The organism is Amycolatopsis sp. DSM 110486 (genome assembly GCF_019468465.1).
Taxonomy (GTDB): domain Bacteria; phylum Actinomycetota; class Actinomycetes; order Mycobacteriales; family Pseudonocardiaceae; genus Amycolatopsis.
Map to the genome: position 1 here is coordinate 5,097,505 of NZ_CP080519.1, position 56,976 is coordinate 5,154,480.

Consider the following 56,976-nt stretch of genomic DNA (forward strand, 5'->3'; position numbering starts at 1 on the left):
GGGTGTCGGCAGCGACAGCAACGCGGTGGTCGACGCGTTCGAGGAGACCCGCGCGCTGGAGCTGGACGACCGCCTGGCCAGCGAGGAACGCGGCCGGTTCACCGCCGACGAGCTGCTGGCGGCGGGCACCGACCACGCGTCCGTCGGGTGGCCTGAGGTGGGCCGGCTGACCGTCGGTGCCGGAGCGGACTTGGTCACGGTCGCGTTGGACTCCGTGCGGACGGCGGGGATCGAGCCGTCCGGGGTGGTGTTCGCGGCGGGGGCCGCGGACGTGCGGCACGTCGTGGTGGCGGGTCGTGAGGTGGTGCGCGAGGGTGCGCACGTGCTGATGGAGCGACCGGAAACCGTACTGGCCGAGGAGATCGAGGCGCTGTGGCAATTCTGATCACGGGAATCGGCGAGCTCACCACCAACGACCCGGAGCTGGGCCGGCTGCACGACGCGGCGCTGGTGCTCGACGGCGGTGCCGTCGCGTGGGCCGGACCGGCCGCGCAGGCGCCGGCGGCCGACGAGCGCGTGGACGTCGAGGGGCGCGCGGTGCTGCCTGGCTGGGTCGACAGCCACACGCACCTCGTGTTCGCGGGTGATCGCACGGCCGAGTTCGAGGCGCGGATGGCCGGAAAGCCTTACACCGCTGGCGGAATCGCCGTCACGGTCGGGGCGACGCGGGAGGCTTCGGACGAGCAGCTGGCGGCGAACCTGCGCCGGCACGTCGAGGAAGCGGCCGGCCAGGGCACCACCTGTCTGGAGACGAAAACCGGGTACGGGCTGACCGTGGCCGACGAGGCCCGCTCGGCGCGGATCGCGGCGACGGTAGCCGACGAGGTCACCTACCTGGGCGCGCACCTCGTGCCGCCGGGCGCCGACGCGGAGTCCTATGTAGACCTCGTGTGCGGCGAGATGCTCGACGCGGTGGCGCCGCACGTGCGGTGGGCCGACGTGTTCTGCGAGACGGGGGCGTTCGACGAGGCCCAGTCAGCGCGGGTGCTCAAGGCAGCGGCCGAACGTGGGCTGGGGTTACGGGTGCACGGCAACCAGCTCGGCGAAGGCCCCGGGGCGCGGCTCGCGGTGGAGCTGGGCGCGGCGAGCGTGGACCACTGCACGTACCTGAGTGACGAGGACGTCGAGGCGCTGGCGGCGTCGGACACGGTGGCGACGCTGCTGCCGGCGTGTGATTTGTCGACAAGGCAATCGCTGGCACCGGCGCGGCGGCTGCTCGACGCGGGCGCGACGGTCGCCCTGGCCAGCAACGCGAACCCGGGCAGCTCGTACACCACGTCGATGGCGTTCTGCGTGACCACGGCCGTGCTGCAGATGCGGATGACGGTGTCGGAAGCCGTGTGGTCGGCGACAGCCGGGGGCGCGCGGGCGCTGCGGCGCGACGACGTCGGCTACCTGCGCCCGGGTGCGCGGGCCGACGTGCACGTGCTCGACGCGCCTTCGGTGACGCACCTGGCCTACCGGCCGGGCGTGCCGCTCACGCACGCGGTGTGGCGGCGGGGTGAGCGGATGAGCTGAAGGTCTCAGCTGTGCGCTGACAGGTGCGCGAGCAGGAGCGGGTTGACGCGGTCGGCCGCTTCCTCCGGCAGCCAGTGGCCGGCGTCGTCGAAGACCTCGAAGCGGTAGGCGGCGTCCACGAACTCCGCGGTGTTCGTGGCGGCCGTGCGGCCGAGCTTGGTGTCCTGGGCGCCCCACACGTAGAGCGTCGGCACCGTGATGCGGCCGGCGGGGACGGTGAACTCGTCGTCGGTGGCGCCGCGGTACCAGTTGAGCGTCGCGGTGAGGGCGCCCGGCTCGGTGAGGCGCGCGACGTTGCGCTCGACCTGGTCCTCTGCGATGCGGCCCGCGTAGGCCGCCCGCAGGCGGGCGGCGCCGTCCGCCAGCATCGACGCCTCGGCGACACCGCCGGGCGCGCGGAAGAAGCGGACGTAGTCGAGGTCGTGGTTCTGCTGCTCCTCGTCCTTCGCCGCCTGCTTCAGCGCGACGGGGTGCGGCGTGGACAGCACGGTGAGCGACTTGAGCCGCTCGGGGTACCGCGTGGCCAACACCCAGGCGACCATGCCACCCCAGTCGTGGGCCACGAGGTGGAAGCGCCTCGGGGCCGCGGTGCCGGTGGTGAGCGTGTCCGCAAAGGACAGTGCGTCGGCGACGAGGGCGTCGATGGAGTAGTGCTCGACGCCGTTCGGGCGGGCCTCACGGGCGTAGCCGCGTTGGTCGACCGCCACGGCGTGGTAGCCGGCGTCGCCGAGGGTGTGGAGTTCGGCGGTCCACGAGTCGGCGAACTCGGGCCAGCCGTGGAGCAGCAGGACGGGTTCGCCGTCCTCCGGTCCCGCGGCGAGTGCCGTGTGCTGATGGTCGCCGGCCCGCAGGGTCACCTCGCGCAGTTGGCTCACCGGTGCGCTCGCACGGTCGCGGAGCGGGGGTGGGTGCTGCGGGTGACGCGGGTGCCCTGGTAGTTCACTCTCCCACCGTAGGCCGTGATGATCATGGAACGCCAGTGCGAGCCGGGGCACGGTCGCTGCCCTCGAAGGCGAGCGGCGCTCTCAAGGGCGAGCGGCGCGGCCGCGGGTGAAGACGAGTCCGGCCACGGCGGCGAGGCAGCAGAGCCAGGCGAACCAGTCGCCGAAGCGGCTGTAGAGCGTGTCGCCCGTGCCGAGAGGGACGTCGGCGACGGCGACGGCCATCGGGGTCGGACCGGTGCGCGTCTGGGCGAGGACGTGGCCGCGGGGGTCGCTCAGGATCGAGTTGCCTCGGGCGGCGCTCCAGGCCACGGACACGCCGTGCTCGACGCCGCGGAGCAGGGCGGTGCGGCTGTGCTGCCAGCCGTCGACGTCCTCGTCGGACGCGGGGATCAGCACCAATCCGGTGCCGGTGCGGGCGTAGTCGCGGGTGGGGGACGGGCCGTTGACGTCCATGCAGACCTCGAGGCCGATGGCCTGCCCGGCGAGGCGGGCGAGGTCGTGGCCGGACGTGACGGGCGAGAAACCGTTGCGCCACTTGCGGTATTCGACGGTCGCGCCGGCCGGGGGCACGTCGAGAGCGGTGTTGTAGGCCTCGTGACCCGGGTCCTTCACGATCGCGCCGGTCACGACGTGGAGGTTCTTGGCCCGGGCGACGTCGGCCAACGGCCCGGTGAGGCCGGCCAGCCGGGCGCGGTCGGTGCCGAACGCGGCTTCCGGGAGCACGGCGATGCGGACGTCGGCCGGCAACGCGGTGAGGGCGTCTACATAGGACCGAAGAACGCGCTGACCGGCAGGAGAATCCGGATCCGCTGCCCACGCCGGCTCACTGCGCGCCACCACGGCGACGCGCACCTGACCCACGGAAGCCGCAGCGGGCGTCGCACCGAAAGCCAACGCGCCGCCGACCGCCGCGACCGTTACCACGGTGATGCCGACCCGCGCCGAAGCCCGGACGCCGGGCGCGAGCACCGCGGCGAGTGCTGCCGGCGCGAGCAGTACGAGGTACTCCACACCCCACCCGCCGAGCACCGACGCGAGGCGCAGCACGTCGGGCTGGTCGCCCTGGCTGGTCATGAACGTGCCCATCACGCCGAACGGGTTGGCCACCGAGACGCCGTACAGCACCGCGGTCCAGACCGCGGGCGCCGCGACGGTCGCGAGCACCGGCCGGCCCACTCGCACGAGTCGCCGGAAGAGCGCCACCGTCGCCGCGAACAGCACCGGCGACCCCAGCAGGATCGCGAGCGCGCCCGGCACCGGCACCGACTGCGAGTTCAGGAAGTAGTGCCAGCTGCCGGCGCTCCCGCCCAGGTAGGCGAGGAACGCCGCCGCGCTCGCCACCCACGCGCCCGTGCGCGGTGCCAGCAGAAGCACGGGCAGCGGCGCCAGCCACGCCAGCACGGCGACTGGTTCGAACCCCAGCCCGAAGTGGATCAGCACGCCGGACGCGACGGTGGCGGCGAGCGCCCAGCCGAGGTGGCGGTGCACGGCAGTGGCAGTGGACGTGGAAACGCTTGCTGTGGCGGTCATCCGGGCGGCCCCTCTCGCCGTGGAACCACCACCGTCGCAGCCCGCCGCGGCCGAAGCACTGGGCTGCACCGGAGTATTCGTGGTAGGGCTGACACCACCCCAAAGCGCATGATTCCGACATAACGAATTAACAGTGCAAACACGGATTCACCCAACCTGGCTAGTCGATCCGTTGATCACCAGGTGAATGCGGGAAATGGACCTGCCCGCGCGCGCCCTCGTTTACACAGAGTTCAACCAGAGGCCACTCGTACGAGATTAGGCGTCGCTCGGTTGATGGGTAACTTCTAAACAGCACGACCACCGAGCTGGAGAAACGCCCATGGACTTTTCCCTCATTGTCCTGGTGGTGATCGTCGCGGCACTCGCCTTCGACTTCACCAACGGGTTCCACGACACGGCCAACGCCATGGCCACTTCCATTGCCACGGGAGCCCTCAAGCCCAGAATCGCCGTCGCCATTTCGGCCGTGCTGAACCTGGTCGGGGCGTTCCTGTCGATCGAGGTCGCGAAAACGATTTCCGGCGGCATCGTCGATGACACGAAGGTCACCCCGGTGGTGATTTTCGCGGGGCTCGTCGGCGCCATCATCTGGAATCTCATCACGTGGCTCGTCGGCCTGCCCTCGAGCTCCTCGCACGCGTTGTTCGGCGGTCTGATCGGCGCGACGTGGATCGCGTCGGGCGCGGACGCCGTGCACTTCGGCAAGGTCGTCGAGAAGGTGCTGATCCCCGCGGTCGCGTCGCCGATCGTGGCCGGGGTCGTGGCGCTCATCGGCACGTTCCTGACCTACCGCATCACCGAGAAGGCCAAGGAACGCGTGGTGGGCAAGGGTTTCAAGACCGGCCAGGTCCTCTCGGCCAGCCTCGTCTCGCTCGCGCACGGCACCAACGACGCGCAGAAGACCATGGGTGTCATCACGCTGGCGCTCATCGCCGGCGGCACGCTCGCGCCGGGTTCGAACCCACCGCTGTGGGTCATCGGGGCGTGCGGCCTCGCGATCGCGGCCGGTACGTACCTCGGCGGCTGGCGCATCATCCAGACCATGGGCAAGAAGCTCACCGAGATCCAGACGCCGCAGGGCTTCGCCGCGGAGACCAGCTCCGCTGCCGTGATCCTGGCGTCGTCGCACCTCGGCTTCGCGCTGTCGACGACCCACGTCACCTCGGGCGGCATCATCGGCTCGGGCCTCGGCCGCAAGCTCGCGGAGGTCCGCTGGGGAGTCGCGGGCAAGATGGTCATCGCCTGGGTGCTCACGCTGCCGGCGGCCGCCATCGTCGGCGCCGTCGCGGCGGCGGTCTCGACCCGCGGCAGCTGGGGCACGATCCTCATCGGCGCTCTCGGGGTGCTCGTGGCGCTGGGCATCTGGCTCGCGTCACGCCGCAACCCGGTGAGCGCCAACACTGTCAACGACGAGCCGGAAGCCGCCAAGGCCGCTCCGGTCGCGGCCTGAGGGAGCGGACATGAACATCGACTGGGGTGCCCTCGGCACCGTCTTCATCGTCGCGCTGGCCGCGGCGGTGGTGCTCACGGTGCTGTTCGCCTACGGCATCCGCGGGCTTTCGGCGCGCGAAACCGCGCGGGAACAAGGCGGCTCCGGCGTCGCGCAGTTCACCGGCTCCATCGTGTGCTTCGTGGTCTGCGCCGCGGTGGTCGCGTACGGGATTTATCTGATCGCGGCCTGAGCGCGGCCTCGTAGTTCGTCCGGAAGCTCGTCGAGAAGCGGGAACACCGCTTCCCGGCGAGCTTTTCCGATGTTGGCCAACACGTCGAGCGCCGGCTCCCACAGCGATTCGTCGGCGCCGGCCGCGCGGATCAGCCGCGGGAGCCGGCCCTCGGGCAGCAGGCCCATCACGTGGTCGATGCGCGTTTTGTCGTCCAGCACGTACGCGGTGCGCAGCAGTGCGGCGTCTTCGAGCACGGCGAGGCTGCGACGCACGGTCGGGTCCGGCAGGTGCCCGACGAACCGGCCGAGCGTGATCCAGTCCTCCCGCCGCGTGAGCTCCGCGGCCACCGCGACCACGGTGTCGAGCGGGATGCGCGTGATGATCGACGTCGCGCGCCGCGGGTCCAGCTCCGCCGCCACCGACGCGAGGAACTTCGGCGGCAGCCGCTTCGCGACGTCCACACCGCGCGACACGTCCACCAGCCCGGCGATCCGCGCGCACAGCAGTGGTCCGAAGACTTTCTCGGCGATCTTCGCGACCACGGGCGCGGGCAGCAGCCGGCTGGCCAGCGCCATCCGTTCGAGCACCACGAGGTTCGCGTCGAACAGCGTGGTCGTCACCTGTTCGCGGAACAGCTGCAGGTCGGCGACGTCCACGTCGGCGAGGTAGGCCAGCCGTTCGGGCTCGACGTCGAGCACGCGCGCGAGCTTGAGGATCTCCGGGTTCACAGACCGACCGCCTTGCGGACGGCGCCGCGCAGGAGCGCCGGCACGTACTTCAGCCCGTCCTCGCCAGCCTGGGCGAGGGCCTTGGCCTGCCGGTGCCGCGCGTCGCGCAACGCGGCGGCGAGGTCCTGCCGCGCGTCCTCGGGCAGGGCTGCGATGCCCTCGGGCAGGGGGCCGCCGAGCTGCTCGGCGAGTGTGCGCTCAGCCATGGTGAGCCATCATGCCTCAGCGGTTGACTTTCGACAGTGGTGACCGCCGCCGCGGGCCTTGTAGCGTCAGCGGCATGAAGGAGGTGACCAGGCGCAGGTGGCGGGTGGTGCTCGACGTCCTGCTCTGGGTCTTCCTGTCCGGCGTCGTCGCGATCGACGCCTCGAACAACCCCAACCCGTGGGAGCTGATCTTCGGGCTGGCCGCCACCACGGTGTCGGTCGCGGCGTGGCGCCGGCTGCCGACGGTGTCGCTGATCGTCACGATGGCCACGGCCGTGGTGGTGGCGTTCGGCTGGGGCGGGCGCGTGGCCGTGTGGGAGGTCTTCCTCATGGTCACCGTGGGGTATCTCGCCGGCCTGCGGATGACGCAGGTGCGGGTGGCCGTGCTGACGTGTTCGGCGATCGCGCTGGCCGGACTGCCCGTGGCGCTGGTGCTGCCCTCGGCGGGGTTCGGCGCGTGGGGCGCGATGCTGGGGGTGCTCGCGTTCGCGGGGGTCGCGCCGTGGCTGCTGGGGCGCCACGTGCGGCTTCGGCGCGAGCTGGCGCGCGCGGGGTGGCGGCGGGCGGAGGAGATGGAGAGCCGTCAGCAGCTCGTCGCCGACCAGGCCCGGCTGCGTGAACGGGCGCGGATCGCCAGCGACATGCACGATTCCCTGGGTCACGAGCTGAGCCTCATCGCCGTGCGCGCCGCGGCTCTCGAAGTGGCGGGTGGTCTAGACGACACGCAGCGCGCCGCGGCCGGTGACCTGCGCGCCAACGCCGCGACGGCGACCGAGCGGCTGCGCGAGATCATCGGCGTGCTGCGCGAGGACGCGGCGCCGATCGAGCCGGTGCAGGGTGACCTGGGGGAGCTGCTGGAGCGGGCCCGCGCGTCGGGGCTGCTGATCCAGTCGCAAGTGGACAGTCTCGAGGCGACGCCGCCGATGGTCGCGCGGGCGGCGTATCGCGTGGTGCAGGAGGCGGTGACGAACGTCGCCAAGCACGCGCCAGGCGCGGCCGTGACCGTGCGGGTGCTCAGCTCGCCGGCGAGCACCGAGATCCGCGTGGTGAACGCGCGGCCGCCTGCGGGTCCGTTGCCGGGGGCGTCGGGCAAGCGTGGGCTGATCGGGCTGCGCGAACGCGTCCGGCTGGTCGGGGGTGCGCTTCGGGCGGGCCCCGATGAGGGCGGCGGCTTCGAGGTTGTGGCCACGCTGCCGCACGACGCCGCTCCGGGGCCCGCTTCCGAGGCCGACGCCGACGTCGAGCAGTCCGAGTCGGCGCGCGAGTGGGAGCTGGCGCGGCGCGACGTGCGGCGCAGCCTGGTGCAGGCGATTGTGATCCCGCTGGCGTTGTTCGGCGTGGTGATCGGCGGCAGCGGGGTGGCGTTCCTCGTGCAGTGGTACGGCTCGCAGGTGTCGATGGGGGTCTACCAGCAGATCCGGCTCGGGGCGACGCGTGCGTCGATCGCGCCGCTGCTGCCTTCGCAGCAACGGCTGTCGAAACCGCAGTACGGGGAGCCGCCGAAGCCCGCGGGGAGCACGTGCGAGTACTACGGCACTTCGCGCAGCTGGTGGAACGTGCGCTACGCCGCGATCCGGCTCTGCTTCGAGGGCGACCGGCTCGTGACGAAGGATCTCTACAGTGAGGACGAACCGTGATCCGGGTGCTGCTGGCCGACGACGAGGCCATGATCCGCGCGGGCGTCGCGGCGATCCTGGCGGCCGACGCCGCGATCGAGGTCGTCGCGGAGGCTTCCGACGGCCGCGAAGCCGTGGCCCAAGCCCTCGCCACCCGCCCAGACGTGGTGCTGCTCGACATCCGCATGCCGGTCCTCGACGGCCTCGCCGCGGGCGCCGAGATCCGCCGCGTGCTGCCGGACGTCGGGGTGATCATCCTGACGACGTTCGGCGAAGACGCCTACATCGAACGCGCCCTTGGCTTCGGCGCCAGCGGGTTTTTGTTGAAGGCCGGCGACCCACGCGAACTGCTCTCCGGCATCCACGCCGTCGCGGACGGCGCCGCGTTCCTCTCCCCGAAAGTCGCGTCCCGCGTCATCGCCCGCCTCTCCGGCGGCGCCCTCACCCGCGGCGCCGCGGCCCGCGACCGCATCGCCGCCCTGACGGCCCGCGAACGCGAAGTCCTGACCCTCCTCGCGACGGGCCTGTCCAACGCCGACATCGCCTCGCGGATGTTCGTCGTCGAAGGCACGGTCAAAGCCCACGTCAGCACCATCCTCACCCGCCTGGGCGCACGCAACCGCGTCCAGGCGGCGATCACGGCTTACGAAGCTGGGCTGGTCGGGGGAGAAGCGGAGTAGCAGCGCCTACGAAAGATCCGCAGGGCGGGGCAGGCGCGGCGGCTTCCAGTCGTTGATCCAGATCTCCGCCCGGGCCATCGTCGACGGCGGGGCCATCCGCAGCACCGCGGTGCGCACGGCGGCCCCGACCGGGTTGCGCAGCAGCGGCCCCAGCGAGCCCGCCCGGATCGACGTCCGCCAGACGCGCTGGCTCCGCGGCCGGCGCAACGCGTCGTACTCGCGCAGGCCCGCGGCGACGTCGGGGGTCGAAGCCAAAGCAGCCGCCAGCACGACCGCGTCCTCGATGCCCTGGCAGCCACCCTGGCCCAGGTACGGCGGCATGGCGTGGGCGGCGTCGCCGAGGAGGGCGAGGCGGCCGGAGACGTAGGTCGGCAGCGGGGTGGCCAGGTGGTACAGGTCGTGGTGGAGGATCTCCGGCGTCGCGGTGATGAGGGAGCGCACGGGGGCGTGCCAGTCGCCGTAGGTGTCCAGCAGGTAGGCGCGCACGTCGTCGTGGCGGAGGCCTTCCGGGCGGGCCTCGGCGATCCACCAGTACACGCGCCCGTCGAGCAGGGGCAGGATCCCCACTTCGGTGCCGCGGCCCCAGGCGGTGCTCAAGCGTGACGGCACCTCGGCGATGCCGCGGAACGCCGTGCCGCGGCTGTAGGCGAGGCGGGCGTGCGGGTGCAGGGACTGCCGCACGGGGCTGTGGATGCCGTCGGCGGCCACGACCAGGTCGGCGCGGATCGAGCCACTCGCGTGGTGGACGACGCCGTCGGGCGTGGCGGAGAGCACTTCGACCCCGGTGTGCAGACTCGACTCCGGCAGCACAGAGCACAGCGCCTCGATCAGATCCGCCCGGTGGATCGCGGCGAGCGGCAGGCCGTAGCGCCGGACGTACGCGCTCATGTCCCAGCCCGCGAGCCGCCGGCCGCGAGGGTCGAGCACGGCGCCGTCGCGCTGCGGGCTCAGCGGCGCCTCGACACCCAGCTCCGTGAGCGCACGCTGCGCGTTGGGCCAGATCGAGATCCCGGCGCCGATGCCGGTGAGCTCCGGTGCGCGCTCGTACACCGTGACTCGCCAGCCCGTGCGGTGCAGGCCGATCGCCGCGCACAGTCCCCCGATGCCGCCGCCGATCACGACCGCGTGTCGCATGACCGCCTCCTCTACGTCTGTAGAGGACTCTACACCTGTAGAGTGATGATCGTGGACAGGATTTCGGCGATCGGCGACGCGGCCATCGAGGTGATCGCAGCCGAAGGCATGCGCGGGCTCACCCACCGCGCCGTCGATCGGGCGGCAGGGCTGCCGGCCGGCTCGACGTCGTACTACGCGCGCACCCGCCTCGCGCTGCTGGAGCTCGCCATGGCGCGGATGGTGGAGCTCGACCGGGCCGTGATCGATCCCGACGCGCGCGACCTCGCCGACGTGCTGGCCGCGACGGTCCACGCCGCCATCACCGCCGGCCGCACCCGCATGCTCGCCCGCTACGAGTTCGCGCTCGAAGCCACGCGCCGCCCGGAGCTGCGCGCCGCCTACGCCGAAGGCGGCCGTGAAATCCGGGACCGCTGCGTCGAACTGCTCGCGGCCGCCGGTTCGCCGCGGGCTGAGCAGCACACCCGCGTGCTGCTCAACTGGCTCGACGGCGCGATCTTCGACGCGCTAGCCGGCGCCGGGTCGACAAATCCTCCTGGCCAGCAGGAACTCGCCGACGGCGCCCGCGCGGTCCTCACCGGACTCGGCCTGCCCCTCACGCGGTGAAGGGGCCCCTCGCACGAGGGGCCCCTCCAGCAAAGAAAATCAGGCGTCACGCCGCTTCAGCACCGAACTGCCGAAGAACAGCCCCGCCGCCGCCCACACCAGGCAGATCAGTACCCCCACCAACGGCGAGTACGGCGAAACCCCACCCAGCAACGGGTTCGTCTCCCCGGCGGGAACCATCCCGTTGAGCCCCGCGAACGCCGGGAAGTAGTTCATGATTTCCGGCGCCACATAAGCGGAAAGCAAAATCGGCAACGGCAGCAGCAGCACCATCGTCACCACGATCGTCCCCGCCGCGCTGCGCAGCGCGAACCCGATGCCCGCGCACAGCACCCCCAGCAGCGCGAAGAACGCCCCCATACCCGCGGCCGCCGCGAACGCGTCACCGAACGTCGTCGTCGCGGCCGCACCCGGCATCAGCACCGCCGCGGTCGCCATGCCGAGCAGCGCCACCACCACGCCGTACGCGAACAGCACCGGCACCAGCACGGCCGCCTTCGCGAGCGCCAAGGTCGAGCGCACCGGCACCCACTGCAGCGTCGAGCGGATGCTGCCGCTGGCGTACTCGCTCGTGACGAACAGTGTGGCCACCGCGATCACGCAGAACTCGGTGAGGTAGATCGAGCCGTTCACCACGATGTCGTGCGGGCCCTGCGGTGGTTCGGTGTCGCCCAGCCGTTGCGACAGCCCGGAAACGGCGCTGTAGAGCAGCATCAGCAGCACCCCGCCGGCGAGGCTCCACCACGTGCTGCGCACCGACCAGAACTTCGTCCACTCCGATGCGACGGCCCCCGAAAGCCCGCCGCCCGCGCGTACCTGCGTGGTCGTCATGCCGTCACCCCGTATTCCACCGACGAAGCGGTCAGTTCCATGTACGCCTGCTCCAGCGAGGCCGTCCGCTCACCGAGGCCGTGCAGCCGCACGCCCAGCTCGTGCGCGAGGTCGCCGACTTCGCCGACGTCGGCGCCGGTCACCACCAGCTCGTCGGCCTGGCCCGGCTCAACTGCAGCGCCGCGCGTCAGCAGGTGCCGGGCGAGCGTGTCGCGCTCAACGGGCGTCGGCACGCGCACCGAAACCGAGCTGAGCGAGTTGCCGGCGATGAACTCGTCGACGGGCGCGTCGGCGAGCAGTTTTCCCTTGCCGATCACCACGAGGTGGTCGGCGGTCAGCTGCATTTCGCTCATCAGGTGGCTCGACACGAACACCGTGCGGCCCTCCTCGGCGAGTGAGCGCATGAGCTGACGCACCCAGCGAACACCGTCGGGGTCCAGGCCGTTCACCGGCTCGTCGAACATCAGCACGCCGGGGTCGCCGAGCAGCGCGCCCGCGATCCCCAGCCGCTGCCCCATGCCGAGCGAGAACTGGCCCGCCCGCTTGCCGGCGACGTCGGTGAGCCCGACCGTCGCAAGCACCTCCTCGACGCGCGACGCGGGAATGCCGTTGCTGCGCGCCATCGCGAGCAGGTGCCTCCCGGCGCTGCGGCCCGGGTGCAGCGCTTTCGCTTCGAGCAGTGCGCCGACCTCCCGCAGCGGGTGCTTGAGCTCGGCGTACGGTTTGCCGTTCACCAGCACGCTGCCCGCCGTGGGCCGGTCGAGGCCCACCGTCATGCGCATCGTCGTCGACTTGCCCGAACCGTTCGGCCCGAGGAACCCCGTGACGCTGCCGGGTGCGACGACGCACGTGAGCCCGTCGACGACCGTCTTCTCCCCGTAGCGCTTCGTCAGTCCGCGAAGCGTGATCATGTGCCCTCCCATGGGTTCGATCCCTTGGGTAGGAAGTCTGCGATTCGCGGGGCGCCGCGGACATCGGACTTCCGGCTCTTGCCACCCCCGACCTTCGACAGGGGTCAGCGCGACCGGCGGGTGGTGTGGCGCGTCGGCGTGGCCGTCGCGGGGTCCTCGGGCCAGGGGTGCTTCGGGTAACGGCCACGCAGGTCGGCGCGCACGGCCGCGTACCCGGTGCGCCAGAACGACTCCAGGTCGGCCGTCACGGCGGCGGGCCGGCCGGCGGGGGAGAGCAGGTGCAGCAGCACCGGGACGCGGCCGTCGGCGACGGTCGGGGTGGCCGTCCACCCGAAGGTCTCCTGCAGCTTCACCGCGAGCACGGGCTGGTCGGCGGTGTAGTCCACGCGGTAGTGGGAGCCGGACGGGACTTCGAGGCGGTCGGGCGCCAGCTCGTCGAGGTGCGCGGCTTCGGGCCACGGCAGCAGGCCGCGCAGGGCGCTGCCGGCGTCGACCGTGGCGAGGTCCGCGCGGCGGCGGGCGCGGGAGAGGTCGAGCCAGGTGTCTACTTCGGACAGCAGAGTGTCGTCGTCGACGGCCGGCCACGGGGCGCCGAGCACGCGGTGCAGGAACGCCATCCGCTCACGCAGGCTCCGGCCGTCTTCGCTCCAGCGCAGCAGGCTCAGGCCTTCGGTGCGCAGGCCGGTGACCAGGGCTTCGTGCACCAGCTGCGGCTTCGGCGACCGCAGCGGGCGTTCGGCGAGCACGATGGCGCCGAGGCGGCGAACGTGTCGGGCCACCACGTCGCCGTCCCACGCGACTTCGTCCACTTCGGACACCAGGGCGGGCGCGGCCCGCACGGCGAGGGTTTCGTCGGCGACGGCGGCGAGCCGGATCGTGCCCTGCACGCGGCCGGGGTCGCGCGTGGCTTCGCCGACGGCCAGCCATTCGGAGTCGCCGAGACCGCCGCCCGCCGGGAGCTCGGCCGCGGTACCGCCGGCCATGAGGTACACGGGTGCGTTTCCCGGCCGACGCCTCGCGAGCCGTTCGGGGTGAGCCAAGGCGACGACCAACGCGGCGTCGGGTTTGCCCGCATTGCCAGGGGATTTCACCAAGCCCGAAAGCCGCCGGACCTCCGTTTTCCACCGCCGCGCCGCGTCGTCCGTGCCGCCGCGCAGGCGCCGCAGCTCGGCCTCGACGTCGGTCAGCTGCGCTCCCGCGTCGAGGAGGGCCACGACCTCGGCGGCCACCCGCGTACCCACCGCGGCGGATCCGTCGAGCAGCGCGCGGGCGAGCCGCGGGTGCAGGCCGAGGTCGGCCATCCGGCGTCCGCGCGGGGTGATGGTGCCGTCGGCGGTCGTCGCGCCCAGCGTGACCAGCAACGTCCGGGCGGCGGCCAGCGCGCCCTCGCCCGGCGGGTCCCACCAGGCGAGGGCGCTGCCGTCCGGGGTGGACCAGCACGCGAGCTCCAGCGCGAACCGCGCGAGCTCGGCCGTGCGGATCTCCGGCTCGGGGTACGCGGGCAGTGTCGCCTGCTCGTGCTCCGGCCAGCAGCGGTACGCGCGGCCGGGTGCTTCGCGGCCCGCGCGTCCGGCTCGTTGCTCGGCGACGGCCGCGGACACGCGCACGGTCGCCAGCCCGGCGAGGCCGCGCCGGTGATCCACTCGCGGCACGCGGGCCAGCCCGGAGTCCACAACGGACCGCACGCCGGGCACGGTGAGGCTCGACTCCGCGACGGCCGTGGCCAGCACCACGCGCCGGCGGTCACGGGGCCGCAACGCGTCGTCCTGGCGGGCGGCGGTGAGGCGGCCGTGCAGCGGCAGCACGTCGGCGTGGAGTGAGCCCAGCTGCGCGGTCGTACGCGCGATTTCCCCCGCGCCGGGCAGGAACGCGAGCACGTCACCGTCCCCTTCGGACAGTGCCAGCCGGATCGTCGACGCCACCGTGGCCTCGATCCGCGCGCCGCGGGCGGGCACGCGGTAGGTGAGCTCGACGGGGTAGGTGCGGGCGTGCGCGGTCACCACGGGTGCGTCGCCGAGCAGCTCGGCGAGCCGTCCGGCGGCGACGGTCGCCGACGTCGCGAGCAGCCGCAGGTCGTCGCGCAGGCCGGCGCGGACGTCGAGCAGGAGGGCGAGCAGCAGGTCGGCGTCGAGGTGGCGTTCGTGGCACTCGTCGAGCAGCACCGTCGACACGCCGGCCAGCTCGGGGTCGTTCTGCACGCGCCGCACGAGCAGGCCGGACGTCACGACTTCGATCCGGGTGCGCGCAGACACCTTTCGGTCGCCGCGCACGGAGTACCCGACCGTCTCGCCCACCGGTTCACCCAGCAGCGCGGCCATCCGCGAAGCCGCGGCGCGGGCGGCCAGGCGGCGCGGTTCGGCGACCACGACACGGCCCCCGCCGTGCTCCAGCGCGAGCGGCACGAGCGTGGTCTTGCCGGTGCCGGGCGGCGCGACCAGCACGGCGGTGCCGTGGTCCGCGAGCGCCGCCAGCACGTCGGGCAGCACCGCGCGCACGGGCAGGTCGGGCAGGTTTTCCAGGCGGCTCACTGCTCGGTGATCTCCGGCGGCTTCGGCAACGGGTAGTTCGACGGGCCGATATTTTCCTGCAGCGACCGCAGCCAGTCGCCGTCCGAGACCATCTTGCGAATGGCGTCGTCCACGGCGTGCTGGCCCTCGGTGTCGCCCTTGCGCAGGCCGACGCCGTAGCGCTCGGTCGAGAACGGGTGCCCGACCACGCGCAGCAGCTCGGGGTCCTGCGCGACGTAGCCGGCGAGGATCACCGCGTCGGTGGTCACGGCGTCGACTTGGCCGGCGAGCAGGGCCGTGACGCAGTCGGGGTACCGCGGGTACTCGACGAGCTGCACGGCCTGCGCGAACTTGTCGCGCACTTGCTGCGCCGGGGTCGAGCCGGTGACCGAGCACAGTCGTCGGCCGTTGAGGCTCTCCGGGCCGGTGATGTCCGACGACGTGCGCCGCACAAGCAGGTCCTGGCCGGTCACGAAGTACGGCCCGGCGAACGACACGAGCTGTTTGCGCTTGTCGGTGATCGAGTACGTGGCCACCACGAGGTCGATGCTGCCGGAGGTGAGGTCGGATTCGCGCGTGGCCGGCGTGGTCTCGTGCCACGTGATGTGGGCCGGGTCCACGCCCAGCTCACCGGCGACGAACTCGGCGACGTCCACGTCGAAGCCCACGAACCGGCCGTCGACCGTGCGCTGGGAGAGGCCGGGTTGGTCGAAGCGGATCCCGATCGTGAGGTGGTCACCGTCACGCGCGCGTTTGACCAGCGAATCGCCGGGCGAAACCGTCCCTGGACCGCAGGCCGCGCACGTGACCAGCAACAACAGGGCGGCGACCACCGCGCGAACTCGCATGCCCGCCTCCTGTCGGTGGGTGTTGACAACTCACGAAGTTCTCAGGTCCGGCGGCTAGCCTAGGCGTGTGCGACGACTGTCCCAACCCGTGCTCGACACCATCGGCACCCTCGCCCGGCTCGGGCTCGCGGCCGTGTGGCTCGTTTCTGGTGCCATAAAACTGGCCTCGCCGGGGCAGACGTTCATCGCCGTGCAGGCCTACGACGTGCTGCCGAGCGCGCTGGTCCGGCCGGTCGCGACCGCGTTGCCGCTGGTCGAGCTGGTGCTGGGCCTGCTGCTGCTGTTCGGGCTGGCCACGCGCTGGGTCGCCACCGCGGCGCTGGTCATGCTGGCCGTGCTCGTGGCGGGCATCGCGCAGTCGTGGGCGCGCGGGCTGAGCATCGACTGCGGCTGCTTCGGCGGCGGCGGGCATGTGGCCGCCGGCCAGACCGAGTACCCGCAGGAGATCCTGCGCGACACCGGGTTCGCGGTGCTGGCCGTGTGGCTGATGGTGCGTCCGCGTTCGTTCTTCTCGGTCGACGGCTGGCTCGGCTGGGGCCGGCAGCGCGCGGCTGTGGAGGATGCGGCTGTGGAGGATTCCGCGGAGACAGGGAGCTCCGCGGCGCTGGGGGACGAGTACTCCCCGAGCATCGCTGAAGGGAAATAGGAACCGTGGGTGAAGCAGCGCGGAAGCGCCAACGCCAGGCGCAGGCCGCGAAGTCGGTCGCGCAGGCGAGGGGTGCCTCGAGCGACCGGAACAAGATCATCGCCGTCGTCGTGGCGGTCGTGGTCGTCGCCGCGGTGGTGATCGGCGGCGTCGTGTGGATCAACTCGAGCAAGAACTCCACCGAGGGCACGGCCATCGCGCCGACTACGTCCACGACGCTCGGCCCCGGCGTGGTCGAGAAGCTCGACGGCGTGGTCGTCTCCGTCGGCAAGCCCGGCGCGCCCAAGACCATCGACCTGTACGCCGACTTCCTGTGCCCGTATTGCAAGCAGCTGCAGGACACCTACGGTCCGAAGATGGAGCAGGCGGTCAACAGCGGCCAGCTGACCGTCCGGTACCACATGGTGACGCTGCTCAACGAGGACTCGGACCCGCCGGGCTACTCGCTCGACTCGGCCAACGCGGCGCTGGCCGCGGTCTCGTCGCAGAAGTTCACCGCGTTCCACGACGCGCTGTTCAAGAGCCAGCCGGAAGAGGGCGGCCGTGGCTACGACAAGGCGCAGCTGATCAAGCTCGGCCACGACCTGGGCATCACAGACCCGAAGTTCGACCAGACGGTGAACGCCGGGACCTACGACCAGCAGATCCAGGCCGCTTTCCAGCAGACGGAGAACGACCCGAACCTGGCCCAGGACTTCCCGAACGGCGCGCACGGCTTCGGCACGCCGACCGTCGCGGTCAACGGCAAGGCCATCTCGACCCAGGGCGACTGGCTCACCGGCGTGCTGAACGGCACCGGCAGCTGACCACCTGATCCGGTCATTTCGCCTGTCCGTCGGCTCAGGGGAGGGGCGGGTTGTGTCCGGTTTTCATTCTGGTCTTCACGCCGACGACGGCGCCTACGAGACGTACGCGCGCCAGGTCGATCCACTCGGGGACGACGTCCGGCTGGCGGGCTCGCGGCACATCGCCCCGCACGTGACGGTCGGTTTCTCCGACATGGGCCACGAGTCTGGCTTCTCCGGCGCGTACGGCGCGCGAATGCGTTCGCTGCAGTAGCGGCTGCACGCCCTCGGCGGTGGGTGGCACCAGGTCGGCGAGGCCGCGCGGCGCACACAGGGCAACTTCGCCGCGGTGGAGGAGGAGCACGGCGACGCGCTCCGCAGGCTTCGGTGACCGCCGAGGTCGAGCAGGTCGTGCGCGGCGGGCTGGACACCACGAACCAGCTCGCGGCCAAGCTCAAGCACGACCCGGGTGCCGTCAGTGGCGCGCGTGACGGGCACGTGGCGCTGCGGACGTCCGTCGGCCAGGTCCGTGATCAAGCCGGCTCGCAGCGCTCTCGGCTCGCCGACTCCGCGTCCGGCTACACCGCCGATCGCGCGAGTGCGACGTCGCAGGGCCTGGAGAAGGAGATCCAGGACCTGCTCGACGAGAGCGCCGAGATCGAGAAGGCGGTGGCCGCGGCGGCGGAGACGCTGCACGTCGGCGAGATCCGCAACGACCAGGTGCGCGACCAGATCGTGCGGGAGATCGCGGCGTCGATGAAGGCGTTGCAGGCTGTGAACGGAATCCAGCCGCCGGAGAGCCGCGCGGCCGCGGCCAGGCAGATCCTGCTGCAGCTGCAGACGAAGATCGGGCAGCTCACCGGGCAGGCGGCCACGTTCTCGGAACAGACGATCAACCAGCTGACCTCGTTGGGCCGGCAGCTGGGTGGGGTCCGATGCGACCACGACCAGCTCGGCGTCTCATGTGCCGCAGTCGTTCAACAGCAACGGCGCGCACGCCGTCGGCGGTGGGGGCGACGGCGGTGGTTTCGCCGCGAAGCCCCGGCTGCCGGTGGCGATCCCGCCGCAGCCGGGCACCGGCGTCGACATCAACCTGCCCGGCGGGCGGACGGTGAAGGCGCCCAACGAGACGGCCGCGAAAGCCGTGCGCGCCGCGTTGTCGCAGCTCGGCGGGCCGTACGTGTGGGGCGGCACCGCGCGCGGGCAGGGGCTGGACTGCAGTGGGTTGACGATGACGTCGTACCAGGACGCGGGTTTGCAGCTGCCGCGCACGGCCCGGCAGCAAACTGTGGGCGCGGAGGTGCCGTCGATCGACCAGCTGCTGCCCGGCGACCTCGTGGTGTGGTCCGGCCATGTCGCCATGGTGATCGGCGACGGGCAGATGGTCGAGGCGGGCGATCCCGTGCAGCTTGGCAAGATCCGCACGACGAACGCGGGGCAGCAGTTCATCGGTTTCTACCGGCCGACGGGGTGAGGATTTTCGTGGCTGAGTTCGATGTCGGTCTGGAAGCCGCGCGCATCGCGGACGCTTCCGCCCGCGCCGGCGCGGAAGCCGACGCGCGGTTCGCGCGCTCGGGCCCGGTGGTGGGCGAGGCGGAATCGCACGGGGTCGCCGTCTCGGTGGCGCCCGGCGGTTTGTTGGTGGGCTTGACGATTTCGCGCAGCGCCTTGCGTTCCGGCTCGGACGCGCTGGCTTCGTTGATCATGGACCTTTCGAGCCGCGCCACGCGACGCGCGGGCGACCGGATGAACGAGGTCCTTTTGACTAACGGCGTGGCGGCAGCTTTTCGCACAACGCCTGGGGAAACTCCGGTAGCGCGGCGCGGATTTCTTCGCAGGTGCCGGTTTTCGTGCCGTTCTCCTGCTTCCAGCCCCGCGGGTCCCACGCGTAGACGACTCGCTGCACCGGCCCGGCCGGGGGGACGCAACTCGTGTTGCCGACCGGGCAGTCCCCGACGTGCCGGTTGAGGTCGAGTACCAGCCACCGCCCGTCACACACGAGCACGTCGCGCACTCCGTGCAGGTGCTTCACCGGCACGTCGAGGTCGAACACCGCCCGGTCGACCCACGCGTCGGCGCAGTGATCGGCCGGCGGTGTGCAGCCGAGGAACTCGTCGCAGCGGGCGAACGTGGCGCCCGTGCGGTGCCAGGCGTCGGTGTTCAGCACCAGCGCGCGGTTGCCGATCGGGGCTGCGGCGGTGAACGGGACGTCCGCGAGTTGCTGGGTCGGGCAGGCGCCGAAGGCCGAGTTCGACGACTCATAGACGACGTTGGTGTTCACAGCGTCCGCTGTCTCCGTCGCTCCGGGGATCGGCTCGACGTGCGGTGAACGGGAGCAGCCGGGGTTACCGGCGGGCAGCAGCACGTGGATCACGACCGAGGCCGGGTCCGGGCCGGGGTCGATGCCGTCGACCCGTGCGGCGAAGGTGACCCAGTTCTGCGGGGCGGTCGAAGCGGTGGGTGCCGCCGGCGTCGTTCGCGAAAAGGTGTAAACGAGCGCACCGATCACCAGCACGGCGAGCACGATGAGTGCGGGCGCGACGAACTTGCGAGTCATGGTCCCTCCCCAGGCCGAGGGCCAGATTACCCGGTACAGCCGCATTGTTCGCCTTTTCGGCGGTCCCGGTCACCGGCAACCGGTTTGTCCGCAAGGTCTGGACCACTCGTGAAACCTGTGTATTAATTCAAGACGTGAAGTTTGGTCCCTCGACGAGGAGTAGCCAGATGCGCGTTGGTCGTTCGATCACGCTGGGGGTGCTGGCCGCGGCGCTGACGGTGAGCGCGCACGCGCCGGCGCTGGCCGGGAACCAGCCTGTGTACAAGGATGCGCGGCGGCCGGTTTCGGTGCGCGTCGCGGATTTGATGAAGCGCATGACGCTCGACGACAAGCTCGGCCAGATGATGCAGGCCGAGCGGCTGGGCGTGAAATCGCCGGCGGACGTGACGACGGGGCGGCTGGGGTCGCTGCTGTCGGGTGGCAGCTCGCAGCCGACGCCGAACACACCGGCGACCTGGGCCGACATGTACGACGGCTTCCAGAAGGCCGCGCTGGCAACACCGCTGGGTATCCCGCTGATCTACGGCGTTGACGCGGTGCACGGCCACAACGGCGTGTACGGCGCGACCGTGTTCCCGCACAACATCGGGCTCGGCGCGTCGCGCGATCCGAAGCTGGTGGAGAAGATCGGCCGCGCCACGGCGGAAGAGGTGTCCGGCACGGGCATCGACTGGGACTTCGCGCCGTGCCTGTGCGTCGCGCGCAACGACCGCTGGGGGCGGACGTACGAGTCGTTCGGCGAGGTGCCGCAGCTCGCCACGGAGATGACGTCGATCATCACCGGGCTGCAGGGCCGCTCGCTGGGCGGTCCGGCGTCGGTGCTGGCGACGGCGAAGCACTACGTCGGCGACGGCGGCACCACCGGCGGCGTGAACGAGGGCAACACGCAGCTCAGCGAGCAGGAACTGCGCGCGATCCATCTGCCGCCGTTCAAGGAGGCGGTGAAGCGCGGCGTCGGCTCGGTGATGGTGAGCTACTCGAGCTGGAACGACGTGAAGCTGCACGCCAACTCCTACCTCGTCACCGACGTCCTCAAGAAGGAGCTCGGTTTCGACGGCATCGTCGTCTCGGACTACAACGGCGTCGACAAGATCGACGGCCAGACCGGCTTCACACCCGACGAGGTCGAGGCATCGATCAACGCGGGCATCGACATGGTGATGGTGCCCTACGACTGGCAGAAGTTCATCGACACCCTGCGCACTCTCGTGCAGGACGGCAAGGTGCCGATGTCGCGCATCGACGACGCCAACCGGCGCATCCTCACGAAGAAGTTCCAGCTGGGGCTTTTCGAACACCCGCTCACCGACCGGCGTTACCTCGGCACCATCGGCAGTCAGGAACACCGTAACCTTGCGCGCCAGGCGGTGCGGGAGTCACAGGTGTTGTTGAAGAACGAACACAACGTGTTGCCGCTCGACAAGAGCCGCAACAAGGTCTTCGTGGCGGGCAAGAGCGCCGACGACATGGGCAACCAGGCCGGCGGCTGGACCGTCGGCTGGCAGGGCACGTCGGGACCGGTCATCCCGGGGACGACGATCCTGCAGGGCATCGAGAACACGGTGAAGAAATCGTCCACCGTCACCTTCAGCAAGGACGGCAGCGGGATCGACAAGTCCTACGACGTCGCCGTCGCCGTGGTGGGGGAGACGCCGTACGCGGAGACCAAGGGCGACCGGCCGGGGGACATGGGCCTCGACGCCACCGACCTCGCGACGCTGCAGAAGCTGCACGACTCGGGCGTGCCAACGGTGGTCGTGCTCGTGTCGGGCCGTCCGCTGGACATCGCCAAGCAGCTGCCGGACTGGGCCGGCCTGATCGAATCGTGGCTGCCGGGCAGCGAAGGCCAGGGCGTGGCCGACGTGCTCTTCGGCGACTACAACCCGACCGGCAAGCTGCCGGTCACCTGGATGCGCAGCGCCGACCAGCAGCCGATCAACGTCGGCGACGGGAAGCCCGCGCTGTTCCCCTTCGGCTACGGGCTGCGCTACCACCAGCGTTTCCCGTGGTGATGCACCAGAAGTAACCCTTCCTCCTCTCCCCATCCCCCACCGGAAGGATCGCCCATGTTCGCCAAACGACGCCCGTTCGGGCTGGTCGGGAAAGCGCTGGTGTTCTTCGCCGCGTGCCTCGGCCTCGCGTACGGTTCGCCCGCGCTGACGCCGCACGCCGCCGCGGCGACGCCGTTCAAAGTGCTCGCTTTCTACAGCGGCACGTACGACGCGGCTCACATCAGCTTCGAAAACGAAGCGCGCCCGTGGTTCCAGCAGCAGGCGGCAGCCAACGGCTACACGTTCACGGCCACCAACAACTGGAACCAGCTCACCTCGCTGACCACCTCGCAGGCCGCGGTGGTGATGTTCCTCGACGACCAGCCGCAGTCGCAGGCGCAGTTCGACGGGTTCAAGCGCTACATGGACTCCGGCGGCGGGTTCTTCGGCTTCCACGTGACGGCGTACAACGACAACTCGTCACCGTCCTATTCGAACTGGTTCCACAACGACTTCCTCGGCACCGGCCGGTTCGTCTCCAACTCGTGGGGCCCGACCGGTGAGACGCTGAAGATCGAGAACCGCACGCACCCGTCCACGGTGAACCTGCCGGCGACGATCCAGTCTTCGGTGAGCGAGTGGTACTCCTGGCAGAATGACCTGCGCCAGAACCCGAACATCTCGATCCTGGCCTCGCTCGACCCGGGCACGTTCCCGGTCGGCGACGACCCGTCGCAGACGTGGTACAGCGGGTACTACCCGATCATGTGGACGAACAAGAGCTACAAGATGATCTACGCGAACTTCGGCCACAACAAGATGAACTACGACACCAACACCGCGCTGTCGTCGACGTTCGCCAGCCCCGACCAGAACCGCTTCGTGCTCGACGGCCTGCGCTGGCTCGGCGGCGCCACCGGTGACGGTGGCACCACACCGCCCGCCGGCGGGATTTCGTCCACCGCGTGGTACCCGGTGGTGAACAAGGCCACCGGCAAGTGCGTCGACGCGGCCGCGGCGGGCACGACAAACGGAACCGTGGTGCAGCAGTACACCTGCAACGCCACCAACGCGCAGCAGTACCAGTTCCAGCCGACCAGCGACGGGTACGTGCGCGTGAACAACCGCGGCAACGCGGCGGAAGTGCTCGACGTCCAGGATGTGTCCACTGCGGACAACGCCGGCATTCAGCTGTGGTCCTACAGCAACGGCGCGAACCAGCAGTGGCTGCCGGTGTCCGAGGGCGGCGGCTACTACCACCTGACCGCCCGGCACAGCGGCAAGTGCCTGACGGTGCCCGGTGGTTCGACGGCCGACTCCGTGCGGCTCGTGCAGGCCACTTGCAACGGCGGGGCGGCGCAGTCGTTCAAGATCGCTTGAGTTTTCGGTACGTGCCGGGTCCGCCTTGACGCGGCGGCTGGCCCGGCTCGGGGCCGCCTCGGGGTTTCCTGCCCCGGGGCGGCCTTTTTCATGTCGGTCGCCAGGTGGTTTGGGTGCGGATCACGACGACGGCGAGCGCGAGGAGTGCGACGGCGATGACGACGGCGGCCCAGCGGCCTTGTTCGTTGGCCGACCACGCCGTGGCGGCGGGGAGCAGGACGAGGGAAGTCGCGAGATAGGCGAGGTGCATGCCGAGTTCGGCGGGGCGGTCTCCGGTCAGGAGGCCGGTGACGTCGGCGATGGCCTGGACGACGAGGGCCAGCTCCACGACGGCGAGTGCCGGGAGTGCCTTTTCGCGGCGGTAGCGGCCGGCGAGCCCGGTGCCGAGCACGGCGAGCCCGCCGGCCACGCAGACCACCGTGGTGGCGAAGGCCAGTGTTTCGATCACGCCGTTGCCTGGCGTGCTTCTGTGTTCGGCGGTGTTTCGCGCCGTGTTTCCCGCTGTGCCCTGGCTTTGCGACGGCGGCGTTTCGAGCCGGAGCGGAACAGCCAGGTCGAGATCCCCGTGAGCATCAACGCCAGCGGCGCGAGGCCGAGGACGAACCAGACGATCCGCCACCAGCCGCCGACGAGCCAGCCGAAGTGGGCGGGCTCGAAGACCTTGTCGTAGAACGAGTTCGCACCCGGCTCGGGTATGGCGTCCACATCGGACAGGTGGGTGGCGTCGTGGCTGTCGACGTACACGGTGTGGTCGCCGCCGAAGAACGTGCGGGCGCCGTAGGGCTGGTAGCCCTCACTGGCGATGGAGACGCTGTAGTAGCCGTCCTGCGGCGTGGTCAGGTACCTGATTTCGCCGGGAGTTTTGGCCAGCGCCGCGGCGGCCGCCTGGTCGATGTCGATTTCCGGGGTGCCGGGCGCGGCTGCGTTGGCGGTGAATGAGTACTTCTGCGGGTCGGCGGCCGTCCCGCCGGTGACCGCGAGCCACGCGTCCTTGACCGGCGGCAGGTAGAAGGCGGCGCCGGTGACGCCCCACATGAGCACGAACGGCACCGCGACGATGCCGATCACGTTGTGCAGGTCGTAGTCACGCGCGAAGCGGCCTTTGCGCGTGCGGACGCGGAAGCCGCGGGAGAAGCGCCGGAAGCCGGGCCACCACACGACGATGCCGGTGATCGCGAGCAGCACCATCAACAGCCCGAGCACGACCTCGAGCAGCAGCCCCCAGTTCGTGCCGGGCGGCCAGGCGAACCCGATGGTCGGCACGGGTTTCGCGAGCCACGACACGTAGCCCGGGTAGCCCTCGCAGGTGAGGCCGCAGTCGTGGAGGTTCGCGAGGAACCCCATGACCCCGCTCTCGAGCCGGGTGCTCCCGTTGATGTGCCCGGTCCCGGGGTCGACTGCGTACGCCTCGACGAAGTCCGGGTCACCGACCGCGATCACGCCGCCATCGTTGCTCACCCACGCGGGGGAGAACCCCGGGTGCGCTGTGGCCACGATGTCGCGCGCCTGCTGGAGGCTGATCGGGTGCTCGGTGGGCGTCTGGTGGTAGAAGTCGCTGTGCGTCGCGCGGAAGTACTCGCCGCGGTACAGCAGGATCGCCCCGGACGTCGTCTCGAGCACCAGGAACAACCCCAGCACCAGCGACGTCCACCGGTGCGTCACGACCAACACGCGCCGCACGGGCTTGCGCCTCAGCCAGCGCCTGAACTCGGCGGAGCGGGCCGGCGCCTGGGCGCGCGTCAGTTCGTCGGTGCTCATCCGTCCCCCTCGATCCGGTGATCAAAGTGAGGTTAGCCTTACTTAACTCTCACGTAAAGGGTCGAGGTGAGCTCGGGTGTGATGCTCAGGTGGTTTTGTGGGTCCTCCTGGTTCGGATGGCCAATGCGGTGCCGGTGATGGCGAGGGCTCCGATCACTCCCCATGCGATCGGGACGAGGTGTCCGATGAGGCTTGGCACGGTGGCCAGCACGGCGATCATGACGATGGTCGCCGCGGCCAGCCAGGTCTCGCGTGCTGCCTGCCGAGCGATGGTCAGCAGCGCGAGCCCGACGGCGATCGTCAGGACCCCGGCCACCGTGACCTCGTCCACGATTCCCAGCCACTGCACGGCAAACGCCACGACAGCGTTGATCCCGGTGGCAGCCAGCCACCATCGGGTGTGGACGGTCACGGGCTTGGGATATACGGCGATCGCTGCGAGTGTCGCGACTTGCAGCACGAGCTGGCCCCAGTTGCTCGGAAGAGTCAGAAACGTGCCGATGGTTGCCGCAAGAGTGAATGCCGCGGCGAGTTTCCTCCGGCCGACCAGCAGTGCGGCCAACGCGGGCAACCACAACAGCTCCGCCACAAGCGCCACCGTCGGCGCCTCCCGCACCAGCGGCGGCGGCCACGTGAGCCGGAGAACCCCGGTGATCAGTGCCAACGCGGCTTGGAACGCCACGCCCGCCAACGCCAGCCGCCGGACGACTTCTCCGGCGAGCGCGTAGCGGGTCGGCCCTTCGTCGCTCAACCGCAGCCGCACCGCCAGCGCGAGGACGCTCGCTGCCTCCCTGGCGTCCGGCCGGCCGTAGTCCAGCTCGAATTCAGGGTCCTCGGAGTGTGCGGTCGTGGTTTCGAGGAACGTGGAGACCATGTCGTCCTCCCACGCCTGCCGGTATTGCGCCGGCAACACCCGCGTGAGCCGGCGATACCTGAGTTCCAGGGGTTTCACGTCGTCACCTCCTTGCCGTGTTCGTCGGTCCCGGCTCGGCGCCGTTCACGATGACCGCTCCCAGTCGAGACCCAGCCTCACCGTCGGTGACCGCGCGGAGTGGCCATGGCTCGAATGTATCGTAAGGCGATATATAACGCATCGCACGATCGAGGGACAAGAAAAAGCGGGGCACCCGCCACCTGGCAAGTGCCCCGCCTGAAGAGAGCTCAGTCTCGCTCGATGGTGTGGCCCACGACGTCCGGGCCGGGGTGGGCGTGGCCGGAGCCGTCGCGGCGGAGGTCGACCTCGGGGAGCTCCACGGGGTCGCCGTTGCGGGCCGCGGCGGCGGGGCGGGGACCGATCCAGGCGACGGCCACCGAATCCTCGCCCTTGAGGAAGCGGTGGGCGCGCACGCCGCCCGTGGCGCGGCCCTTCGCGGGGTACTCGCTGAACGGCGTGACCTTCACCGACTGGCCCGTGGCCGTGACGACCATGGGCTCGCCGTGGTCGTCGTCATCGGTGCGGACGGCACCGAAGAACACCACCGAAGCGCCGGCGCTCAGGTTGATGCCGGCCATGCCGCCGCCCTTCAGGCCCTGCGGCCGCACGAGGGACGCGGCGAAGCGCAGCAGCGACGCTTCGGACGACATGAACGCCAGCGTTTCCTCACCATCGGTGAGCCAGGTGGCGCCGACGATCTCGTCGCCGGCCTTGAGCGTGATGATCTCGAACTCGTCGGACCGCACCGGCCACTCCGGCGCGACCACCTTCACCACGCCGGCGCGCGTGCCGATCGCCAGACCCGGTGAACCCGTCGCCTGCTCGCCCAGCGGGGCGACGCCGACCACCGTCTCGCCCTTCTCCAACGGCACCAGTTCGCGCGCCGCCATGCCGCCGCGCAGCGAGACCGTGCCGGCCTGCTCGGGCAGCACCGGCAACGGCAGCACGTCCGTCTTGAACGCGCGCCCGCGGCTGGTCACCAGCAGCACCTGCCCGCGCGCGGTCGTGTGCACGATGGCGGACACGGCGTCGTGCTTCACGCGGCCGTTGCGCCGCCTGACCTCGGACGACTCCTCCGACTCCGCCGCCGTGCGGGCGACAAGGCCGGTGGCCGACAGGATGACCTGGCACGGGTCGTCGGTGATCTCCAGCGGCCCGGACGGCTTCGACGCCGCCAGCACCTCCTTGAGGTCACCGTCGATCAGCGCGGTGCGCCGCTCGGTCGGGAAGTCCTTCGCGATCTTCGCCAGCTCCGAGGACACGAGCTTCTTCAGCACCGAGTCGTCGTCGAGGATCGTCGTCAGCTCCGCGATCTCCTCGCGCAGCCGCTCCTGCTCCGACTCCAGCTCCAGCCGGTCGTACTTGGTCAGGCGGCGCAGCGGCGTGTCCAGGATGTAGGTGGCCTGGATCTCCGAGAGCTTGAAGCGCGTCATCAGGCCGTCCTTGGCCGCCTGCGCGTTCTCGCTCTCGCGGATGAGCTTGATGACCTTGTCGATGTTCAGCAGCGCGATCAGCAGGCCGTCGACGAGGTGCAGCCGCTCTTCACGCTTGCGGCGGCGGAACTTGGTGCGCCGCGTGACCACGTCGTAGCGGTGGCGGAGGAAGACCTCCAGCAGCTCCTTGAGGCCGAGCGTCTGCGGCTGGCCGTCGACGAGCACCAGGTTGTTGATGCCGAACGACTGCTCCAGCGGCGTCAGCCGGTACAGGTCCGCCAGCAGCGCCTGCGGGTTCACGCCGACCTTGCACTCGATCACGAGCCGCGTGCCGTTCTCGCGGTCGGTGAGGTCCTTGACGTCGGCGATGCCGGTGAGCCGCTTGGACTTGTTGACCTCGTCGGTGATCTTCTCGATCACCTTCTCCGGGCCCACGCCGTAGGGCAGCTCGACGACCGTGATCGCCTGCCGCCCGCGGCTGCCTTCCAGCGGCCCGGTCTCGACGTTCGCGCGCATCCGCACCACGCCGCGACCCGTCGCGTACGCGCGGCGCACCTCGTCCAGGCCGAGCAGCTTGCCACCCGTCGGCAGGTCGGGGCCGGGCACGAACTCCATCAGCTTGTCGAGCGTCGCCGTCGGGTGCGTGATCAGCCACCGCGCCGCCGCGATGACCTCGCCGAGGTTGTGCGGGATCATGTTGGTCGCCATGCCGACCGCGATGCCCGACGTGCCGTTGACCAGCAGGTTCGGGAACGCCGCGGGCAGCACCGACGGCTCTTCGAGGGAACCGTCGTAGTTGGGCCGGAAGTCGACGGTGTCTTCACCGAGCTCGCCGACCAGGTGCATTGCTTCGGGAGACATGCGGGCTTCGGTGTTGTGGTTGACGAAACCACCGGCGAGGAACGAATGGTCCTCCGTGGCCACGCGCACCGAGTAGACCTCGGCGGGATCGCAGGCCTCGACCTCGGTGATCTCCTCGAAGCGGTAACCCGAGTCCATGATCGGCAGGATCGTGGAGAGGACCTCGGTGTCCTTGATCCGGTCGATGATCCGGAGCCGCTCGGTCTCCCAGCGTTCGATGCGATCGAAGTCGACATCGCTACCGACGTAGTCCGCGACGAACGGCACCCGGTCGTCACTGAGCTGGTGCGCGTGCCGACCGAACTGCTCCAGCAGGCCCTGCAGGTCGGCGTGTTTGGTCTTCAGGAAGCCGATTCGCTCGGCGAACGCCTGGATCTCGCGCGGACCGGACACGACCAGCCGGTGCTCGACCGAACCGACAGTGCCGCGTTCGTGCGTGGCGATGACACCGAACTCGGCCAGCAGTTCCTGAATCTCCGATGCGAGCCGCTCGCAGCGGGTCGGGTATTCGACCGTGTACGCGCCACCGGCCCGTCGGCATTCCCCACCGCGCTCGAACAGGGCCATCAGGAATGCTCGTTTGACGCCGGGACCGCCGGCCCAGACCGACTCGGGCACGAACTCGGCATCAGCGGAGGCGAACGCGGCGGTGATGTGCTCATCGGCGGTCGGAACGACCTGGGTCCACGCGTTGCGAGCGAGACACACCACGGTGCCCGGCTTGACCTCGTCGAGCTGGCGCCACTGGAACATCGGGACGCCCATGGGCGCCTCGAGACACAGCACCGGGTGGTTTTCGCTGCCCTGGATCGAGAACCCGGACTTCGTCGTGATCCGGACGGTGGGGTGCTCGCCGGAGTTGAAGACCTTGTCGACCCGGACTGCCTTGCCGTCCTTGTCCAGTACCTCGAAGTCGGCGTCGGCCTCGGAGTCGGCGGGCAGGTTCACCAGATCGCCGATGCGAGGGCTGGATCCATCGGCGAGCCGAATCCGGGTGTCGCCCGTCAAGCAGTATCGGCTGGCAGCCGGACCGTCGTCCGGGGAGCCGAAGTTGCCGTGCCCATCGATCAGTGGAACGTTGAGCGAGAAGTCCTGCGCCAGCCGCACCATGGCGTCGTAAATCGCGACGTCACCGTGCGGATGGAACTTGCCCATTACATCGCCGACCACGCGGGACGACTTCACGTAGGCGTGTGTCGGCCGGTAACCCTGCTCGTGCATCGAGAACAAGATCCGCCGGTGCACCGGCTTCAACCCGTCCCGCGCATCAGGCAGCGCGCGCGAGTGGATGACCGAGTACGCGTACTCCAGGTACGAGTCTTCGATCTCTGTCTTGAGCGAGTTGTCGAAGACGTTGGCCCCGGCGGAGTCGAACGCGCTGGGATCGACCTTGGTGGTGGTGCCCTTGCGGCGTGCCACGGTAGAACTCCTTGGTAGCTAAGGAAAACTCAGACGTCGATGGCGTCGCGGTCGACGCGGTCGGAGGAGGCGACGAGCCAGTTGCGCCGGGGCTCGACCTTTTCGCCCATCAGCAGCTCGAGCGCGCTCTCGGCGGCTTCGGCGTCGTCCATGGTGATGCGGCGGACGGAGCGCGTGGAGGGGTTCATGGTGGTTTCCCACAGCTCGTCGGCGTCCATCTCGCCGAGGCCCTTGAATCGCGGCACCGGCGTGATGATGCTCTTGCCCGCCTTCTCCAGCTCCGCGAACTTCGTCTCCATCTCGCGCTGCGTGAAGGTGAAGTGCGTCTCCGGGTTGCGGCCCTTGGTCACGAGCTTGTGCAACGGCGGCATCGCCGCGTACAGCCGCCCGTCTTCGATCACGGGGCGCATGTACTTCGCGAACAGCGTGATCAGCAGTGTGCGGATGTGCGAGCCGTCGACGTCGGCGTCGGCCATCAGGATCACTCGGCCGTAGCGCATCGTCGTGAGGTCGAACGTGCGGCCGGTGCCTGCGCCGAGGACCTGCACGATCGACGCGATCTCGGCGTTCTTCAGCGTGTCGCCCAGCGACGCCTTCTGCACGTTCAGGATCTTGCCCCGCAACGGCAGCAGCGCCTGGTACTCCGACACGCGCGCCATGCGGGCCGAACCCAAAGCGCTGTCGCCCTCGACGAGGAACAGTTCGCTGCGGGCGACGCCCGTAGTGCGGCAGTCGACGAGCTTCGGCGGCATCGCCGCGCCCTCGAGTGCGGTCTTGCGTCGCGCGGCGTCCTTCTGCTGCTTCTGGGTGAGCCGCACGCGCGCGGCGTCGACCACCTTCTGCAGCACGACCTTCGCCTCGGACTTGGTCCTGCGGTCGTCGACCCACGCCTTCACGTGCTTGTCGACGATGGCCTGGATCACGCGCGTGATGCCGGCCGTGGACAGCTCGTCCTTGGTCTGTGACGTGAACTGCGGCTCCGGCAGCCGCACGTGGATCACGGCGGTCATGCCTTCGAGCACGTCTTCGAGCGTCGGCGGGTCCTCCTTGGGCTTGAGCAGCCCGCGGGTCTTGCCGATCGCGTCCTGCAGCGCGCGCGTGACGGCGCGGTCGAAGCCGCGGCGGTGCGTGCCGCCGTGCACGTTGCGGATGGTGTTGGTGAAGCACTCCACCGTGCGCTCGTAGCCGGTGCCCCAGCGCAGCGCGACCTCCACCTCGGCGTGGCGCTCCACATTGGACTGCATCACGCCGTTGGCGTCGGCGGCGTTCTCCTTGTACGTGCCCTCGCCGGTGATCACGACGGTGCCGCACACCGGCTTTTCGCCCGACGGGGTGAGGAAGTCGACCATGTCCACCAGCCCGTGGGGGTAGTGGAAGGTCTCCTCGGTGATGGTGTCTTCGATGGCCGTGCGCAGCACGTACATGACGCCGGGCACCAGGAACGCCGTGTTGCGCAGCTTCGCGCGCACGCCCTCGACGTCGAGCGACGCGCCCGTCTCGAAGTAGCGCGTGTCGTACCAGTACCGGATCGACGTGCCGCTGCGCTCGCCGCGCTTCATCTTGCCGACGAGGTGCAGGCCGGAATGCCGCGTGAACTTCGCTTTCGGGCCGGGCGCGTCGAACGTGCCGGGCACCCCGTGCGCGAACGACATCTGGTGCACCTTGCCGTCCTGCTTCACCGTGACGTCGAAGCGGTGCGACAGCGCGTTGACCGCCGAGGCGCCCACGCCGTGGAGACCGCCGGACGTCTTGTACCCCGAACCGCCGAACTTGCCGCCGGCGTGCAGGCGCGTGAGCACCAGCTCGACGCCGGAAAGGCCCGATTTGGCGTGGACGCCGGTGGGGATGCCGCGCCCGTCGTCGTCGACCTGCACGCTGCCGTCGGCGTGGAGGGTGACGACGACGCGGGTGGCGTGGCCTGCCACACCCTCGTCGGTGGAGTTGTCGATGATCTCCGAGAACAAGTGGTTGATGCCACGGCTGTCGGTGGAGCCGATGTACATCCCGGGGCGCTTGCGGACGGCTTCGAGGCCCTCGAGGTGCGTGAGGTCGTCGGCCCCGTACAGAGTCTCAGCAGTCACGAGGTCGCTCTCCCGGATCTTGGCTCGCTGTACGGCGTTGTTCAGGCTGGTCGGTCAGGCAGGTGGTTCAGGGTCCAGTGCCTGCGGACGGTGGCGTCCCGGGCAGGCCCCGAGCCGACACCGTACTGCAGGATATCCGCACACCCCGACAGCTTCCGCGCCCTCTGGCCCCGGTGTGGCGAGAGTCCCGTGCGTCAGGGGTACGGGCAGGGGAGTGCGCCGGGTCACCCGCATCGTCACTGTGGAATACTTCTTTCGCGCGAGCAGTTGTGCAGGCAAGGAAGCAGCACCACGAACTACCCGGCTGAGGAGCGGTCATGCAGTTCGGAATCTTCTCGGTGGGCGACGTCACGACCGACCCCACCAACGGCACCACGCCGTCGGAGCACGAGCGCATCAAGGCGATGGTCCGGATCGCCCTCAAGGCCGAAGAGGTCGGCCTCGACGTGTTCGCGACCGGTGAGCACCACAACCCACCGTTCGTCCCCTCGTCGCCCACGACGTTGCTCGGTTACATCGCCGCGCAGACGAAGACGATCACACTGTCGACGTCCACGACGCTGATCACCACCAGCGACCCGGTGAAGATCGCCGAGGACTTCGCGATGCTGCAGCACCTGGCCGACGGCCGCGTGGACCTCATGCTGGGCCGCGGCAACACCGGCCCCGTGTACCCGTGGTTCGGGCAGGACATCCGCCAGGGCATCCCGCTCACCATCGAGAACTACGCCCTGCTGCGCCGCCTCTGGCGCGAAGAGGTCGTGGACTGGGAAGGCAAGTTCCGCACCCCGCTGCAGGGCTTCACCTCCACCCCGCGCCCGCTGGACGACGTGCCCCCGTTCGTGTGGCACGGGTCCATCCGCAGCCCGGAGATCGCCGAGCTCGCCGCGTACTACGGAGACGGCTTCTTCGCCAACCACATCTTCTGGCCGACCTCCCACTACCAGCAGCTGATCGGCTTCTACCGCCAGCGCTACGAGCACTACGGCCACGGCAAGGCCGACCAGGCCATCGTCGGGCTCGGCGGGCAGGCCTTCATCCGGCCGAAGTCGCAGGACGCGTGGAACGAGTTCCGGCCGTACTTCGACAACGCGCCGGTGTACGGGCACGGCCCCTCGATGGAGGACTTCACTTCGCAGACGCCGCTGACCGTCGGCAGCCCGCAGGAGGTCATCGACAAGACGCTGACCTTCCGCGAGCACTTCGGCGACTACCAGCGCCAGCTGTTCCTCATGGACCACGCAGGCCTGCCGCTGAAGTCCGTGCTCGAGCAACTCGACCTGCTCGGCGAGCAGGTGGTGCCGGTGCTGCGCAAGGAGCTCGAGTCGATGCGTCCGGCGCACGTGCCCGACGCGCCGAACCACGAGTCGCTGAAGGCCGCGCGTGACGCTGAAGAAGCCGCCGAAGAAGCCGCTGCAGAAACCCGCGTCTGAACCCCGTTTCGGAAAGAAGAAGGCAGAAATGACCGCACGCACCATCGCCGTGGTCACCGCCGGGCTGAGCCAGCCGTCGTCCACGCGGCTGCTGGCCGACCGGCTGGCGGACGCGACGCGCACCGCACTGGGCCCCGACACCGTGGTCGAGGTGATCGAGCTTCGTGACACCGCCGTGGACGTCACCAACAACCTGCTCACCGGTTTCCCCGGCCCGAAGCTGAAGGAAGTCATCGACACGGTGACGCACGCCGACGGTCTCATCGTCGTGACGCCGGTCTTCACCGCTTCGTACAGCGGGATGTTCAAGTCCTTCTTCGACGTCCTGGACAAGGAAGCACTCGAGGGCAAGCCGGTGCTGATCGCCGCGACCGGTGGTACGGAACGGCATTCGCTCGTGCTGGACTTCGCGTTGCGGCCGCTCTTCGCTTACCTGCGCGCGAATCCCGTCGCGACGGGCGTGTACGCCGCATCGTCGGACTGGGGCAGCGCGAACTCGACCGGCACGCTGCAGCGGCGCGTCGAGCGTGCGGCGGGCGAGCTGGCGGCGGCGGTCTCGGCCGCACCCGAGGCGAAGGCTTCGGACGAGCTGACGTCGTTGCCGTTCGAGCAGCTGCTCGCCGGCGAGGGCTTTTAGCCGACAGTCCGTGAAGGGCACCTTGGAGGACTTCCCCAAGGTGCCCTTCACTGCGTTTCGGGGGAGATTTCACTCAGGCGGCGGCGCAGGAAGCGGCGGTCGGCTTCGTTGCCGGCCAATGCGAGCGCCGCGCGGTACGCGTCCGCGGCTTCCTCGCGACGGCCGAGGCGGCGCAGCAGGTCGGCGCGCGTTGCGGGCAGCAGGTGGTAGCCGTCGAGGTCGCCCGCCATCGCGTCGACGAGCGCCAGGCCGGCGGCTGGGCCGTCGGCCATGGCGACGGCCACCGCGCGGTTGAGCTGCACGACTGGCGACGGCACGCGCTTCGCGAGTTCCCCGTACAGCGCGGCGATCTGCGGCCAGTCCGTGTCCGAAGCGGCAGGTGCGGCCGCGTGGCACGCCGCGATGGCCGCCTGGAGTTGGTACGGGCCGGGGGAGCCCCGGTGCAGTGCGGTGTCCACGAGGGCGAGGCCTTCGTCGATCGCCGCCGCGTCCCAGCGTGAGCGGTCCTGGTCTTCCAGCGTCACGAGCTCGCCGTCGTCGTCGAGCCGCGCGCTGCGGCGGGAGTGCTGGAGCAGCAGCAACGCCAGCAAGCCTTCGATCTCGGGCTCGTCGGGCATGAGCGTCAGCAGCGTCCGGGTGAGCCGGATGGCCTCGGAGCAGAGGTCGTGGCGCGCGGGCGCGTCGCCGGCGGTCGCGGCGTAACCCTCGTTGAACAGCAGGTACAGCACGCCGAGCACGGCCGCCGTGCGTTCCGGCAGCAGGTGCGAGGGCGGCACGCGGTAGGGGATGCCGGCTTCGCGGATCTTGCGTTTCGTGCGCACGAGCCGTTGCGACATCGTCTGCTCGCTGACGAGGAACGCGCGCGCGATCTCCGCCGTCGTCAGGCCGGCGAGCGTTCGCAGCGTGAGCGCGACGCGGCCGTCGAGCGGCAACGCCGGGTGGCAGCACGTGAACATCAGCCGCAGCCGGTCGTCCTGCACGCCGCTGGGGTCGGCTTCGGGCTCGTCCGTCGGCGCCAGGGCGGCGACTTCACGCAGCTTCGCGGCTTCGGTCGTGCTGCGTTTGAGGCGCGTCAGGGCGTGGTTGCGCGCGGTGGTGGTGAGCCACGCCGCCGGCCGCCGGGGCACGCCGTCGCGCGGCCAGCGTTCCAGCGCCCGGGCCAGTGCCTCCTGCACGCACTCCTCGGCCAGGTCCCAGTCGCCCGTCAGCCGGATCAGCGTGGCCACCACGCGGCCGCCCTCCTCGCGGAAGGCGGCCGTGACCGCGGCCTCGACGGCTTCAGCGGCTTCGGCGGGGTTCGAGTTCAGCTTTCTTCCCCGGCGAAGGGCCACAGCGGCCGGACCTCGACGGCTCCGTGCCGCGCGGACGGATGCTTCGCCGCGACTTCCAGGGCCTCGTCGAGGTTCTCGCACTCCAGCAGGTCGAAGCCGAGGATCTGCTCCTTCGTCTCCGCGAACGGCCCGTCGGTCAGCAGCACCTCGCCGTCGTTCACGCGGATGGTGGTCGCCATGCTCGCGGGTCGCAGGCGCTGGCCCATCAGGCGCACGCCGCGGCCGTCCATCTCCTTCACCCACGCTTCGGTGGCCGTGTCCATCGGCTCGGACGGCAGCGGTTTCGACTCGTCGTGGCTCGTGCCGCAGATCAGCATCAGGTAGCGCATCGGTTCGCCCCTTCTCTCTGGTGGTTTCCTACCGCGCCGGGGCGCGGGAGTCGAGGTGGTTCGTCTGTGCGACCACCGGGGACCGCCCAGACCGACAGCGATGCGGGGAATTTTTAGTTAAGCATCTACTTGACTATTGGGCGTGGCGGGCGCATGGTTAAGCACATGGTTGACCATCAGCTCGACCGGGTGTTCCAGGCACTCGCCGACGCGACCCGGCGCGAGCTCGTGGCGCGGCTGGTCACCGGACCCGCCGCGGTGAAGGAGCTGGCGCAACCGTTTGCGATGTCGCTGCCTGCCGTGATGCAGCACCTGCGGGTGCTCGAGTCGTGCGGGCTGGTGGCTTCGGAGAAGGCCGGTCGGGTGCGCACGTACCGGCTGGAGCCGGCGGGCCTGCGCCTGGCCGAGCAGTGGCTGGGCGAGCAGCGCACCGGCTGGGAACACCGGCTCGACCGTCTCGGTGGCTTTCTGACCGCCGACCGACAGGAAGGCAACACGTCATGACCGACGTCAAACATTCCACGTTCACTCTCGAACGCCGCTACCCCGCGCCGCCCGCGCGCGTGTTCGCCGCGTGGGCCGATCCGGCCGCGAAGGCGAGCTGGTTCGGCGGCAGTGAGCACTCGCTCGACTTCCGCGTGGGTGGGCGCGAGGTCAATCACGGCGGCGACCTCACGTTCACGTCCGACTATCACGACATCGTCGACGGCGAGCGGATCGTCTACGCCTCGACGCTGAGCCGTCCCGACACGGTGACCACGGTGTCGGTCACCACCGTGGAGCTGGTCCCGGACGGCGCCGGCACGCGGTTGGTGCTCACCGAACAGGGCACGTTCCTCGACGGACACGAGGAGCCGGCGTGGCGTGAGCAGGGCACGGGTGACTGGCTCGACAAGCTCGGCGCGCAGGCCTGATACCGGTTCGGGACCGCGGCCGATTCCGCGGTCGGTCCACTTCGGACGCGTGCGCCGATCCCGGGGTGATCCGGAGTTTCTCCGGGCGTCCGGTCCGTGAGCCAGGCACACTGGCTGAAACGGACAGGAGGGGGCCGCGTGGAACTCGGCAAACCGGTGAAGCAGGCGATCGCCGCGGTGGTGGGCGGCGTGCTGGTGCTCGTCGGGGTCGCGTTGCTGGTGCTGCCGGGACCCGGGTTGCTGCTGGTGCTCGCGGGACTGGTGGTGCTGGCCTCGCAGTTCCCGGCGCTGGAACGGTTCGTCGACCCGGTGCGCACGCGGGCGATGAAGGCCGCCGAGGACAGTGTGGCCTCGCCGCTGCGGATCGCGGGTTCCGTGCTCGCCGGCCTGGCGCTCTTCGCCGCCGGCATCGTGTGGGGCACGGTCGACTGGCTGCCGTTCAGCGGCTGGAGCACCGGGTCGAGCATCATCCTCTCCGGCGTCATCCTGTTCGCCCTGCTGATCTGGAGCTACCGGCGGGTCAAGTCCCGTGAGGGGGAGGCGCGTTCGGCGCCCGCCGGGCAGAATCCGGGTATGACCACTTCGGACTCCCCGCAGGTGCCGGCCGCGATCCAGCAGTTCGTGGACGCCACCAACAAGGCCGACGCCGAGAGCTTCGTCGACGCCTTCACCTCCGACGCGTTCCTCGAGGACTGGGGACGCAAGTTCCACGGCCACGAAGGCGTGCTGAGCTGGAACGAAACCGACAACATCGGGGTCGGGGCGAACTTCACCGTGAAGGGCATCAAGCCCGGCAAGGGCGCGGACAACTACGTCCTCACGCTCGGCGTGAAGAGCAACCGCTTCAACGGCACCGGCACGATGACGATCGACCTGCGCGAGGGCAAGATCGCCAGCCTCGTCATCTCCTGACCCGCTGTTACCACGAACCCGAGGGCGTTCGGGAAGCCGGACGTCCGCGGGTTCGGGGGAGATGGGCCACAGCGTTCGACTCAAGAGGCCGGTGGTTCTTTATCGTCCGCTCGTGGGCCATCTCGACGGGTTAACAGACTGCTGGGCTGCTAATCTCAGGCCCGTGAGCACCGGTTTCCAGCGTGCCCGCCGCCCCGAGCAGGTCGAGGCCCGGCGCGCCACGATCCTCGCGACGGCCACGGCGATGCTGCGCGAACGGCCGGTCGCCGACATCAGCCTTCGTGAGCTGAGCGATCGCGTCGGCCTCGCGAAGTCCAACGTGCTGCGCTACTTCGACAGCCGCGAAGCGATCTTCCTCGAGGTGCTCGATGAGGTGTGGCGGCGGTGGCTGGACGTCGCCGCGCGGGCGCTCACCGTCGTATCGGTCGACGGCCCCGGCTTCGTGCGCGAGGAACGCGTGGCCGCGACGATCGCCCGCACGCTTCAGGAAGACCGGCTGCTGTGCGAGCTGATCAGCTCCATGGCGTCGGTGCTGGAGCGCAACATCTCCGTGGACACCGCGCGCAGCTTCAAACACCGCGCGGCCGCCAACATCGACCGGCTGGCCGGGTTGGTGCGCGACGAAGTCCCGGAACTCTCACGCTCCGGCGCCGCGCACTTCGCGGGCGCGGTGTTCGTGATCGTCGCCGGCCTGTGGCCCTACGCCAACCCGACCGAGGCCGTCGCCACGGCCAGCGCCGAAATGGGCGTGGCCCCCGGCGCCGACCTGTTCGCGGAGAACCTCACCGAGGGCCTGGCGAACCTCCTGGCCGGTCTCGTCGCCCGACGTCGTTGAGGTCGCGTGACTCCAGGATCCGGCGGGGGTAGCCGTCGGCTGCGACCGAGATCATCGCGCGCCCGAGCACCTCGGTCGTGATGAACATCGCCGGGAACCGTTGCAGCAGCGGGAAAAGCGGCGCTGTGACGCGGTAGATCCCACGGTACAGAGGCGTTTTCGACGTGATGCCGTGCTGTGGCTGGATGAAGCCGGGCCGGAACGCGTACGCGTCGAGCGGCAGCCGGGCCAGGGCGTTTTCCGTGGCGCCCTTGACCCGCGCCCACCGCACGCGGCCGCGTTCCGTGCTGTCGGTGCCGGCGCCCGAGACGTAGAGGAAGGTCGCGTTCGGCCGAGCTTGCGCGTAGGTGCGGGCGACGGAAAGGGTGAGAGCGTAGGTGATCCGCTCGTACTCCTCCGCCGGCATCCCGGCCGACGAGACGCCGAGGCAGAAGAAGCACGCGTCGTATTCCGCGAGCTCCTCGGCGTGCGGGCTCAGGTCGCCGAGATCTTCGGGCACCAGCTCGGTCACCTTCGGGTGCTGGGTGCCGGTCGCCGTCCGCCCGACGGTCAGCACCCGCTCCACCCGATCGTCCAGCAGACACTCCCGCAGCGCGCCCTGGCCGACCATCCCGGTCGCCCCGAACAGGACGACCTTCACGCTTCACCCACCGGCAGCAGGCCGCGCTCGCCGAAGACCTTCTTCGCCACGGCGGTCGCGTTGAGCGCCTTCGGGAACCCGCAGTACCCCGCCGACTGCAGCAGCGCCTCGACGATCTCCGCGGGCGTCAGGCCGACGTTCAGCGCCGTCCCGATGTGCAGCTCCAGCTGCGGCTCGCACCCGCCCATCGCGGTCAGCATGCCGATCGTCAGCAGCTGCCGGTCGCGCGGCACGAGCGCCGGCCGCGAGTAGATCTCCCCGAACCCCCACGACACGATCTGCCGCGCCATGTCGGGCGCGATGTCGCCCAGCCCGTCCAGCACCTTCTGGGCGCTGCCTTCGTTCACGGCGTTCATGGTGTCGAGGCCGAGTGCGTAACGCTCTTCTTCGGTCATGCTCCGACCGTATGGGATCGGGGTTACCGCGCGGCGGATCGCACGGCGAGGTTCGCCCGGCGGGCCACCGTGAAGTCGAGCTTGCGGACGCGGCGGTCGTAGGTGAGGAAGCCGTTGACTTCCTTCTCGACGTCGGTGAGCTGGGTGTAGACGGCGGCGGAGAGGCCGCGGCGCACCTCGGTGACGAGCTGGTGCTGGAGTTCGACGTAACGGCTGGTCAGAGCTGCGCTGTCGGGTTCCAGCTCGTAGGCGAAGCTGCCTGGCGGGTCGAACTCGTGGCCGTGGACTTTGAGGCCCAGGCCGCCGTACTCGCCGTCGACGGTGGCGCGGACGGGGTCCGGCGGTGGGGTGCCGGGGCCGGGGTAGGTGTGGTTGTCGAGGAGGTCGCCGTGGCCGGTGTCGGGTTGGGAGCGGCAGCAGTTGACGCCGGATTCGGCGTCGACGAGGCGCGTGGGGTCCCAGGCGGCGATCTTGTCGGCGACGCGGGCGACGTCGAAGTCGCCCCAGCCCTCGTTGAAGGGGACCCACGTGACGATGGAGGGGAACGATCGGTGCTGGTCGATCACGCGGTGCAGCTCGGCCTCGAAGTTCGCGCGGGCCTGGGGTGTCGGGGTGACGTTCTCCGTCATCGCCGGCATGTCCTGCCAGACGAGGAGCCCGAGGCGGTCGGCGTGGTAGTACCAGCGGTCGGGTTCGACCTTGAGGTGCTTGCGGACCATGGTGAAGCCGAGGGCTTTTTCCTGCTGTAGATCGAATTCCAGGGCGGCGTCGGTGGGGGCGGTGTAGAGGCCGTCGGGCCAGAATCCTTGGTCGAGCGGGCCGAGCTGGACGAACGGCTTGCCGTTGAGGAGGATGCGGTGGTTTTCGACCGCGATGGAGCGCAGGCCGAAGTAGGAGCCGACGGTGTCTCCTGTGGACAGTGTGACGCGGAGGTCGTAGAGGAACGGGTCGTCGGGCGACCACAGGCGGGGGCGGGGGAGGGTGATCGTGGTGGGGTGGCCGGCGGTGCCTTCGGCTCGGGCGACGACGTGGCCGTGGTCGGAGGCGGCGGCTTGGAACGGGGTGCCGTCGGCGCCTTGGACGGTGAGAGTGGCCTCGCCGGTTGCGGTGTTCGAAGTGGTGTCAACGCGCGTGATGTGCACGGGCGCCACCGGTTCCAGCCACACCGTCTGCCAGATTCCGGACGACGGGGTGTAGAAGACTCCCGCGCCTGGCGCGCGTTGTTTGCCGAGCGGCTGCCCGTTGCCGGTCGTGTCCGTGACGCCGACGACGAGTTCCTGCGGGCCGGTGGTCAGGGCGTCGGTGATGTCGGCGGTGAAGGAGTCGTAGCCGCCGGTGTGGTGGGTGACTTCGCGGCCGTTGACGTAGACGGTGGTGTCGTAGTCGACGGCCTGGAAGTGCAGCAGGATCCGTTGGGAGCGCCAGGTTTCCGGGACGTCGAACGTGCGGCGGTACCACATCCGGGTCTCATGGCGCATGATGCCGGACAGCGCCGATTCGACGGGATAGGGGACGAGGATCCGTTCCGGCAGCTGCCGTCCGAAGGGTGGTTCGGGGGTCCCGGTCTCGAACTCCCAGACTCCGTTGAGGTTCTGCCATTCGTCGCGCGTCAGCTGCGGGCGCGGGTATTCCGGCAACGCGTTGGCGGGGGAGACCGCGTCCGTCCATGGTGTACTCAACGGTGGCGGCTGCCGGTGCCACTGCGGCTGCGCGACCGGGGTCACGCCGGAAAGTCCGAACAGCAGCACCGCGAGAACTACGGCAGGACGCACCATCGTCGGAACCTCCGGTTCACTCGATGATCATCTCTACCGGCTGCCGGCGCGGATGTAAATCGCTCACTCCGGCAAGACCAGCCGGACGGCCAGCACGACGATCACGACGCTCGACACCAGCGCGGTCCCCAACCGCCCGCGACGGCCGGCGAGTACGCGGCCCAGCAACACCCCGCCGCCTGCGAGCAGCAGCTGCCAGCTAGCCGACGCGATGAACGCGGCCAGCGCGAACGCCGTGCCCGTCGCCGTGCCGCCGACCACGAGGGCGGTGAAGTACACGATCGTTGCCGGGTTCAGCAGGGTGAGGCCGAGGAAACTCACGTACGCGCGCGCTGGTCCCGGCGGGGCGGCCTCGGCTTCGGGCGTTGCGCCGGCGCGGTACCGCCGCCACCCGCCCACCGCCGTGTGTGTCGCGAGTGCCACGAGCACCACCACGGACGCCCACCGCAACGGCCCCGCGACCGGCGCCAGCACCGGCGCGAGCGCCGCCCCACCGCTCACCGCGACGACGGCGTAGACGCCATCCGCACTGGCCACCCCGAGCGCGGCCGCCGCGGCGACCCGCAGCGACGTCCGCGCCGCCAGCCCCACCAGCACAGCCCCGACCGCCCCCACCGGCACGGCGATCCCGTACCCCGCGAGCGCCCCGGCGACCACCGCCGCCGTCATGACCGCGCCCGACCACACCCCCGTGGCTCGCACTGCTGCCCACGCCGCACCCGGGCAGGGGCGATCGGCGTGCGGTGCGTTGTGGTGGTAGTGGTCATGTCCGGAAGCCTGACCCGGGATGGGTCGGTGGGCAACCGATTTTCACCGCGCGGGGCCACGACGACACGGGCACCTACCGAGTCCGCAAAGGACGCGGCACGGAGAGCGGCACTGGTCCTGCTCCGGTCGGAGATCGTTGCCCGGGTGGGTTTTCGCGACTGGGTGGCCGGCAAGCTCACCGTTTCGGCCAGTGCCACGAAGGCCGATCCAACCTTCCCTGTCCGGAAAGGACAGTCGCCCCGAAGTCCTTTTCCAGTTCCAGCAGAGCCGCGCCCGTCGAGTCCAATGCCCGGACCAGCGGCTGCGAGTGCGACACCACCACCAGCTGCGTCCGGCGGGCTGCCCGGGTGATCAGCGCCGCCAGTGCCGGCAGCAGCTCCGGGTGCAGGCTCGTCTCAGGTTCGTTCAGCACCAGCAACTCCGGCGGCCGCGGGCTCAACAACGCGGCGACCCACAGCAGATACCGCAACGTCCCATCCGAAAGCTCGGCCGCAGTGAGCGGCCGAAGCAGCCCGTGCTGCTGAAACCGCAGCTCGAACCGGCCATCGGCCGACGTGATCTCGACCGTGGCCCGCGGAAAGGCGTCCTGAACGGCGGACTCCAGCGCGTCGGCATCACCCGATTCCTGGATCGTCCGCAAAGCCGCCGCGAGGTCGGCGCCGTCATGGTCGAGCACGGGGGTGCGGGTGCCGATGCGGGGCTCGCGGGCCGGGGCGGTGGCGTCGGTGCGGAAGTGGTCGTAGAAGCGCCACGCGCGGATGCGTTCGCGCAGCAGGAGGAGCTCCGGGGCGGGGAAGGAGCGCAGCATGCTGTCCGTCAGCCCGATGGACTGCGGTTCGGAAGGCCAGGCGCCGGTCGTGTCGCGGACGCGCAAGGTGGGGCCCGCGCGGTCGGCGAGCACGGTGCGCGAAGAAAAAACCGGGCCGGACCACACGCACTCGCGCTTGAACTCCGGGTCGAGGGAGAACATCGAGCTACCCGGGATCGGCAGGCCCAGGTCCAGCGCGTAGCCGAATTCGTCGCCCGAGAACCCCAGCCGCAGGCCGACCGGCTGGGTGCGGCGCGTGCCCTGCACGGGGGAGCGCCCGGAACGGACCGCGCGTCCGATCGCCTCCGGGCCGGCCCACAGCGTGGAGGGCAGGCCGCCTTCGCGGGCCAGCGCGGCGACGGCGCCGTTGTGCGCGGCGTCGGCCAGCAGGCGCAGGGCGCGGTAGAGGCTCGACTTCCCGCTCCCGTTCGCGCCGGTGACCACCGTCAGCTCCGACAGCGGCAGCACCAGATCGCGCAACGACCGGTAGTTCTCCACGGCAAGGGTTTTCAGCACGCGGCCGACGCTATCCGCCCGCACCGACAGATAACGATCGTGACTACGAAGCTCCCGGCCCCGGGTGCTCTCACCTGCGGCTCTCACCGTCAGTTGTCAAATTAATTCTGCCCGTGTTCGCGGCCGCTGGACTCCGGGCCCTATTCGTCAGATCTTTGTCCGCGACCTCGTTGACACCGCCGAAGCGCGAGGTGAGAATCTCGTTTCACATATCCTATAGGATCTGCGGTTCGAAAGAGGTGTCTGTGGTGGCAGCGGGGCGAAAGGTCGTGGTCCCGGGATGCGGGACGGCGATCTGTCACCGTCGCACACCGGGGGGCGCTTCGCGAAGAACGCCGTCAACGAGTGACTTTCCGCGCCAGGACCTCCGATGTCTGGGCGCGCACAGCGACTGAGGCTCACCCCGAAGTGGCTGAAGTCAGCAGGAACGCCGGGCGGCGCGCGGGCCGTCCGGTGCCAAGGTCCGACCTCAAAGGAGTGGTCATGGTTGTCAGGCCAACATCGGGCAGAACCGGGAGACGGAAGTTCGCCGTGCTCACCGGGATCGCCGCCTCGGTGCTGACGCTTTCGGCGATCCAGATCCCCGCCACGGCCGCACCGGCGGCTCCCACCCAGGACACCGCCACCCAAAACAACACCCAGGCCAGCACCCAGATCGCCCAGAAGCCCTACATGGGCTGGAGCAGCTGGAGCCTCGAGTCCACGAACTACCCCGGCGTGAACCCGACCGGCGGCGGCAGCTGGCTCAACGAAGCGCACGTTCTGCAGCAGGCCGACATCCTGGCGGCGAAGTTCAAGCAGCACGGCTACGAGTACGTGAACATCGACGCCGGCTGGGTGGGCTCCTTCGACCAGTACGGCCGCCCGGTCGTCGACGCGAAGAAGTTCCCCGACGGCATGGCCTACGTCGCCGACTACGTGCACAAGAAGGGCCTCAAGCTCGGCTCTTACCTCGCGGTCGGCCTGGACCTCAAGGCCTACAACGACGGCAACTCGCCGATCTTCGGCACCACCGACTGCCACACGCGCGACCTCGTCTACCCCGACCTGCGCCAGACCAGCGGCTGGGACAACCAGTCGTACCAGATCAACTTCGCCAGCCCGTGCGCCCAGGCCTACATCCAGTCGGAGGCCGACGTGCTCGCCGGCTGGGGCGTCGACTTCCTCAAGCTCGACGGCGTCGGCCCGGGTTCGTTCAAGGGCGACGCGGCGCACGACAACACCCCCGACGTGAAGGCCTGGTCCGCCGCGCTGAAGAAGACCGGCCGGCCCATGCAGTTCGTGCTGTCGTGGTCGTTGTCGCACAACCAGATCGACACCTGGAAGGCCAACTCCAACGGCTGGCGCATCGACACCGACGTCGAGTGCTACTGCGACACCCTCGTCACCTGGAACAACTCGGTGAAGGGCCGCTGGAACGACGTCGTGCAGTACATCCCCGACGCCGGCCCGGGCCACTGGAACAACCTCGACTCCCTCGACGTCGGCAGCGGCAAGATGGACGGCATCACCGAGGCCGAGCGCCAGAGCTACATGACGTTGTGGGCCATCGAATCGGCGCCGCTCTACCTGGGTGACGACCTCACACAGCTCGACGACTACGGCACCAAGCTGCTCACCAACGACGAGGTCATCGCCGTGGACCAGGCCGGTGTGCCGGCCAAGCCCGTGAGCCAGAAGAGCGACCAGCAGGTCTGGTACGCCCGCAACGCCGACGGCAGCTACACGGTCGCGCTGTTCAACCTCGGCTCCGCCCCGACGTCGGTCACCGCGAACTTCGGCGACTTCGGCCTCACCGGCGCGGCCAAGGCTCGTGACCTCTGGAGCCACCAGGAACTGGGGCTCGCCAACGGTTCCTTCACCGCAAACCTGCCCGTCCACGGCTCGAAGCTGCTGCGCCTGACCCCGGTCAACCCGGTGCAGGTCTCGGCCCCCGCCGTGGTCCACGGCACCGCCTCGACCCCGACCAGCGTCTCGCTGGCCTGGGACGCGTCGGCGGGCAAGCTCGCCCCGGTGACCGGCTACGACGTGTTCGCCGGCGGCCACAAACTCGCTTCCGCCACCGGCACCAGCACGACCGTCAACGGCCTCAAGCCTTCGACGTCGTACACCTTCACGGTGGTCGCCCACGACCGCCTCGGCCGCAGCTCCGCCGCGAGCACCGCGGTGTCCTACGTGACGCCCGCGGCTTCCGGCCCGGTCGTCTACGAGGCGGAGAACGGCAGCCCCGGCGGCGGCGCGACGGTGTACGACTGCGCCTGCTCCGGCGGCAAGAAGGTGGGCTACATCGGCGGCAGTGGTCTGCTGACCATGAACAACATCAAGGTCGCCGCCGAAGGCACGTACCTGGTGAAGCTCGGTTACGTCGACGGTGACACCAGCCGCTCGGCCGTGGTCACGGTCAACGGCAGCTCCTTCCGGCTGCCCGCGCCGGGCACGAACGACAACGACTGGAACACCGCACGCACGATCACAGTGCCGATCTACCTGATGGCCGGCAACAACCAGGTCATCTTCGGCAACCCGAGCGACAGCGTGTTCGACGTGGACCAGCTGACCGTCTGACAACCCCCGTGAGTGGCGGTGAGAGCCGCCACTCACGGACACGAGTGAGGAGACGCCGTGGTGGTGACCACGCACAACAACAGCATTCCCGTGCGAGGCGCCACCGCGGCGTCCCGTGTGGACAGACCCCGCAAACGACGGCCCGGCGGCGCGGCCGCGCACCGGCACGACGCCAAGATCGCGTGGCTGCTGGTCCTGCCCGCCATCCTCGGGTTCGGCGTGTTCTTCGCCTACCCGACCATTCGCGGCATCTACCTGAGCTTCACCGAGTTCCATGTGCTGTCCGCGCCGAAGTGGATCGGGCTCGACAACTTCACCGAGCTCATCGCCGACGGGGTGTTCTGGAAGTCGCTGCTCGTCACGATCTACTTCGTGGTGCTGTCGGTGGTCCTGGGCATGCTCGTGTCGCTGCTGACCGCCGTGATCCTGCACCGGCTCGCGGCCTCCACGACCGTGCGTGGCCTGATGATCCTGCCGTTCCTGATCTCCGGCGTGGTCACGGCGCTCACGTGGTCGCTGATGCTCGACCCGAGCCTCGGGATCCTCAACGTGCTGCTCACCAAGATCTTCGGCCACCCCGTGCTGTTCCTCGGCTCCGGCGGCTGGGCCGTGCCGACGCTGGCGGCGATCAACGTGTGGAAGTCCATGGGCTACAACGCGGTGCTGATCTTCGCGGGCCTGCAGACGATCCCGGCCACGATCTACGAGGCCGGCCGCATCGACGGCGCGAGCGAGGTGCAGATGTTCCGCCGCCTCACGATCCCGCTGCTGCGCCCGATCCTCGTGATGGTCGTGATTCTCACGGTGATCAGCTCGTTCCAGATCTTCGACATCGTGGCCGTGACCACGCAGGGCGGGCCGGAGAACGCGTCCAACGTGCTGCAGATGTACATCTACAACAAGGCGTTCCGCCAGTTCGACTTCGGCTACGCGGCCACGATGTCGCTGGCGTTGTTCGTCCTTCTCATAGCTATCACGTTCACGCAGCTGCGCATGGCGCGCGCCAACGAATCCGACACGAACTAGGGCAGGGACATGGTTACGCTGACTCGACCGGCACCCGCCCGCACACGCAAGCCCGTGTCCGCAGGCCGGATCCTCGCCTGGGCCTACGTCGTGGTGATCCTGCTGATCACGATCTTCCCGTTCTACTGGATGCTGCGCACCGCGCTGTCCAACAATTACTCGCTCTCCACCGACCCTTCGTCGTTCTTCCCGGTCGACTTCACCTTCGGCGCCTTCAAGCGCGCGCTCGGGCTGGCGTCACCGGCGGAAGCCGCGGCGCAGGGCGGTTCCGGCGCGTCGCTCGGCCTGACGCTGGCGCTGCGCAACTCGATCATCTACGCGGCCCTGCTCACCGTGTGCACAGTGTTCTTCTCCGCCATCGCGGCCTACGCGTTCGCGCGGCTGCACTGGCGCGGGCGCAACACCGTGTTCTCCATCCTGCTCACGGCGCTGATGGTGCCGCAGGTGCTCACGCTGCTGCCGAACTTCGTGCTGGTGAAGGACCTTGGCCTGCTCAACACGTTCGCCGGCCTGGTGCTGCCCAACGCGTTCTTCTCGGCGTTCAACATCTTCTTCCTGCGCCAGTTCATGCTCGGGCTCTCCACGGAGATCGAGGAAGCCGCGATCATCGACGGCGCCGGACCCTTGCGCGTGTGCTTCCGGATCGTGCTGCCGATGTGCTCGGCACCGATCGCGACGCTCGCGCTGCTGACGTTCATCAACACCTGGAACGACTACTTCTGGCCACTGCTCGTTTCCTCCGACACGTCCACGAGCCCGCTGACGCTGGCGCTGGCGGTGTTCAAGCAGTCTTCGCCGCAGGAGGCGCTCGACTGGTCGGGCCTGATGGCCGCGACCATCATCGCCGCGCTGCCGATGCTGCTCGTGTTCATGGTGTTCGGCAGGCGGATCGTGAACTCCATCGGGTTCACCGGGCTCAAGTGAGAGAACTGCTGTGACGAACGAAGATCTGTGCCTCGGCTGGGCCGCGCCCGCCTCCGAGTGGACCGAGGCGAGCCCCGTGGGCAACGGCCGGCTCGGCGCGATGGTGTTCGGTGGTGCCGGCCGCAGCCGCGTGCAGCTCAACGACGCGACGGTCTGGTCCGGCACTCCCGCGGGCCCGGTCGACGCGCTGGCGGACGTCGTCGCCGCCGGTGCCGGACCGCAGCGGCTGGCGGAGGTCCGCGAGGCGGTGCGGGCGCGGGACTACCGGCGGGCCGAAGCGTTGCTGATGTCGTTCGAAGGTCCGTACAGCCAGGAGTTCCTGCCGTGGGGCGACGTCTGGGTGACGCTGCCCGACGGCGAAAGCCACGGCCGTCAGCTCAACCTGGCCAACGGTGTGGTGACTGAACGGTTGTCGCTCGGCGAGGCCACTGTGGACCGTTCCGTGTGGGCGAGCCGGCCTGCCGGTGCGCTGGTGGTGTCGTTGACGACGTCGGCGCCGATCGACCTCGGCGTCGAGCTGAGCACGCCCCTGCGCGAGGTGACGCGGCTCGTCGAGGACAGCGGGATCACGCTCGGCATCGAGCTGCCGGTGGACGGCGCGCCGAAGCACGAACCGGAGGTCGCCGAGCCGCTGCGGTACGCCGACTGGGCGCGGCCGGGCTACGACCCGTTCGGAGCGCTCGCTCTGCGGCTCGACACCGACGGTTCCGTGTCCACGGTGGACGGACGGCTGGCGATCGACGGTGCCACCCGGGTGCTGCTCACCGTGTCCAGCTCCACCAACGCCGCCGACGTCTGGACGGGCACGGCGCGGCGTTCGCGCGAACGTCACCAAGCCGTGGCCGCCGGAACCGCCGCGACCGCGTCGGCCGAAGGCGCCGACGAGCTGCTGCGCGCGCACGAAGCCGACCTCCGGCCACTGCTCGCCGCGGCCGGCCTGCGGATCGGGCACCACCGCGCCGGCACCTACGACGTGGCCGCCGACGTCCTGTCCGGAAAGGACGAACAGCTCACCGCCACGGTGATGTTCGCCTACGGGCGCTACCTGCTGGCCACGTCGTCCCGGCCGGGCGCGCCACCCGCGAACCTGCAGGGCATCTGGAACGAAGAACTCCGCCCGGCGTGGTCGTCGAACTACACGGTGAACATCAACACCGAGATGAACTACTGGGCTGCCGAGACGACCGGGCTCGGCGAATGCCACACGCCGCTGTTCGACCTGCTGGGCAAGCTCGCCGTGACCGGCGCCGACGTCGCGCGTGAGCTCTACGGCACCCGCGGCTGGGTCACCCATCACAACACCGACCCGTGGGGCTGGGCCCTGCCGGTGGGCATGGGCCACGGCAACCCATCGTGGGCGATCTGGCAGATGGGTGGCGCCTGGCTTGTCCAGCACGCCTGGGACCATTACGACTTCACCCGCGACATCGCGTTCCTCCGCGAGACGGCGTGGCCGCTGCTCAAGGGCTGCGCCGAGTTCTGCCTCGACTGGCTCACCGAGGGCCCGGACGGTTTCCTCGACACGATCCCGTCGACGTCGCCCGAGAACCTGTTCGTTTCCGAGGCCGGCGAGCCCGAGTCGCTGACCTGGTCCGTCGCGATGGACACGGCGCTGATCCGCGCGGTCTTCTCCCGCACGCTCGCGGCGGCCGAAGCGCTCGGCATCGAGCACCCGGTGACGACCGAGATCACCGCCGCGTTGCCGCGCCTGCGACCGCTGCGCGTGACGGACGGCGGCCGGCTCGCGGAGTGGGCCGAGGACGTGGGCGAGCAGGACCCCCAGCACCGGCACATGTCGCAGATGATCGCCGTCTACCCGCTCGGCCAGATCACCGCCGGCACGGAACTCGGCGCGGCCGCGACCGCGTTGATGGACCGCCGCGGACCGGGCGCGATGGGCTGGTCGTGGGCGTGGAAGATCGCGCTGCGCGCCCGCCTCGGCGACGGCGACACCGCGCGTTCGCTGCTTTCCGAGGCGACGCAGCCGTTCACGGGTGACCGCCACCGCGACGCGCCCGTGGACGGCTCCGAGTGGGGCGGGCTGCTGCCCAACCTGTTCAGCACGCACCCGCCGTTCCAGATCGACGGCAACTACGGCTTCCCGGCCGGGCTCGCGGAACTCGTGGTGCAGAGCCACGCCGGCGCGATCGACCTGCTGCCCGCGTTGCCCTCGGCCTGGCCGGACGGCACAGCGCACGGGCTACGGGCTCGGGGCGGGCTCGCGGTCGACGTCAGCTGGCAGGCCGGAAAGGTCGTGTCGGCGAGTGTGACGCGGCTGTCCGGCGAGGCCGGCGACGACGTCGTGGTCCGGTGGCCGGGTGGCGGCACGACACTCAAGGTCGCCGTCGGTGAGGTGTCCGAATTGGACGGTGAGTTCTGATGTTGACCGACCTGCCGCTGGCGCAGCTGCGCACCTACACCAGCGCGTACCAAGCTCCGGAAGACTTCGACGACTTCTGGCGGGAAACCCTCGCAGAAGCGGCGAAGTTCGAGCTCGACGTGAACGTGACGCCGGTCGAGACCGCGCTGCGGACGCTCGACGTGTTCGAGGTGACTTATGCCGGCTTCGGCGGCCACCCCGTCCACGCCTGGCTGCGCGTGCCTCGGAACCAGTCCGGCCCGTTGCCCGCCGTCGTACAGTTCCATGGTTACGGCAGCGGCCGCGGCAGCGCGCTCGAAGAGCTGGTCTGGGCCTCTGCGGGCTACGCGCAGCTGCAGGTCGACGTCCGCGGCCAAGGCGGCGCTCATGCGGGTGGCACGACCGGCGACCCGGTGGGCAGCGGCCCGTCGTTCCCCGGGTTCCTGACCCGCGGAATCGAAAGCCGTGAAACGTACTTCTACCGCCGCGTGTTCACCGACGCGGCCCGCGCGGTGGAGGCCGCGCGCGCACTCGACGTCGTCGACCCGGACCGGGTCGCGGTGGCGGGCAACAGCCAGGGCGGCGGAATCGCGCTGGCCGCGGCGGCACTCGTGCCCGACGTCGCGGCGCTCTACGCGCAGGCGCCGTTCCTGTGTGACCTCCGGCGCGCCTCGCTGATCGCGGGCAAAGCGCCGTACACCGAGCTCGCAGGTTACCTGGCCGCACAACGGCACGAGGTCGAGCGGACGTTCGAGGTGCTGTCCTATTTCGACGGTGTCGGCTTCGCGAGCCGCGCCAGTGCCCCGGCGCACTTCTCGATCGGGCTGATGGACGACATCGTCCCGCCGTCGACGGTTTTCGGCGCCTACAACGCTTATCGCGGCCGGAAACACCTCGACGTGTGGGAGTACAACGGGCACGAAGCCGGCGGGGGCCAGGACCTCGAGAACGTGCTCGCCACGTTCGCGCCGCTGCTCAACCCGGGCAGCTGAATCACCTTTTGAACCGCAGTTTTGAAACCCCAGTTTTAATCCACAGTGGAGTGGAGAAGCGTCCGAGTGGCGCGGAAGCGAGGAATCCCATGAAGATCCGCACTTGGGCCGTCACCGGGCTGGCTGCGGTGCTCGGAGCAGTGCTGGCCGGCTGCGGCGGTGGCGCGGCCGACGCCGGCGGCAACACCGTGAACTGGTGGACCTGGGACGACCACCAGGCCGCCGCCTACCAGGTGTGCGCCGACGCCTTCCAGAAAGCCAACCCCGGCACCACGGTGAAGATCTCCCAGTACACCGTGGCCGACTACTTCACGAAGCTCACCGCCGGGTTCGTCGCGGGCACCGCGCCCGACGCGTTCCAGGACAGCGTGCAGTTCCTGCAGGCCTACGCGAGCCAGCACCAGCTGCTGCCGCTCGACGACTACATCAAGAAGGACAACTTCGACCTCAAGAAGTTCTCCGTGGGCGTCAACTCGTGGAAGTTCACCGACGGCAAGCAGTACGGCCTGCCGCTCGACTGGGCGTCGGCCGGTCTCTACTACAACACCGATACCCTCACCAAGGCCGGCTACACCGCCGCCGACGTGCAGAACCTCAGCTGGAACCCCGACGACGGCGGCACGTTCGACAAGATGGTGGCGCACCTGACTGTCGACAAGTTGGGCGTGCGCGGCGACCAGCCGGGCTTCGACAAGAACAACGTCGCCACCTACGGCATGGGCCAGCTCGCGGCGAAGGACTTCATCGGCCAGGTGACCTTCAGCGCGTTCGCCTCGACGCTGGGCTGGCGCCTCGGTGACAAGCCGGAATGGCCGACGAAGTTCAACTACAGCGACCCGCGGTTCGTCAAGACCGTGAACTACATCCGCACGCTCACCGACCGCGGCCTCGCGCCGAAGCTCGGCACGTTCACCACCGGCGGCGGCCAGGCCACCGTCAGCGACGCCGACCTCATCGGCTCGGGCAAGGTCGCCATGGAGCTCTCGGGTTCCTGGTCCGCGCCGAGCTTCGCGAAGCTGCCGGGTGTGAAGATCGGGATCGCCGCGCCGCCCACCGGGCCCGACGGCAAGACCCGCGCGCTGACGTCGAACTCCAACGGCAACACGATCTGGGCCGGCACGAAGAACCCCGACCTGACCTGGAAGTGGGTCTCGTACATGGGTTCGCAGGACTGCCAGACCGCGGCGTCGAAGACGGGCACGTTCTTCCCGTCGATCCCGGCCTCGATGGACGCGACCACCGCGGCCATGAAGCCGCAGGGTGTGGACCTGTCGGTGTTCACCGCGATGCTGAAGAACGGCTCGCTCTACCCGGCCGAGGTCTACGCCAACGGCGCCGCCGTGCAGGCCGCGGAGGAGCCGCTGCTCGAGTCGTTCTACTCGCACAACCGCAACGACGACGTGTTCCCCGACATGGAGAAGCAGAGCGTTTCGCTGCTCGCCAAGAAGTAGGAACGCCCGGGAGTCAGGAGTGAGGACATGTCCAGCCCTACGGTGGTCGGCCTGCGGGCCGCCGGCACGAGTTTCGCCGTGGAACTCGGCCGGCCGGTGCCGCGCGTGCTGCACTGGGGCGCCGACCTCGGCGAGCTGTCCGAAGTGGACGCCGAGGCACTGCGGCTGACCGCCGGCGGCGCGGTGCTCAACAACGCACCCGACGTGCCCCGCTCGTTTTCCGTGTGGCCCACGGAAGCGGAAACGTGGTCCGGCACCCCCGCTGTGTCGGGCCACACCGCCGGCCGCGGCGCGGTGCCGCGGCCGGTGCTGCGGGGCTTCTCCCAGGACGACGGTGCGTTGACGCTGGAGCTCACCGACGCGTCGTCCGGGCTGGACGTGGAGCTGACCTACCGGCTGACCCCTTCGGGGGTGCTGGAGGTCGCGACCAAGGTGACCCGCCACGCGGACGCGGGCGCCGAACCGTACGACCTCGCCGGGGTGGTGGCCGTGCTGCCGCTGCCCCGGCGGGCGGCGGAGGTGCTCGACTTCACGGGCAAGTGGTGCCGGGAACGCAGCCCGCAGCGGGTGCCGCTGGCGTACGGCGGTCACGTGCGCGAGGTGCGCCGCGGCAAGCCGGGCGCGGACTCGCCGTACCTGTTGACGGTCGGCGAGCCCGGGTTTTCCTTCGCCTCAGGGGAAGTCTGGGGTATGCACGTGGCGTGGAGCGGCGACCAGAAGTGGTTCGCCGAGCACTTGCCCGAAGGCGCCGGCGTGCACGCGAGCGTGCTCGGCGGCGGTGAGCTGCTGCGACCCGGCGAGGTCCGGCTCGCACCAGGGGAGTCGTACGTGGCCCCCGTAGTGTGTTTCGCCTGGTCGGACGAAGGCCTCGACGGGCTCGCGGCGCGGTTCCACGCGTATCACCGCGCGCGGGCCACGCACACGGGAAAACCGCGGCCGCTGACGTTGAACACGTGGGAAGCCGTGTACTTCGAGCACGACCTCGACCGCCTGCTGGAGCTCACGGAGCTGGCCGCGAAGGTCGGTGTCGAACGGCTCGTGCTCGACGACGGCTGGTTCCGCGGCCGGCGCGACGACACCGCGGGCCTCGGCGACTGGACCGTCGACCGCGCCGTCTGGCCGCAAGGTCTCACGCCGCTGGTGGAACGCGTGCACGCGCTGGGGATGGAGTTCGGGCTGTGGGTCGAGCCGGAGATGGTGAACCTCGACTCCGACACCGCCCGGGAGCACCCTTCGTGGCTTCTCGGGCCCGCTGACCTGGGCGCGCCTTCGCGCAACCAGTACCCGTTGAACATCGCGCACCCCGAGGCCTACCAGTACTTGCTCGAATCCCTCGACGCGCTGGTGGGCGAGTACGGCGTCGACTACCTCAAGTGGGACCACAACCGCGAGCTGCACGAGGCGTACGACCGGGTCACGGGCCGGGCGGGCTCGCGTGCGCAGACGCTCGCGCTGTACCGGCTGCTCGACGAGCTGCGTCTCCGCCATCCGATGCTGGAGATCGAGAGCTGCGCGAGCGGCGGCGGCCGCGTCGACCTGGGGATCCTCGGCCGCGCCGACCGCGTGTGGGCGTCGGACTGCATCGACCCGCTCGAACGGCAGGCGATCCAGCGCTGGACCGCGCAGCTGATCCCGCCGGAGGTGATCGGCTCGCACGTCGGCGCCGAGCGCAGCCACACGACCGGGCGCGTGACGGACCTGTCGTTCCGGCTGGTGACGGCGTTGTTCGGCCACGCTGGGATCGAGGCCGACCTCACGCGCAGTACGCCGGAGGAGCTGGCGGCGTTCACGGCGTGGGCGCAGCTGTACAAGGAGTTCCGGCCGCTGCTGCACGGCGGCCGCGTGGTCCGCGCCGACTTGCCGGACGCCGACGCGTACCTGCACGGCGTGGTTTCGGACACCCGTGCGCTGTTCTGCTGGGCCCGCTTGGCGACGGGCGCGGCGGGACAGCCCGGACGCGTGCGGCTGCCGGGGCTGGACCCGTCGCGGTTGTATCGCGTCCGCGTGCGGACCGAAGCCGGGCTGCCGTCGTTGCGCGAGGTGGCGGCGCCGGAGTGGTTCACGCGGGCTGTCGACGGGCCGATGGAACTTCCGGGTGCCGTGCTCGCGGCGGCGGGCCTGCCGATGCCGGTGCTGGACCCGGCCCAGGCGCTGCTGCTTGACCTGTCCACTGTGGACCAGTCATGAAGCCGGGCGCGGAGCGCGGGCTCGTCGCGCTGCCGGCCCGGCAGGTGCTCGCCGACGGCGTCTACGAGCAGCTCCGCGCCCTCATCATGAACGACGGCATCGCGCCCGGGGCCCGCGTGAACATCGACGAGATCGCGCGGGAGCTGGGGGTCTCGGGCACGCCCGTGCGGGAAGCGTTGGCGCGCCTGGAATCCGAGGAGCTGGTGAGCCGCCTGCCGTTGCGCGGCTACCGCGTGACCGAGCTGCTGAGCAGGCGCGAGGTCGACGACATGTACTCGCTGCGGATGCTGCTGGAGCCGCCGAGCGCCGGGCTGGCCGCGAAGGCGATGTCGGACGGCCATTCGGCAGCGTTGCGCGCGGAGCTGGCGACGTGCCCCGCCGCGCCCGCGCACGACGCATACAGCGACTACAAGGCGTTGACCGCGCACGACGCGCGCTTGCACGAGCTGGTGCTGCACATCGCGGGCAACGCGGCGGTGGAGCAGGCGTTCGCCCGCACCCACTGCCACCTGCACTTCTTCCGGCTCAACTACAACCAGCCGTTCGGCGAGCAGACGATCTCGGAACACCGTGACATCGTCGAGGCGCTCGTGTCGGGCAGCGCGGTGGCGGCGCGCAAAGCGATGGCCGCGCACCTGGAAGTGGCGCGCGACCGGCTGTTGTCCCGCATGTGAAGGGCTCCCCTCAACCGGTCGGGGGAGCCCTTCACATGTTTGGGTCAGTGGGTGAGGACGGGCAGCGTCTCGTAGATGCGCTCCTGCGGTCCGCCGGCGCCCAGCGTGCGGAAACCGTTGGCCCACAGGGAGTTCACGCGGGAACGTTCCTGCGCGTTGGGGTTGGCGTTGGTGCACGACGGGCCGGGGCCGCCGCCCGACATCAGCTCGGAGCACGGGCCGGAGTAGCGGTCGGGCAGGCCGAGCACGTGGCCGGTCTCGTGGGCGGCGATGCGGGTGTTGTCGTACTCGCGGGCCTGGGCGTAGTCGATGAAGACGGTGCCGGTGCCGTGGCCGTCGCTCTGGGCGTAGGAGCCGCGCGGGTCGTTGCCCTCGGTGTAGCGCAGCGAGGCGCCCGAAGAGCGTTCGACCAGCTTGACGTTGGTGACCGAGCGGTTCCAGTTGGCCGCGCCGGCGTTGATCGCCGCACGGAACGTCGGCGCGCCGGAGGTGCTGTAGTACACCGTGGTGACGGCCGCGGCCTGGTCGGTGGCGGCCGTGGCGGCGGTGGCCGTGCCCGCGACGAGCGGGGCGGCGGCGACGGCCAGCGCGATGGCGCCGGACAGCAAGAACTTCCTCGACATCGGAAAGCTCCTCGGGTGGGTGAGGGGAGTTTTGCCTGATTTGCGCGCGCTGCACCGAATCTAGGCAATTCAGCCCCGTTTGTGACCCGACTTTCGTACTGTCCGGAAAGTGGTGATTTACCAACACCTTCCACGGGTTGACTCAGGCGACGGGTTCGGCCAGTGGTACCTGGTCGTGCGTCTCCTTCTCGAGCCGGCGCAGTTCCGCCCGGTTCACGTCGCCGCCGCAGTGGTCGCACTTCTCGCCGGGGCGAGTGAGCTCGCCGCAGGGGGTGTGGACCAGCCGCATCGGCTCGCCCGGGGCTGGGGAGTGGGTGTGGGTGTCGCCCCACGCGCCCAGCGCGTGGATCACCGGCAGCGTGTCGGCGCCGGCCTGGGTGAGGCGGTACTCGTCGCGGGTGCGGCCGCCGTCGCGGTAGGGGACGCGGGTCATCAGCCCGGTCTCGACCATTCGCGCGAGCCGTGCGGACAGCACGTTGTCCGCGATGCCGAGGCTGCTGCGGAACTCGTCGAAGCGCGTGGTGCCCGCGTGGGCCTCGCGCAGGATCACCAGCGTCCACGGCTCGCCGAGCACGTCGGCGCCTCGGGCGATGGGGCACGGCGTGCCTTCCCAGCTTGACCGTCGACCCATGGGTTCCTCCCGTGCTGGCTTGCTTGAAGCAAGTTTAACCCGTAGTGTCGTCGGCGGCTAGCTTGCAGGTAACAAGTCAGGTGTGTTGGGAGTGGTTTTGATGGAGATCAAGGGTTCCGTCGCACTGGTGACGGGCGCGAACCGCGGGCTGGGCCAGGAGCTGGCCGCCGCCTTGCTGGAGCGCGGCGCGGCGAAGGTCTACGCCGCGGTGCGCCGTCCGGAATCGGTCGACCTGCCGGGTGTCGTGCCGATTGCGGTCGACGTCACAGACCCGGCTTCGATCCGCGCGGCCGCGGAAGCGGCGGGCGACGTGACGCTGCTGATCAACAACGCCGGCGTCTCCACGGGGGCGTCGTTCCTTTCCGGTTCGTTGGAAGACGTCCGGCTGGAGATGGAGACGCATTACTTCGGCCCGCTGGAGACGGCTCGCGCCTTCGCTCCCACGCTGGCCCGCAACGGCGGCGGCGCGATCCTGAACATCCTCTCGGTGCTGTCGTGGTTCACCGCACCCCACGTCAACGCGTACTCCGCGGGCAAAGCGGCGGGCCTGCAGCTGACCAACGGCCTGCGCCTGGCCCTGCACGACCAGGGCACGCTCGTGACGGCCCTGCACGTCGGCTACATGGACACGGACATGGCGGCGGACATCACTGACCCCAAGTCCGACCCGGCGTCGATCG

51 protein-coding genes and 2 pseudogenes (2 of these 53 cut by a window edge) are annotated in these 56,976 nt (G+C 70.1%); 28 read left to right on the forward strand and 25 right to left on the reverse strand.

Annotated features, from left to right (window positions below; all coding sequences use genetic code 11):
• On the forward strand, window positions 1-385 hold the 3' end of the coding sequence (locus tag K1T34_RS24870; protein ID WP_220246588.1) for a formimidoylglutamate deiminase. It extends 920 nt beyond the left edge of the window; the window shows 385 of its 1,305 coding nt (coding positions 921-1,305); its start codon lies beyond the left edge, outside the window; it ends in the stop codon at window positions 383-385.
• Window positions 373-1,518, forward strand: coding sequence for an imidazolonepropionase (hutI, locus tag K1T34_RS24875; RefSeq protein ID WP_220246589.1), 1,146 nt, complete (start codon window positions 373-375; stop codon window positions 1,516-1,518). Before K1T34_RS24870 ends, hutI begins: the two co-directional genes overlap by 13 nt.
• Window positions 1,519-1,523: 5 nt before the next feature.
• Here hutI and K1T34_RS24880 read toward each other — a convergent pair whose 3' ends face one another.
• On the reverse strand, window positions 1,524-2,393 hold the full coding sequence (locus tag K1T34_RS24880) for an alpha/beta fold hydrolase (protein ID WP_255638688.1): 870 nt from the start codon (window positions 2,391-2,393) through the stop codon (window positions 1,524-1,526).
• A 150-nt stretch (window positions 2,394-2,543) separates the two neighbouring features.
• The gene (locus tag K1T34_RS24885) at window positions 2,544-3,992 is read right to left on the reverse strand and encodes a nitrilase-related carbon-nitrogen hydrolase (RefSeq protein WP_220246590.1); all 1,449 of its coding nucleotides are present in this window, start codon (window positions 3,990-3,992) and stop codon (window positions 2,544-2,546) included.
• A 322-nt stretch (window positions 3,993-4,314) separates the two neighbouring features.
• On the opposite strand from K1T34_RS24885, the gene K1T34_RS24890 reads away from it, so the two are divergent.
• Together K1T34_RS24890 and K1T34_RS24895 are read left to right on the forward strand one after the other, a co-directional pair.
• Window positions 4,315-5,445, forward strand: a complete 1,131-nt coding sequence (locus K1T34_RS24890; RefSeq protein WP_220246591.1) for an inorganic phosphate transporter — start codon at window positions 4,315-4,317, stop codon at window positions 5,443-5,445.
• Between the two features lie 10 nt (window positions 5,446-5,455).
• Window positions 5,456-5,677: a hypothetical protein gene (locus K1T34_RS24895; RefSeq protein ID WP_220246592.1), complete on the forward strand. Its 222-nt coding sequence runs from the start codon at window positions 5,456-5,458 to the stop codon at window positions 5,675-5,677.
• Here the strand turns inward: K1T34_RS24895 and K1T34_RS24900 are convergent.
• Window positions 5,659-6,387 carry a hypothetical protein gene (locus tag K1T34_RS24900; protein ID WP_220246593.1) on the reverse strand — a complete coding sequence of 243 codons (729 nt, stop codon included), beginning with the start codon at window positions 6,385-6,387 and terminating at the stop codon, window positions 5,659-5,661. The genes K1T34_RS24895 and K1T34_RS24900 overlap by 19 nt on opposite strands.
• Window positions 6,384-6,593 (reverse strand): hypothetical protein, encoded by a 210-nt coding sequence (locus tag K1T34_RS24905; protein WP_220246594.1) that lies wholly within the window; start codon window positions 6,591-6,593, stop codon window positions 6,384-6,386. Before K1T34_RS24905 ends, K1T34_RS24900 begins: the two co-directional genes overlap by 4 nt.
• Before the next feature lie 74 nt (window positions 6,594-6,667).
• On the opposite strand from K1T34_RS24905, the gene K1T34_RS24910 reads away from it, so the two are divergent.
• Window positions 6,668-8,230 carry a sensor histidine kinase gene (locus K1T34_RS24910; protein ID WP_220246595.1) on the forward strand — a complete coding sequence of 521 codons (1,563 nt, stop codon included), beginning with the start codon at window positions 6,668-6,670 and terminating at the stop codon, window positions 8,228-8,230.
• Window positions 8,227-8,889 carry a response regulator transcription factor gene (locus K1T34_RS24915; RefSeq protein WP_220246596.1) on the forward strand — a complete coding sequence of 221 codons (663 nt, stop codon included), beginning with the start codon at window positions 8,227-8,229 and terminating at the stop codon, window positions 8,887-8,889. The genes K1T34_RS24910 and K1T34_RS24915 overlap by 4 nt, the downstream gene beginning before the upstream one ends.
• Window positions 8,890-8,895: 6 nt before the next feature.
• Here K1T34_RS24915 and K1T34_RS24920 read toward each other — a convergent pair whose 3' ends face one another.
• Entirely contained in the window at window positions 8,896-10,023 is a 1,128-nt protein-coding gene (locus K1T34_RS24920) for an FAD-dependent monooxygenase (protein WP_220246597.1), read from the reverse strand.
• A gap of 45 nt (window positions 10,024-10,068) precedes the next feature.
• Between K1T34_RS24920 and K1T34_RS24925 the strand changes: the two genes are divergently transcribed.
• Window positions 10,069-10,629, forward strand: coding sequence for a TetR/AcrR family transcriptional regulator (locus tag K1T34_RS24925; RefSeq protein ID WP_220247396.1), 561 nt, complete (start codon window positions 10,069-10,071; stop codon window positions 10,627-10,629).
• Window positions 10,630-10,668: 39 nt separating this feature from the next.
• Here K1T34_RS24925 and K1T34_RS24930 read toward each other — a convergent pair whose 3' ends face one another.
• From K1T34_RS24930 to K1T34_RS24945, 4 genes are all read right to left on the reverse strand, one after another.
• Complete coding sequence (locus K1T34_RS24930; protein ID WP_220246598.1) at window positions 10,669-11,460, reverse strand: ABC transporter permease; 792 nt, start codon at window positions 11,458-11,460, stop codon at window positions 10,669-10,671.
• On the reverse strand, window positions 11,457-12,371 hold the full coding sequence (locus K1T34_RS24935) for an ATP-binding cassette domain-containing protein (RefSeq protein WP_220246599.1): 915 nt from the start codon (window positions 12,369-12,371) through the stop codon (window positions 11,457-11,459). Before K1T34_RS24935 ends, K1T34_RS24930 begins: the two co-directional genes overlap by 4 nt.
• Before the next feature lie 104 nt (window positions 12,372-12,475).
• On the reverse strand, window positions 12,476-14,899 hold the full coding sequence (gene hrpB, locus K1T34_RS24940; RefSeq protein WP_220246600.1) for an ATP-dependent helicase HrpB: 2,424 nt from the start codon (window positions 14,897-14,899) through the stop codon (window positions 12,476-12,478).
• The gene (locus K1T34_RS24945) at window positions 14,896-15,726 is read right to left on the reverse strand and encodes a glutamate ABC transporter substrate-binding protein (RefSeq protein ID WP_220246601.1); all 831 of its coding nucleotides are present in this window, start codon (window positions 15,724-15,726) and stop codon (window positions 14,896-14,898) included. Before K1T34_RS24945 ends, hrpB begins: the two co-directional genes overlap by 4 nt.
• Before the next feature lie 88 nt (window positions 15,727-15,814).
• Between K1T34_RS24945 and K1T34_RS24950 the strand changes: the two genes are divergently transcribed.
• The 4 genes and pseudogenes from K1T34_RS24950 to K1T34_RS24965 all read left to right on the forward strand — a co-directional run bounded on the left by K1T34_RS24950 (window position 15,815) and on the right by K1T34_RS24965 (window position 18,631).
• Window positions 15,815-16,372, forward strand: coding sequence for a MauE/DoxX family redox-associated membrane protein (locus tag K1T34_RS24950; protein ID WP_220246602.1), 558 nt, complete (start codon window positions 15,815-15,817; stop codon window positions 16,370-16,372).
• The gene (locus K1T34_RS24955; RefSeq protein WP_220247397.1) at window positions 16,369-17,178 is read left to right on the forward strand and encodes a thioredoxin domain-containing protein; all 810 of its coding nucleotides are present in this window, start codon (window positions 16,369-16,371) and stop codon (window positions 17,176-17,178) included. Before K1T34_RS24950 ends, K1T34_RS24955 begins: the two co-directional genes overlap by 4 nt.
• Before the next feature lie 52 nt (window positions 17,179-17,230).
• Window positions 17,231-17,431 carry a hypothetical protein gene (locus K1T34_RS54740; protein ID WP_370643781.1) on the forward strand — a complete coding sequence of 67 codons (201 nt, stop codon included), beginning with the start codon at window positions 17,231-17,233 and terminating at the stop codon, window positions 17,429-17,431.
• Between the two features lie 113 nt (window positions 17,432-17,544).
• Window positions 17,545-18,631 (forward strand): annotated as a pseudogene (locus tag K1T34_RS24965) (C40 family peptidase).
• On the opposite strand, the gene K1T34_RS24970 reads toward K1T34_RS24965, so the two are convergent.
• Together K1T34_RS24970 and K1T34_RS24975 are read right to left on the reverse strand one after the other, a co-directional pair.
• Entirely contained in the window at window positions 18,603-18,863 is a 261-nt protein-coding gene (locus tag K1T34_RS24970) for a hypothetical protein (protein WP_220246603.1), read from the reverse strand. The pseudogene K1T34_RS24965 and the gene K1T34_RS24970 overlap by 29 nt on opposite strands.
• 59 nt (window positions 18,864-18,922) lie before the next feature.
• Window positions 18,923-19,714, reverse strand: a complete 792-nt coding sequence (locus K1T34_RS24975) for a hypothetical protein (protein ID WP_220246604.1) — start codon at window positions 19,712-19,714, stop codon at window positions 18,923-18,925.
• 167 nt (window positions 19,715-19,881) lie between these two features.
• Here K1T34_RS24975 and K1T34_RS24980 point away from each other — a divergent pair, with 167 nt between their 5' ends.
• Window positions 19,882-21,726: a glycoside hydrolase family 3 N-terminal domain-containing protein gene (locus tag K1T34_RS24980; protein ID WP_220246605.1), complete on the forward strand. Its 1,845-nt coding sequence runs from the start codon at window positions 19,882-19,884 to the stop codon at window positions 21,724-21,726.
• 54 nt (window positions 21,727-21,780) lie between these two features.
• Window positions 21,781-23,085 (forward strand): RICIN domain-containing protein, encoded by a 1,305-nt coding sequence (locus tag K1T34_RS24985; RefSeq protein WP_220246606.1) that lies wholly within the window; start codon window positions 21,781-21,783, stop codon window positions 23,083-23,085.
• Window positions 23,086-23,173: 88 nt separating this feature from the next.
• Here the strand turns inward: K1T34_RS24985 and K1T34_RS24990 are convergent, their stop codons facing one another.
• The 5 genes from K1T34_RS24990 to K1T34_RS25010 all read right to left on the reverse strand — a co-directional run bounded on the left by K1T34_RS24990 (window position 23,174) and on the right by K1T34_RS25010 (window position 31,571).
• Window positions 23,174-23,533 (reverse strand): hypothetical protein, encoded by a 360-nt coding sequence (locus K1T34_RS24990; RefSeq protein ID WP_220246607.1) that lies wholly within the window; start codon window positions 23,531-23,533, stop codon window positions 23,174-23,176.
• The gene (locus tag K1T34_RS24995) at window positions 23,530-24,843 is read right to left on the reverse strand and encodes a PepSY domain-containing protein (protein ID WP_220246608.1); all 1,314 of its coding nucleotides are present in this window, start codon (window positions 24,841-24,843) and stop codon (window positions 23,530-23,532) included. Before K1T34_RS24995 ends, K1T34_RS24990 begins: the two co-directional genes overlap by 4 nt.
• An 85-nt stretch (window positions 24,844-24,928) precedes the next feature.
• Entirely contained in the window at window positions 24,929-25,795 is an 867-nt protein-coding gene (locus K1T34_RS25000) for a hypothetical protein (RefSeq protein WP_220246609.1), read from the reverse strand.
• A gap of 209 nt (window positions 25,796-26,004) precedes the next feature.
• Entirely contained in the window at window positions 26,005-29,490 is a 3,486-nt protein-coding gene (locus K1T34_RS25005) for a DNA gyrase subunit A (protein ID WP_220246610.1), read from the reverse strand.
• A 29-nt stretch (window positions 29,491-29,519) separates the two neighbouring features.
• Window positions 29,520-31,571 carry a type IIA DNA topoisomerase subunit B gene (locus K1T34_RS25010; protein ID WP_220246611.1) on the reverse strand — a complete coding sequence of 684 codons (2,052 nt, stop codon included), beginning with the start codon at window positions 31,569-31,571 and terminating at the stop codon, window positions 29,520-29,522.
• Window positions 31,572-31,888: 317 nt separating this feature from the next.
• Between K1T34_RS25010 and K1T34_RS25015 the strand changes: the two genes are divergently transcribed.
• Together K1T34_RS25015 and K1T34_RS25020 are read left to right on the forward strand one after the other, a co-directional pair.
• Window positions 31,889-33,004 carry an LLM class flavin-dependent oxidoreductase gene (locus K1T34_RS25015; RefSeq protein WP_220246612.1) on the forward strand — a complete coding sequence of 372 codons (1,116 nt, stop codon included), beginning with the start codon at window positions 31,889-31,891 and terminating at the stop codon, window positions 33,002-33,004.
• A 28-nt stretch (window positions 33,005-33,032) separates the two neighbouring features.
• Complete coding sequence (locus K1T34_RS25020) at window positions 33,033-33,641, forward strand: FMN reductase (protein WP_220246613.1); 609 nt, start codon at window positions 33,033-33,035, stop codon at window positions 33,639-33,641.
• 47 nt (window positions 33,642-33,688) lie between these two features.
• Here the strand turns inward: K1T34_RS25020 and K1T34_RS25025 are convergent, their stop codons facing one another.
• Window positions 33,689-34,972 (reverse strand): RNA polymerase sigma factor, encoded by a 1,284-nt coding sequence (locus K1T34_RS25025; RefSeq protein WP_255638690.1) that lies wholly within the window; start codon window positions 34,970-34,972, stop codon window positions 33,689-33,691.
• On the reverse strand, window positions 34,945-35,301 hold the full coding sequence (locus K1T34_RS25030; protein ID WP_220246614.1) for a YciI family protein: 357 nt from the start codon (window positions 35,299-35,301) through the stop codon (window positions 34,945-34,947). The genes K1T34_RS25025 and K1T34_RS25030 overlap by 28 nt, the downstream gene beginning before the upstream one ends.
• Before the next feature lie 165 nt (window positions 35,302-35,466).
• Here K1T34_RS25030 and K1T34_RS25035 point away from each other — a divergent pair, with 165 nt between their 5' ends.
• The 4 genes and pseudogenes from K1T34_RS25035 (at window position 35,467) to K1T34_RS25050 (ending at window position 37,962) form a co-directional block, all read left to right on the forward strand.
• Window positions 35,467-35,805: a helix-turn-helix transcriptional regulator gene (locus K1T34_RS25035; protein ID WP_220246615.1), complete on the forward strand. Its 339-nt coding sequence runs from the start codon at window positions 35,467-35,469 to the stop codon at window positions 35,803-35,805.
• Window positions 35,802-36,215: an SRPBCC domain-containing protein gene (locus K1T34_RS25040; RefSeq protein WP_220246616.1), complete on the forward strand. Its 414-nt coding sequence runs from the start codon at window positions 35,802-35,804 to the stop codon at window positions 36,213-36,215. Before K1T34_RS25035 ends, K1T34_RS25040 begins: the two co-directional genes overlap by 4 nt.
• A 138-nt stretch (window positions 36,216-36,353) precedes the next feature.
• Window positions 36,354-36,746, forward strand: a pseudogene (locus K1T34_RS25045) (PGPGW domain-containing protein); the annotation flags it as partial.
• 544 nt (window positions 36,747-37,290) lie between these two features.
• A complete protein-coding gene (locus K1T34_RS25050) occupies window positions 37,291-37,962 on the forward strand; it encodes a TetR/AcrR family transcriptional regulator (RefSeq protein WP_220246617.1) in 672 nt (223 codons plus the stop codon).
• On the opposite strand, the gene K1T34_RS25055 is transcribed toward K1T34_RS25050, so the two are convergent.
• The 5 genes from K1T34_RS25055 to K1T34_RS25075 form a co-directional block, all read right to left on the reverse strand.
• Entirely contained in the window at window positions 37,910-38,602 is a 693-nt protein-coding gene (locus tag K1T34_RS25055; protein WP_255638691.1) for an epimerase, read from the reverse strand. The genes K1T34_RS25050 and K1T34_RS25055 overlap by 53 nt on opposite strands.
• Window positions 38,599-38,997, reverse strand: a complete 399-nt coding sequence (locus K1T34_RS25060; RefSeq protein WP_220246618.1) for a carboxymuconolactone decarboxylase family protein — start codon at window positions 38,995-38,997, stop codon at window positions 38,599-38,601. The genes K1T34_RS25055 and K1T34_RS25060 overlap by 4 nt, the downstream gene beginning before the upstream one ends.
• A 23-nt stretch (window positions 38,998-39,020) precedes the next feature.
• The gene (locus tag K1T34_RS25065; protein WP_220246619.1) at window positions 39,021-40,772 is read right to left on the reverse strand and encodes a glycoside hydrolase family 2 protein; all 1,752 of its coding nucleotides are present in this window, start codon (window positions 40,770-40,772) and stop codon (window positions 39,021-39,023) included.
• Window positions 40,773-40,835: 63 nt separating this feature from the next.
• A complete protein-coding gene (locus K1T34_RS25070) occupies window positions 40,836-41,441 on the reverse strand; it encodes a LysE family transporter (RefSeq protein ID WP_220246620.1) in 606 nt (201 codons plus the stop codon).
• Window positions 41,442-41,715: 274 nt separating this feature from the next.
• A complete protein-coding gene (locus K1T34_RS25075; protein WP_220246621.1) occupies window positions 41,716-42,864 on the reverse strand; it encodes an AAA family ATPase in 1,149 nt (382 codons plus the stop codon).
• Between the two features lie 531 nt (window positions 42,865-43,395).
• Between K1T34_RS25075 and K1T34_RS25080 the strand changes: the two genes are divergently transcribed.
• The 8 genes from K1T34_RS25080 (at window position 43,396) to K1T34_RS25115 (ending at window position 55,042) form a co-directional block, all read left to right on the forward strand.
• A complete protein-coding gene (locus K1T34_RS25080) occupies window positions 43,396-45,429 on the forward strand; it encodes a fibronectin type III domain-containing protein (protein ID WP_220246622.1) in 2,034 nt (677 codons plus the stop codon).
• A gap of 57 nt (window positions 45,430-45,486) precedes the next feature.
• The gene (locus K1T34_RS25085) at window positions 45,487-46,455 is read left to right on the forward strand and encodes a carbohydrate ABC transporter permease (RefSeq protein ID WP_220246623.1); all 969 of its coding nucleotides are present in this window, start codon (window positions 45,487-45,489) and stop codon (window positions 46,453-46,455) included.
• A gap of 54 nt (window positions 46,456-46,509) precedes the next feature.
• Window positions 46,510-47,379, forward strand: a complete 870-nt coding sequence (locus K1T34_RS25090; protein ID WP_255638692.1) for a carbohydrate ABC transporter permease — start codon at window positions 46,510-46,512, stop codon at window positions 47,377-47,379.
• A gap of 10 nt (window positions 47,380-47,389) precedes the next feature.
• On the forward strand, window positions 47,390-49,759 hold the full coding sequence (locus K1T34_RS25095; protein ID WP_220246625.1) for a glycoside hydrolase N-terminal domain-containing protein: 2,370 nt from the start codon (window positions 47,390-47,392) through the stop codon (window positions 49,757-49,759).
• Window positions 49,759-50,730, forward strand: coding sequence for an alpha/beta fold hydrolase (locus K1T34_RS25100; RefSeq protein ID WP_220246626.1), 972 nt, complete (start codon window positions 49,759-49,761; stop codon window positions 50,728-50,730). The genes K1T34_RS25095 and K1T34_RS25100 overlap by 1 nt, the downstream gene beginning before the upstream one ends.
• A gap of 89 nt (window positions 50,731-50,819) precedes the next feature.
• Window positions 50,820-52,181 (forward strand): ABC transporter substrate-binding protein, encoded by a 1,362-nt coding sequence (locus K1T34_RS25105; protein ID WP_220246627.1) that lies wholly within the window; start codon window positions 50,820-50,822, stop codon window positions 52,179-52,181.
• Window positions 52,182-52,208: 27 nt separating this feature from the next.
• Window positions 52,209-54,368 carry an alpha-galactosidase gene (locus K1T34_RS25110; protein WP_255638693.1) on the forward strand — a complete coding sequence of 720 codons (2,160 nt, stop codon included), beginning with the start codon at window positions 52,209-52,211 and terminating at the stop codon, window positions 54,366-54,368.
• Window positions 54,365-55,042, forward strand: a complete 678-nt coding sequence (locus K1T34_RS25115) for a GntR family transcriptional regulator (RefSeq protein WP_220246628.1) — start codon at window positions 54,365-54,367, stop codon at window positions 55,040-55,042. The genes K1T34_RS25110 and K1T34_RS25115 overlap by 4 nt, the downstream gene beginning before the upstream one ends.
• Window positions 55,043-55,086: 44 nt before the next feature.
• Here the strand turns inward: K1T34_RS25115 and K1T34_RS25120 are convergent, their stop codons facing one another.
• Both K1T34_RS25120 and K1T34_RS25125 read right to left on the reverse strand, forming a co-directional pair.
• On the reverse strand, window positions 55,087-55,665 hold the full coding sequence (locus K1T34_RS25120; protein WP_220246629.1) for a snapalysin family zinc-dependent metalloprotease: 579 nt from the start codon (window positions 55,663-55,665) through the stop codon (window positions 55,087-55,089).
• 142 nt (window positions 55,666-55,807) lie between these two features.
• Entirely contained in the window at window positions 55,808-56,296 is a 489-nt protein-coding gene (locus K1T34_RS25125) for a helix-turn-helix domain-containing protein (protein ID WP_220246630.1), read from the reverse strand.
• 100 nt (window positions 56,297-56,396) lie between these two features.
• Here K1T34_RS25125 and K1T34_RS25130 point away from each other — a divergent pair, with 100 nt between their 5' ends.
• On the forward strand, window positions 56,397-56,976 hold the 5' portion of the coding sequence (locus tag K1T34_RS25130; RefSeq protein ID WP_220246631.1) for an SDR family oxidoreductase. 125 nt of this gene lie beyond the right edge of the window; only the first 580 of its 705 coding nucleotides appear in the window; its start codon is at window positions 56,397-56,399; the stop codon falls past the right edge of the window.

Bases quoted from the DNA above. Each gene is read 5' to 3' on its own strand.
- K1T34_RS24980 (WP_220246605.1), top strand. From the start codon at position 19,882: ATGCGCGTTGGTCGTTCGATCACGCTGGGGGTGCTGGCCGCGGCGCTG.
- K1T34_RS25125 (WP_220246630.1), bottom strand. From the start codon at position 56,296: ATGGGTCGACGGTCAAGCTGGGAAGGCACGCCGTGCCCCATCGCCCGA.
- K1T34_RS25070 (WP_220246620.1), bottom strand. From the start codon at position 41,441: ATGACGGCGGCGGTGGTCGCCGGGGCGCTCGCGGGGTACGGGATCGCC.
- K1T34_RS24895 (WP_220246592.1), top strand. From the start codon at position 5,456: ATGAACATCGACTGGGGTGCCCTCGGCACCGTCTTCATCGTCGCGCTG.
- K1T34_RS24945 (WP_220246601.1), bottom strand. From the start codon at position 15,726: ATGCGAGTTCGCGCGGTGGTCGCCGCCCTGTTGTTGCTGGTCACGTGC.
- K1T34_RS25015 (WP_220246612.1), top strand. From the start codon at position 31,889: ATGCAGTTCGGAATCTTCTCGGTGGGCGACGTCACGACCGACCCCACC.
- K1T34_RS24930 (WP_220246598.1), bottom strand. From the start codon at position 11,460: ATGACGACCACGCAGGTACGCGCGGGCGGCGGGCTTTCGGGGGCCGTC.
- K1T34_RS24885 (WP_220246590.1), bottom strand. From the start codon at position 3,992: ATGACCGCCACAGCAAGCGTTTCCACGTCCACTGCCACTGCCGTGCAC.
- K1T34_RS24985 (WP_220246606.1), top strand. From the start codon at position 21,781: ATGTTCGCCAAACGACGCCCGTTCGGGCTGGTCGGGAAAGCGCTGGTG.
- K1T34_RS24975 (WP_220246604.1), bottom strand. From the start codon at position 19,714: ATGACTCGCAAGTTCGTCGCGCCCGCACTCATCGTGCTCGCCGTGCTG.
- K1T34_RS25105 (WP_220246627.1), top strand. From the start codon at position 50,820: ATGAAGATCCGCACTTGGGCCGTCACCGGGCTGGCTGCGGTGCTCGGA.
- K1T34_RS24995 (WP_220246608.1), bottom strand. From the start codon at position 24,843: ATGAGCACCGACGAACTGACGCGCGCCCAGGCGCCGGCCCGCTCCGCC.
- K1T34_RS25030 (WP_220246614.1), bottom strand. From the start codon at position 35,301: ATGCGCTACCTGATGCTGATCTGCGGCACGAGCCACGACGAGTCGAAA.
- K1T34_RS25110 (WP_255638693.1), top strand. From the start codon at position 52,209: ATGTCCAGCCCTACGGTGGTCGGCCTGCGGGCCGCCGGCACGAGTTTC.
- K1T34_RS25020 (WP_220246613.1), top strand. From the start codon at position 33,033: ATGACCGCACGCACCATCGCCGTGGTCACCGCCGGGCTGAGCCAGCCG.
- K1T34_RS24925 (WP_220247396.1), top strand. From the start codon at position 10,069: ATGATCGTGGACAGGATTTCGGCGATCGGCGACGCGGCCATCGAGGTG.
- K1T34_RS24910 (WP_220246595.1), top strand. From the start codon at position 6,668: ATGAAGGAGGTGACCAGGCGCAGGTGGCGGGTGGTGCTCGACGTCCTG.
- K1T34_RS25100 (WP_220246626.1), top strand. From the start codon at position 49,759: ATGTTGACCGACCTGCCGCTGGCGCAGCTGCGCACCTACACCAGCGCG.
- K1T34_RS24970 (WP_220246603.1), bottom strand. From the start codon at position 18,863: ATGATCAACGAAGCCAGCGCGTCCGAGCCGGAACGCAAGGCGCTGCGC.
- K1T34_RS25040 (WP_220246616.1), top strand. From the start codon at position 35,802: ATGACCGACGTCAAACATTCCACGTTCACTCTCGAACGCCGCTACCCC.
- K1T34_RS25065 (WP_220246619.1), bottom strand. From the start codon at position 40,772: ATGGTGCGTCCTGCCGTAGTTCTCGCGGTGCTGCTGTTCGGACTTTCC.
- K1T34_RS24935 (WP_220246599.1), bottom strand. From the start codon at position 12,371: ATGATCACGCTTCGCGGACTGACGAAGCGCTACGGGGAGAAGACGGTC.
- K1T34_RS25120 (WP_220246629.1), bottom strand. From the start codon at position 55,665: ATGTCGAGGAAGTTCTTGCTGTCCGGCGCCATCGCGCTGGCCGTCGCC.
- K1T34_RS24890 (WP_220246591.1), top strand. From the start codon at position 4,315: ATGGACTTTTCCCTCATTGTCCTGGTGGTGATCGTCGCGGCACTCGCC.
- K1T34_RS25115 (WP_220246628.1), top strand. From the start codon at position 54,365: ATGAAGCCGGGCGCGGAGCGCGGGCTCGTCGCGCTGCCGGCCCGGCAG.
- K1T34_RS25035 (WP_220246615.1), top strand. From the start codon at position 35,467: ATGGTTGACCATCAGCTCGACCGGGTGTTCCAGGCACTCGCCGACGCG.
- K1T34_RS24905 (WP_220246594.1), bottom strand. From the start codon at position 6,593: ATGGCTGAGCGCACACTCGCCGAGCAGCTCGGCGGCCCCCTGCCCGAG.
- K1T34_RS25060 (WP_220246618.1), bottom strand. From the start codon at position 38,997: ATGACCGAAGAAGAGCGTTACGCACTCGGCCTCGACACCATGAACGCC.
- K1T34_RS24920 (WP_220246597.1), bottom strand. From the start codon at position 10,023: ATGCGACACGCGGTCGTGATCGGCGGCGGCATCGGGGGACTGTGCGCG.